Raw genomic sequence first — 50,838 nt, 5'->3', positions numbered from 1 at the left:
CGGCCACCGAGGCCGAGCCCGTCGCGGAGGCGGAGCCGGTCGCCGAGGCGGAGCCGGTCGTCGAGCCCGAGGCCGAGGCGGAACCCGTCGCCGAGGTCGAGCCGGCCACCGAGGCCGAGCCCGTCGCGGAGGCGGAGCCGGTCGCCGAGGCGGAGCCGGTCGTCGAGCCCGAGGCCGAGGCGGAACCCGTCGCCGAGGCCGAGGCAGAGCCGGTCGTCGAGGCTGAGCCCGAGGCCGCCGCCGAACCCGCCGCTGAGGCGGAGCCGGTCGCCGAGCCCGTCGCTGAGGCGGAGCCGGTCGCCGAGCCCGTCGCTGAGGCGGAGCCGGTCGTCGAGGCTGCCGCAGAGCCCGTCGCCGAGGCAGAGCCGGTCGCCGAGGCAGAGGTCAAGGCCACCCCTGAGGCCGACGTCGCCCCCGAGGCGGAGCCCGCCGCCGAGGCCGAGGTCGAGGTCGCACCGGTCACCGAGCCCGAGCCGGTCGCCGAGGTTGCGGTCGAGGCTGAGCCCGTCGCCGAGGTCGAGCCGGTCGTCGAGCCCGAGCCCGTCGCCGAGGCCCCCGTGGTCGTGCCGGTGGACGAGCCCGCAGTCGCGGAAACCGAGGCCGACCCGGAACCGACCCCGGCGGCAGAAGCCGAACCGCTCCCCGCGGCGGGAGCCGATTCCGCCTCGGCGCTGAGCGACGTCAAGGCCCAGGCCCCGGACCTGGTCACGGCCTACCAGGAGGCCGGCACCGCCCTCCAGAAGCGGAACCTCACCGGCAAGCGCGCCAAGGTCTACCTCGTCCTCGACCGCTCCTCGTCGATGCGGGCGTACTACAAGGACGGCTCCGCCCAGGCCCTCGGCGAGCAGGCCCTCGCCCTCGCCGCCCACCTGGACGCGGACGCGACCGTCGACGTCGTGTTCTTCTCCACCGAGCTGGACGGCACCGGCGCCCTCACCCTCGCCGAGCACGAGAACAAGGTCGACGACCTGCACGCCGGCCTCGGCCGCATGGGCCGTACGAGCTACCACGTCGCGGTGGAGGAAGTCGTCTCGCGCCACCGGAAGTCCGGCACCACCGACCCGGCCCTGGTGATCTTCCAGACGGACGGCGCCCCGGACGCCAAGACCCCCGCCACCCAGTCCCTCGCGGCCGCGGCGAAGGACCACCCGGACGTCTTCTTCTCGTTCGTCGCCTTCGGCGAGTACGACAACAAGGCCTTCGACTACCTGCGCAAGCTGAAGACCGGCAACACGGCCTTCTTCCACGCGGGCCCGGCCCCGCGCGAGCTGACGGACGTCGAGGTCTACGACGGCGTGCTGGAGAACTGGCGCCCGTAGCCTCCGGCGCCACCCCCACCCCGGGCCGCCCCCTTCCCACGCTGTAAAACGGGAAGCGGGCGGCCCACCCGTGTCGGCTACGATTTCAAGGTTCACCGGCGACGGGACGCCCACCGGAAATCCGACGCGGTCGTCGCCCCACGTAGCGACTTGGGAGCAGCCCGCGATGGCTCGACACCTCATCACCAGCGCCCTTCCGTACATCAACGGGATCAAGCACCTGGGCAACATGGTGGGGTCCATGCTCCCGGCGGACGTGTACTCCCGGTACCTCCGCCAGCGCGGTCACGAGGTCCTGTACATCTGCGCGACGGACGAGCACGGCACCCCCGCCGAGCTGGCGGCCAAGGAGCGCGGCGTGCCGGTCGCCGAGTTCTGCGCGCAGGCGCACGACGCGCAGAAGGCCGTGTACGACGGCTTCGAGCTGGCCTTCGACTACTTCGGCCGCAGCTCCAGCCCGGAGAACCGCGAGATCACCCAGCACTTCGCGCGCCGCCTGAACGAGAACGGCTTCATCGAGGAGCGCGCGATCCGCCAGGTGTACTCGCCCACCGACGGCCGTTTCCTCCCGGACCGCTATGTCGAGGGCACCTGCCCGCACTGCGGTTACGACAAGGCCCGCGGCGACCAGTGCGAGAACTGCACGCGCGTCCTGGACCCCACGGACCTGATCGACCCGCGTTCGGCGATCTCCGGCTCGACGGACCTGGAGGTCCGCGAGACGAAGCACCTCTTCCTCCTCCAGTCGAGGCTCCAGCACGAGGTCGAGGAGTGGGTGGCCCGGCACGAGTCCGAGTGGCCGCAGCTCGCCTCCTCCATCGCCCGCAAGTGGCTGACCGAGGGCCTGCACGACCGCGCGATCACCCGTGACCTGGACTGGGGCGTCCCGGTCCCCGCCGACACCTGGCCGGAACTGGCCGCCGAGGGCAAGGTCTTCTACGTCTGGTTCGACGCCCCGATCGAGTACATCGGCGCGACGAAGGAGTGGGCCGACCAGTCCGGCGAGGACGCCGAGAACCGTGACTGGAAGTCCTGGTGGTACGACGCGGACTCCGGCGAGAACCCGGTCCGCTACACGCAGTTCATGGCGAAGGACAACGTGCCCTTCCACACCGTGATGTTCCCGGCCACCGAGCTGGGCGTGCGCGAGCCGTGGAAGAAGGTCGACTACGTCAAGGCCTTCAACTGGCTGACGTACTACGGCGGGAAGTTCTCCACGTCCCAGAAGCGCGGTGTCTTCACCGACCACGCCCTGGAGATCCTGCCCGCCGACTACTGGCGCTACTTCCTCATCGCCAACGCCCCCGAGTCGGACGACTCGTCGTTCACCTGGGAGCACTTCACCACCACGGTCAACAAGGACCTCGCCGACACCCTCGGCAACTTCGTCAACCGCGTCCTGTCCTTCTCCAAGAAGCGCTTCGGCGAGGAGGTCCCGGCGGGCTCGGAGGCCGGCGAGGCCGAGGCGAAGCTGGGCGAGGAGATCGCGGGCCTGCTCGCGGAGTACGAGACCCAGATGGAGGCCCTCCAGTTCCGCAAGGCGGCCGCCGCGCTGCGCGCCCTGTGGTCCGCGGGCAACTCCTACCTGGAGGAGAAGGCCCCCTGGCTGGAGATCAAGACCGACCCCGAGGGCGCGGCGCTGACGCTCCGCACGGCGATGAACCTGATCCACCTGTACTCGGTGGTCTCGGAACCCTTCATCCCGGCGTCCGCCCGCGCGATGCGCTCCGCGTTCGCCCTCGCGGACGACACGGCGGTCTGGGTGAGCGCGGACGAGGCCCGTGCCCTGTCCTTCCTTCCCTCCGGCACCCCCTTCACCGTTCCCCCGGTCCTCTTCGCCAAGATCACGGACGAGGACCTGGAGTCGTACAAGGAGCGCTTCGGCGGCGCGCCTGAGTAGCGCCGGCAGCCACCGGGCGGCCACCGCCCGGTGGGCGGCGACGGTTCGGCAAGAGCCCGGGAACGAACGGTTCCCGGGCTCTTCGCGTACCCGGGGCCCTCGACCGCGCCCTCTGTCCGCACCGCGGTGCGAACTGTATATATGCCAAGATCACGTGAAGCCTTCGGCTTCCTGGTACATGAGTGGACCGAGGGTCCACCGAATGGGGGGTTCATCCATGGCGCTCTTCGGGAACGCGCACACCATCGACCCGGCCTCGGCGCGGCAGGACTTCGCCCGTCTGCTGGGACAGAACGAGCAGGTCCACGCGGCGTACCAACTCATCCGCGACGTCATGCTGTTCACCGACCGACGCCTGATCATGGTCGACAAGCAGGGCATCACCGGCAAGAAGGTGGAGTACCACTCCGTCCCTTACCGCAGCATCACGCACTTCGCCGTGGAGACCGCCGGCACCTTCGACCTCGACGCCGAGCTCAAGATCTGGATCTCCGGCACCGCGCTCCCCATCCAGAAGACCTTCACCAAGGGCGTCGACATCTACGAGGTCCAGGCGATCCTCACCCAGTACGTGGCGAAGTGACGCCGCCCGCCGCAGGTCGGCCCGACCCGGCCCACCTGCGGCGATACGGCACCCTCCCCGCCAGGGCACCGGTCAAGCCCTGGTAAAGTCCGCGCACTTGTGCGAGGGCGGGGGCCCTCGCGGGGAGGGACAGTTCACGTGGGCAGACACGCCCCGAGACGCGGCGGCCCGGCCGTCCTCGTCTCCGCACTCACGGTCGCCCTGGCGGCCGGCACCATCACGCTTTTCTCCGGCACACCGGACGGCGCCGGCAGCGCCCAGGCCGCCCCGGCGGTCGGCACCGCAGGGACGACGGAGCTCCTGCTGGACGATCCGAGCAAGGAGACCCCGCGCTCCGACCGGCTGCTCTCGGCGGGCGCGACCGGATTCCTGCACCGGCAGTCCGCGGTCGCGGGCCTGCTGTGGACGGACTACGAGGACGACACCACCGTCACCGTCCAGGGACCGACCGGGATCTACAAGCCGACCACCACCACCTGCTACGACCTCCAGGCGCGCTGCCCCTCGGGCATGTACGGGCAGGGTGCCGACACCGTGGCCCTGCCGCACGCGTCCTACGGCGACCCGGTGTCCCTGTGGAAGCCGGACGGCGGCGCCCTGCGGACCGTCGACCTCAGCCAGTCGGCCGACTACGTCGGCACCTACGGCGAGACGGTCGTCACCATCGAGTGGAACGGCGTCGTCGACGGCGAAGAGCTCGAGGGCTACCGCATGCACCTCGTCGACCTCGCCGACGGCAAGCAGCGCGACCGTCTGATCGCCGGATACCCGGGGAACATGACCGGCTCGCGCACCGGCGACGAGCACGGCTTCCTGCTGACCCACGCCGTCCACGACGAGAACGGCGACACCGAGTCGTACGCCGTCAGCTACCTCGACTTCGCGACCGCCCGGCTCACCCCGGTCTTCACCGGCCTGGACGCCTCCCCCGAACTGGTGCTCACCGGCGACCGCGTCGGCTGGTACACGGAGGCCGCCGGACTGCACCTCAAACCGCGTGCCGACCTCGCCGCCGAGGAGACGGTCCCGGTGGCGGGCGAGGAGATCGACGGCTCGCCCGTGCCCGTCCTCGTCGGCGACTGGCTGGTCCTCGCCGTGAACGGCGGCGGTGTCACGGCCAGGTCCCTCACCGACGCCACCACGAAGACCCTGCTGACCCGGTCGTACGGGACTCCGCTGGCCACCCCCGACGGCGACGCCCTCGTCACCGGTGGCGGCGGCGCCGCCGACTGGTGGGTCCAGCGCGTCTCCCCCGGCACCGACGGCACCCCGCGGCTGGAGAAGCTGCACAAGGTCGTCCCGTACGAGAACCCCAAGACCGGGCTCGCGCTCAGCCGGGGCAGCCTGCGCGTGGCGGAGGACAGCGCGAGCAGTGGCTCGGACACCACGACCGTGCGCACGCTCACCACGAACGGCGGCACCGAGCTGACCGCGTCCGCCCCGAGGACCGGCGACTCGGTACGCCCCGTGTGCCCGTACCCGGACACCAGTTGCGCGCCGATGTGGGGCAACAGCGGAACGGCCCCCGAGGACGTCTACCTCGACACCTTCTACGACGGCGACGAGGGCGGCAGCGGTCTGGAGGACGCGGACAGGCTGGTCGCCATCGGCGACGAGTGGTCCAACACCACGCTGGAGTTCGGCACTTCGGGAGGCTCGATCGTCGACGTCTCCGACGACTACGCCGTCTACAACTCCGGCGGCTCCGCGCCGGAGCAGTACGTCGGGAGGTTCGGCTACGGCCGACTGCTGAAGCGCTCGGTCCGCACCGCCGCCCTGAACGGCTCGACCCTGTGGAGCGCCTCCACCTCGGGCAAGCTCACCTCCTACAGTCTGGCCGAGGAGAAGACCCTCGCCACGGTGACGGTTCCGGGCCTCGGCTGCGTGCCGAGCGAACTCCAGGCTGCGGGCCGCTGGGTGTACTGGTCGTGCGGCACGGACTCGGCGGGCGTCTACGACTCCCAGGCCGGTACGTCCCGTTCGGTGACCCCCGGCGACGTGCTCCTCGGCGACGGCTTCACCGTCCGCCACGACCACGCCGCCGGCCGGCTGGTCCTGACCGAGACGGCCACCGGCGCCACCCGCCCGATCGCCTCCGACGTCCCCGGCACCGGTCCGGCCACGGACCGCCGCCACCGGTGGGCCGTCGACGAGTACACGGGCCTGGTCGCCTGGATCGACTCGTTCGAGCAGACGCACGTGGCCACCACCGGCATCACGCCGTCGGCGACGACCGTCTTCCGGAGCGAGGCCCCCAGTTTCCTCGAACCGGGTGCGTCCGACGCGTGGACCGGGGACTGGCAGCTGTCCCGTCCGGTCACCTCCTGGTCGCTGACCCTCACCTCGAAGCAGAGCGGCTCGGCCGGAAGGGCCACCCGCACGTTCACCGGGGGCGCGGCCTCCGCCCGGGTGTCCGCGAACTGGAACGGCAAGACCGCCGCCGGTGTCCACTTCCCCAACGGGGAGTTCGCCTGGACGCTGAAGGCGACGGGTCTGGGCACCTCCGCCCCCGTCACCCTGACCTCCGGTGAAGGCTTCCTGCTCAGGGGAGCCGCCGTGCGCCACGACTTCGGCAGCGTCGACGGCCCGGACGGACGCGGCGACCTGCTCACCCTCAACTCCTCCGGCGGTCTGACCGTCCAGCGGGGCACGGGGACGGGCACGTTCGGCGACAAGAGCACCGGCACCGGCTGGGCCACCTCCGTCAAGGCGGTCCCCTTCGGCGACGCGAACGGCGACCGCTGCAACGACGTGCTCGTACGGCTGAGCAGCGGGGCCCTGCGGCTGTACAAGCCGGGCTGCAACGCCGCCGTCAAGCCGACGACGTCGTACACCACGCTGGCGACGAGCGGCTGGACGCAGTACGACGTCCTGACCTCGCCCGGCGATGTCAGCGGCGACGGCCGCCCCGACCTGATCGCGCGCGTCGCGTCCAGCGGGACCGTCTACCTCTACAAGGGGACGAGCACCGGAACCCTGTCCGCCCGCGTGAAGCTCTACGACGGCTGGAAGGGCTACAAGAAGATCCTCGGTACCGGCGACCTCAACGGCGACGGCATCGGCGACCTGCTCGCCCAGGACACGTCCGACACCCTCTACCGCTACAACGGCAAGGGCGACGGAACCTTCGCCGCCCGCGTGAAGGTGTTCTCCGACTGGGGCTCCTCCTACAACGTGGTCGTCGGCGTCGGCGACATCACCGACGACGGCAGGGCCGACCTGGTCTCCCGGGACACCGGCGGCAACCTGTACCGCAACGACGGCGACGGCAAGGGATCGTTCGGGTCGCGCACGAAGATCGCCACCGGCTGGAGCGGTTACAAGTCACTCTCCTGAGCATCGGCACCCACGGAAGGGGGCACGGGACCAGTCGTCCCGTGCCCCCTTCCGCTGTGCCGTCCCCTTCCGTCCACATCGCCGTCGCGGGGCGCCGAAGACTCGACGGAGACCCGCTGGAGTCCTGGTGGGAACCGGTGACGACCCGGTGACAGCCCGGCGCCGAGACCGTGACGAGCGGGGAAAGATGCCTTCTGTCCGGTCCCGCCGATCCGGAATGGACCCCGGCTCCACAAGGCCTTCAATCACCCGTATGGTTTCCGCCATGGCAGTCCCCGAGGTCATTCCGATCGCCTACGAACCGAAGCACCGCACCGAGACGATCGGCCGGTACGCGGACGGTCAGTTCCTGGCGTCGATCACGTACGCCTTCCCCGAAGGGTTCCGTCCTGACGACGGCTGGGAAGAGCACAAACGTCTGTACACGGTCCTCCACACCTTCGACTCCGAGGGCCGCTACCGCGACTCGGAGGTCTGGTGCGCCGGCACCTGGGCCGAACAGCAGCGAGATCCCCATGGGGACGACTCGGTGCTCTCGCACGCCCGTGTCCACCTGGCCAAGCTGCTGCGCAGCCTGCCCCGGCGCTCGTACACGGACATCGCGATACGGCCTTTCCAGCTCACCGTCGACGGGGTGCTGTTCGGCCTGCTGACCGGCGTCGACGAGGGCGAGGCCTGGGCCGAGCTGTACCCGGACCGCCTCGGCTTCTCCGAACCGTGGGACGGCACGTACGACGTCTGAGCGGATCTCTCTTCCCGGCGTGCCCCTGACAAGCGCCCCCGACCGTTAGCATCGGGTCCCTTGAGTCACGAGCGGCTGAGGGGCACGAGTGCGGACGCAGGTGCGGGTACGGAGAAACGGGTGGCTGCTGGTGGGTGCGGCACTGACCGTGTGGGGGATCACGGCCTGCGCCGGCCCGGGCGGGGGAAGGCCCGGCTCCCCGGCCACAAGCGGTTCACCCGGCGCCGTCTCGGCCACGTCCATCGCGCCGGGACCACCGCTCTCCGCCCAGGCCCTGAAATCCATCGCCCTCACCGGTGACGATGTGGCGGGCACCCCGCACATCTCGCTGGACGAGCGGTCACCCGACGACTCGGACAGCACCTTCCCGCCGGCCTCGAACGCCACTTGCCAGACGCTGCTCGACGCGGTCGACGCCACCGACGCATCGGTCGCCGTGGACCAGAACATCAACTGGTTGGACAGCATCTGGCCCGGTGGTGCCACACTCGCCTCTTACCCGGGCACGGGAGCGGAGAATGCCTTCGACCGTGCCCGTACTTCACTGACCACCTGTCACGACTTCACCGGCGTCGGCTTCACGGGGAAGTACACCGCGCACGTCGAGCCGGAGAAGATCCCCCGGCTCGGCGACGAGTCGATCGCCTTCCGGATCACCGTCCCGGTGAAACAGGCGCCCGACCTGCGCAGCGGCCGTCGTGTCTCCGTACGGAACGAGGAGCACATCCTCGTGCGAGTCGGGGGTGTCACCGGGTACTTCACGATGCTGGCCATGGACCGCAGCGACCACTTCCCCCTGGCTCTCGTCGAGAGAGAAGTCGCCCGCATGGCGAAGGCCCAGCGCGCCTGACGCGCACCACCCCGACGGGCAGGATGGTCACCCGGCGCGGCCCACCCGGAGCCGACGCAGAAGCCCGGCCAGCCCCTGCCGGGTGACGGCGAGTATTCGTTCCGGGTCATCGCTCTCGCGGAGCAGCAAGGTGCCCTCCGCACGGGCGAGCTCCAGGCATTCGTTGCCGTCACCGGGGCCGGAGAACGAGGACTTCTGCCACTGGGTCACGATCTAGATCTCCTTCGCCAGTCGATGTATGAAGTCCCGCGACTTGGCAGGCTCCAGAGAGGCCGACTCCACCTTACGGAAGAGTGTTCGCATGGCGAGGAGTTGGGCGGGGACGTCCAGGAAGACCGAGCCGTACGGCGCGTCCCGCTGCACGGTGTCCAGCTCGGTCACCTCACCGCCCGCGTACAACATCATCGAACTGGCCCCCGCGAATCCGTCGACGTCGAACGGAATCACTCGTACCGAGACGTTGAGCAGCTCCGACGCCCGCAGCAACTCGTCGAGCTGGGCGCGCGCCACTCGCCGGTCCGCGACACGGGTGCGCAACGCGGATTCGTGCACCACCGCCTCGTAGGAAGCCGCCGCCTCTCGCGAGAGGACCGCTTTCCGGCGCATCCGGTGCGTCAGCCTGGGCTCCAACTCCGCGTCCGGAAGCTCGGGAACCCGGTAGGCGAGCACAGCGCGGGCGTAGTCCTCCGTCTGAAGCAGACCGGGTACGTGTGCGGTGGCGATCACCTGCATGAAGCGCGCGTGATGCTCCAGCTCCGCCAAGTCACGGAACACCGGCGGCAGCACCCGTGCGTACTGTTCCCACCATCCACGCGTTCGATCCGTCGCCAGCACAACGAGCGCATCGGTCAACGCCTCGTCCGCGCAGGCGTAATGCGCCGCGAGCCGACGCAGGCGGTCCTCGCTGACCCCCGCGATCCCCGCCTCCATCTGACTCATCTGCGCAGACGTCGATCCCAGGAACTGGGCTACGTCCCGAGCCGTCATACCGACGGCTTCGCGCAGTCGACGCAGCTCAGTGCCGAGGCGGACCTGACGAGCGGTCGGCTGACTCCTCGGTGGCATGCGTGCCGATTCCTCTCAACGAGCCCTGTGCGAGCGCCGGTTCGTCTCGCTCATCCGGAGTCAGATTACGCGAGCGGCTTGCATGGGCAGAAATTAATGCCCTACCGTCAGTGACACGACGCACACCCTGCGGAACACCGGGACCCCGGAAGCGCACCGCCCCGCCCTGCCACGGCGGCGACGACACTGCCACCGCCCGACGACCGCCACCCCCTCCCTGACCAGGAGTCCCGCATGCCCGAAACCGGCGAACCCGACGACCGCTGGGAGTACACCCTCTCCGTCCCCAACGACCCCCGTGCCGTCACGATCTGCCGCCGCGCCCTCCGTCTGATCCTCGCCCTGCACGGCCTGCCGCATCTCGCGGAGGTGGCCGAACTCGTCGCGACCGAGCTGGTCACCAACGCCGTGCAGCACACCAAGAGCCCCGCGGCCATACGTCTCCGCTGGGCCCGCGGGGTACTCCGCATCGGCGTGTGGGACGCGGACCCGACGCCGCCGGCCCCTGCTCCACCAGGAGCACTGTGCGAATCCGGACGCGGGCTCGCCCTCGTGCAGGGATGCGTGGACGACTGGGGCTGGTACCGGCTCGGCGGATCTCAAGCCCCCGAGAGCGCAGGCAAGTTCATCTGGTGCGAACTGGCCACGGCGGCGTGAACGTTTCCCCGGTCCCCGAATACGAGTTCCTGGACGTCAATCTCGGCGACTGGCTCGACCGGGTCGGCACGGTCGCGCACACCGAAGAACTGTTCGGCGAAGCCCTGCGCGGCCCGGAGAGCGCTTCGGAGCAGAGCTGATCAAGCCCCGCACGGGGAGGGCCCGGAACCCGTGGTGTTCCGGGCCCCTTGTGTGTCGGGAGGGGTCAGGACGCCGAGGCCGACGCGCTCGGCTGGGTGTCCGTGCTGTCGTGGGTCTCGTCCGGGGCGACGCCCAGCGTCAGACGGGCGTGGACACCCTTCGCGATGCGCTTCTTGTCGTACGTGAGGTACAGGAGCCCGCCCGCGTGACCGTTGTCCGGGTAGATCGTGTCCTCGTCCAGCGTCGTGCGGGTCGTGGTGTTCGTGGAGTACGGGGCGACCTCCGCCGACGCCAGGACCGACTTCTCGTCGAAGAAGAGCTGGCCGGTGTGGCAGGTGTGCCCGCCCTCGTAGCCCGCGTCGGTCCACGTGCCGTCCACATGGACCTTGACGTGGATGTGGACGCAGCGTCCCTGGTACCAGCCGGGGAAGACCGTCCTGAAGGTGACGTACCCGTGCTTGTCGGTCTTCCAGGTGCCCCGCAGGTACCGCTCGTCGTCGGTGGGTTCGGCGTGCCCGCCCCCGGTGCCGCCGCCGGGACCGCCCGACGGGGGTTCGCCGGTCGGAGTCCCGGAGGGCACGTCCGTGGGGCCGCCCGAGGGACCGCCACCACCTCCGTTGCTCATCGCCTCGTATCCGGAGTACACACCCAGCGCCGAGCAGTGCCACAGGTCCACGGCGGCGTTCCTGGCCGGCTTGCAGGTCTCGGCGTCGATCACCTTGAGCCTGAGGGTCAGGGGGATGCCCTCCTCGTCCTCGGTGATGTCCTGGCGGATCTTGTCCGCGTCGATGTAGTAGGGGCCCTCGGTGGTCTCGGAGGTCAGCGCGTAGCAGGCCTCCGCACCCGAGGCGGCCGAGGCGGGAGTCTTGTCGACCTCGCCCGCCGACGCGGTCGCGGCGATGGCGCCGCCCACGCCCACGGCCGCCACGGCCGCCCCGCCGGCGATGACGACCTTGCGTCGGGTCATGTTCCTTTTGTGCGCGGGTCCTTGGGTCTCAGTCATGTGCCGGAACGCTAGGGAGCCGACCTGTCAGCAGCGTGGGTGCGGACTGTGGTTTCGCGGCGGACACGAAAGCGGCCCGGAACCGACGTCGGTTCCGGGCCGCTTCGCGTGCGTGAGGCTCGCGTCAGCGCGCGACGCCCCCGTCAGCGCTCCCGCTCACGGCGGCGGGCGCCGCCCGTCCCCCGGGCGCGCCGCCTACTTCGGCTGCGGCTTGCGCACCGAGATGTGCAGCTCGCGCAGCCGGGTCTCGTCCAGCTCCGTGGGCGCGCCCATCATCAGGTCCTGCGCGTTGCCGTTGAGCGGGAACGCGATCGTCTCGCGGATGTTCGGCTCGTCCGCGAGCAGCATGACGATGCGGTCGACGCCCGGGGCGATGCCGCCGTGCGGCGGGGCGCCGAAGCGGAAGGCGCGCAGCATGCCGGCGAACTGCTCCTCGACGGTCTCCCGGTCGTAGCCCGCGATCTCGAACGCCTTGAGCATGATCTCGGGCTCGTGGTTCCGGATCGCGCCGGAGGACAGCTCGACACCGTTGCAGACGATGTCGTACTGCCAGCCGAGGATGTCCAGCGGGTCCTGGGTCTCCAGGGCCTCCAGACCGCCCTGCGGCATCGAGAACGGGTTGTGCGAGAAGTCGATCTTGCCGGTGTCCTCGTCCTTCTCGTACATCGGGAAGTCGACGATCCAGCAGAAGCGGAAGACGTTCTCCTCGAAGTTGCCCGAGCGCTTCGCGGCCTCGACCCGCACCGCGCCCATGATCTTCGAGACCTCTTCGAACTCGCCCGCTCCGAAGAACACCGCGTGGCCGGGGGCCAGCGAGAGGCGCTTGGTCAGCTCGGCGACGTTGTCCTCGGTGAGGAACTTGGCGATCGGGCCCGTCAGCGAGCCGTCCTCACCCACTCGCACCCACGCCAGACCCTTCGCGCCCTGCTCGACCGCGTAGTCACCGAGACCGTCGAAGAACTTCCGCGACTGACCCGAGACGTCCGGCACCGCGAGGGCACGCACGTGCTTGCCCGCGAAGGCCTTGAACTCGGAGCCCTCGAAGATGTCGGTGATGTCGGTGAGCTCCAGCTGGGCCCGCAGGTCCGGCTTGTCGGAGCCGTACTTCAGCATCGACTCGCGGAACGGGATGCGCGGGAAGGGGGAGGTGACCTGACGGTCACCGCCGAACTCCTGGAACAGCTCCGTCATGAGCTTCTCGATGGGCTGGAAGACGTCCTCCTGCTCGACGAAGGACATCTCGACGTCGAGCTGGTAGAACTCGCCCGGCGAACGGTCCGCGCGGGCGTCCTCGTCGCGGAAGCAGGGCGCGATCTGGAAGTAGCGGTCGAAGCCCGAGATCATCAGCAGCTGCTTGAACTGCTGCGGCGCCTGCGGGAGCGCGTAGAAGCGGCCGGGGTTCAGCCGGGACGGGACCACGAAGTCACGCGCGCCCTCGGGGGAGGTGGCGCTGAGGATCGGGGTGGCCATCTCGTTGAAGCCCAGCGCCGTCATCTTGTGACGGATCGCGGAGATCACGGCCGTACGCAGCAGGATGTTGCGGTGCATGCGCTCGCGGCGCAGGTCGAGGAAGCGGTACTCCAGGCGCCGCTCCTCGTTGACGCCGTCCTCGGCGTTGATCGTGAACGGCAGCGGCTGGGCGGCGCCGAGCAGCTCGACCTCGCCGACCTCCACCTCGACCTCGCCGGTCGGCAGCTCCGCGTTCACGTTCTCCGTACCGCGCGAGACGACCTTGCCGTCGATGCGGACGGTCGACTCCTTCGAGACCTTGTCCAGGGCCTCGTAGGCGGGAGTGCCGGGGCGGGCGACGAGCTGCGTGATGCCGTAGTGATCGCGCAGATCGATGAAGAGGATGCCGCCCAGGTCTCGGCGATTGTGCAGCCAGCCGCTCAGCCGGACGTCGCTGCCGACGTCAGAGGCGCGGAGCTCGCCGCACGTGTGGGACCTGTACCGATGCATCGTCGATCATCCAGTCTTCGCGGATTGGGGGCTCGTTTCACGTGAAACACTCCCAGGGTACCGGGCAGCCCAGGATCGCCTCTCACCATTACCGCTCGACATCCTGGACAGCATCGGTGGCAGGCACCGATCACCTGTTCCTACAGTGGGCCCATGCGCACTGGTGAGCCCCTGCCCGCCGTGGGGGACGTCCTGGCCGCTCTCGCCACCGGCGTATGGCACTGGGACAACACCGCGGGCCTCGTCACCTTCGACGCGGAAGCCGCACGGCTCATCGGCATGCCCGCCGAGCGGACGACACTCTCCGAGGCGGGCGCCCGCTCCCACGTCCACCCCGTCGACTGGAACGAGATGGACGGGGTGGTGCAACTGGCGGTGGCCGAGGGCACGCTCGCCGAGGCCAGGATGCGGATCATGGACGAGCACGGGCGGGTGCTCCGCACGGTCCGCAGCCGCTCCCGGCCGACGGTCGACCCCGAGACCGGGCAGTACGAGCTGATCGGCACCCTCCAGGAGGTCAGCGAGCAGTCTCCGGGCGCCGCCTCGCGCACCCCCGTCATCGGGGACTGGCGCCGGTCGCGGGAGGCCTTCCTGCTGGACGCGGGACGGGCGCTGGCCGAGGCGCGGTCCACGGCGGAGGTGCTGCGGGTGGCGGCGGGGCTGTCGATGCCCGGCTTCTCACCCGACGGGCTCGCCGTCTTCGGCGCGGAGGGCGACCGGCTGACGATCATCGGCCACCACGGCCACCAGCCGGGCGCCGAGGGACCCTTCAGCGACATGTCGCTGACCACGGACTACCCGGCCGCCGAGGTCGTCCGTACGGGCCGCGCGGTCTACCTCTCGTCCCCCGAGGACTACAAGGAGCGCTACCCGGCCTCCTGGCCGCTCGCCCGCCACTTCGGGCGGCAGTCCTGGGCGTTCCTGCCGCTCACCGTCGCCGGCAGCACCATGGGCGCGTGGATGGCCGCCTTCACCTATCCCGTCACCTTCACGCCCGACGAGCGCTCGGTCCTCACGACGGTCGCCCGCATGCTCGCGCAGGCCCTCTCCCGCGCCGAGACGGCCGAGACCGAACGGAAACTGACCGACGGCCTCCAGCGCTCGATGATGCCGACGCTCGGCCCGCAGATGCCGGGCATGAGCGTCGCCGCGCGCTACGTGCCGACCGGCGGCGGACTCCAGGTCGGCGGCGACTGGTACGACGTGATCCCGCTGCCGGCCGGCCGGTTCGCCCTGGTCATCGGTGACGTCCAGGGCCACGACGTCCGCGCGGCGGGCCTGATGGGACAGCTCCGGATGGCCCTGCGCGCCTACGCCTCCGAGGGCCACCGTCCCGACGCCGTGCTGTCACGGGCCTCACGCTTCCTCTACGGGGTCACGGACTCGGTGACCTACGGGTCCAGCGGCGGCACCGACGAGGGCGGCGACCCGGTGGACCCCGACGACGTGCGCTTCGCGACCTGCCTCTACGTCGAGGTCGACCCGGGGACCGGGACCCTCGACATCGCCCGCGCCGGACACCCCGACCCCGCGATCCGCATGGCGGACGGGACGGTGCTGACGCGTCCCACGGCGGGCGGCCTGCCGCTCGGCATCGACCCGGACGCCGACTACCCCACCACCCGGCTCGTCCTCGAACCGGGCGAGACCATGCTGGTCTGCACCGACGGGCTCATAGAGACCGGCGGCCACGACCTCGACACCGGCTGGCGCCGCATCCGCCGGACGCTCGAATCCCACGACGGCGACATGGAGGAACTCGCCGACGCGCTCGTCCAGGCCGTGCACGGGCCCTCCTCCCACCACACCACCGGTCCGCTGGCCGACCGTCGCGAGGACGACATCGCGGTGCTGCTGCTGTCCCGGCTGGGCGGGACGGGCGCCCACGACGACACGGACCGGGTCGTACGGACGACGGTGCGCCGCACGATGCTGAGCGTGGCGCAGGCCGAACCCGAGCGGATCGCGGAGGCCCGGCAGCAGCTGCGGGAGCTCCTGCACGACTGGGCCTCCGCCGATCAGCTCGACTCCGCGGTCCTGCTCGTCTCGGAGATGGTCACCAACGTCCTCGTGCACACCGACGCCGACGCGCTGCTCGTCGCCGAGGTGACGGGCGATCCGGGCGGGCGGCGGATGCGGATCGAGGTCACCGACGGCAGCGACGACCTGCCGCACCGGCGGCACCCCGGGGAACTGGCCTCGTCCGGACGCGGGCTGGTCCTCGTCGAACTGCTCGCGGACGCGTGGGGCGTGTACCCGCGGGGCGAGGGCAAGAGCATCTGGTTCGAGTTCTCCGAGGCTTCGCGGACGGACTCCGGGGAGCCCGGCACCTCACGGGACTCCGCGCTCCCGTCGGCCTTCGAGACGCTCGGAGAGCGACCGGACCTCAACTGACGGCCACCACCGGCGACACACCACCCGCGGCACCTCGCTACGAGTCCTCGGAGGGTCCCGGCGCCCCCGGGACCCCGGGCGTCCCGGGTCCGGGAAGACCCGGCCCCTCCGGCCCCTGCCGCGCGTAGCGCACGCGGAGTTCGTGCAGGATGCCGAACGCCGCCGCCGTCAGCGGTACGGCGAGCAGCATGCCGAGGACGCCCGCGACGGACGCGCCCGCCGTGATCGCCAGCAGCACCACGGCCGGATGCATCTGCAGCTTCCGGCTCTGGATCATCGGCTGGAGGCCGTACCCCTCCAGCATCTGCACGGCGAGGACGAGCCCGAGCGCCCACAGCGCGATCGCGAACCCCCGGTCCGCGAGCGCGACCAGCACGGCCACCGCCCCGGAGATGAACGCGCCGAGATAGGGGATGTACGCGCCCACGAAGACGAGCGCGCCGAGCCCCACCGCACCCGGGACCCGCAGGATCAGGAGCCCGACGGTGATGCAGACGGCGTCGATGAACGCGATGATCGTCGTCCCGCGCATGAACCCCTCGACGGCCTCGAAGGCGCGCCGGGCCATGGCCTCGACGAGGTCGGCGGTGCCCCGGGGGGCGAGTGACCGCAGGGTGCCGGCCACCCGGTGCGAGTCCCGCAGGAAGAAGAAGATGAGCAGCAGGGCGAGCAGGGCCATGGCGAGGGTCTGGCCGACGACGCTGACGCCGCTGATGACGTTGGACGCGGCCGTGCCGCCGAACTCGGTCAGCAGGTCCTTGGAGTTGGCGGCGAGATCGTCGAGCGAGGTGCCGACGGCGCCGAAGTGTCCGGCGACGGAATTCGCGGCCTGCCGGAGGGAGTCCACGATCTGTCCACCGGTGTGGACGAGCGCGGCGACGACGACGTAACCGGCCCCGCCGACCACCACGACCACCGCGACGCAGGTGAGGGCGGCGGCGAGGGAACGGTTGACCCGTGCCTTGACCATCCGCTGGTACAGCGGCCCGAGCAGGGCGGTACCGAGCAGCGCGAGAAGCACCGGTACCACCGCGCTGCGGAATTCCCCGCACAGCAGGACACCCACCCATCCCACACCGGCGGCCAGCAGGATCACGACACACCAGGCCGCCAACCGCCGGGCACCGTCGGGGAGTAGCTGCACCCTCCCAGCTGACCATGCGTCAACCTGATCGGCGCCCCGCGAAGGCCGAACGGGGGAGAGGCCCCGCGGGACGCCGGCCGTACCCGGCCTCGGGAAGGACCTACAGCCCGCCCTCGGACATCCCGTGCACCGCCGGGATCGTCCCCAGGCGGCCCTTCTGAAAGTCCTCGAAGGCCTGCTGGAGTTCCTGCCTGGTGTTCATGACGAACGGTCCGTAGTGCGCCATCGGCTCACGGATCGGCTGTCCGCCGAGGAGCACGACCTCCAGGTCCGGCGTGTTGGAGTCCTGCTTCTCGTCCGCCCGGACGGTCAGCGAGGAACCCGCGCCGAACACGGCGGTCTGGCCGGTGTGGACCGGGCGGCGGTCCGCCCCCACCGCGCCGCGTCCCGCGAGGACGTAGGCGAGGCCGTTGAAGTCCTCGCGCCAGGGCAGCGTGAGCTCGGCGCCCGGCCGCAGCGTGGCGTGGACCATGGTGATCGGCGTGTGCGTTATGCCCGGGCCCTGGTGGCCGTCGAGCTCACCCGCGATGACCCGCAGGAGCGCGCCGCCGTCGGGGGTGCTGAGCAGCTGCACCGAGCCGCCGCGGATGTCCTGGTACCTCGGGGCCATCATCTTGTCCTTGGCCGGCAGGTTCACCCACAGCTGGAGGCCGTGGAAGAGTCCGCCGGACAGGACGAGCGACTCCGGGGGCGCCTCGATGTGGAGCAGGCCGGAGCCGGCCGTCATCCACTGGGTGTCACCGTTGGTGATGGTGCCGCCGCCACCGTTGGAGTCCTGGTGGTCGAAGACGCCGTCGATGATGTAGGTCACGGTCTCGAAGCCGCGGTGGGGGTGCCAGGGGGTGCCCTTGGGCTCTCCGGGCGCGTACTCCACCTCACCCATCTGGTCCATCATGATGAACGGGTCGAGGTGCTGGTAATTGATCCCGGCGAACGCGCGACGGACCGGGAAACCCTCGCCCTCGAAGCCGCCGGGCGCGGTCGTCACGGTCAGCACCGGACGCTCCACGGCGTCGGCCGGCGGGGCCACACGGGGCAGGGCCAGCGGGTTCTCGACAGTCACTGCGGGCATGTCGGTACCTCCTTGTGCTTCGAGTTTAGTTGAGAGTTGAACTTTATGTCACACGTAACGACGAACGCCCGGAGGGCATTCCCTCCGGGCGTCACGCATTTCGTGGGGCACCTGGCCGCACCGGCGGCGCGGCCACCGGCGCCGGCACCGCTCGCGGCGAGCCCTCAGCCGTACATCCGGCGCATCGCGAAGTCCACCATCTGCTCCACGGCCTTCGCGTCGAAGACCATCCGGTGCTCGCCCTCCATGTCGATCACGAAGCCGTAGCCGGTGGGCAGCAGGTCGATCACCTCGGCACCGGTGATCACGAAGTACTTGGACTCCTTGCCGGCGTACCGGCGCAGCTCCTTGAGCGAGGTGAACATGGGGATGACAGGCTGCTGAGTGTTGTGCAGCGCCAGGAATCCGGGGTTGTCGCCGCGCGGGCAGTAGACCTTCGAGGTGGCGAAGACCTGCTGGAAGTCCTCGGCGGCCAGCGACCCCGTGGTGAACGCGCGAACCGCGTCCGGGAGGGACGGCGGGGACGGCTCCGGGTACGCCGGCTGCTGCTGGCCGTACCCACCGGGCATCTGCCCGCCCGGCATCTGCCCGGGCATCTGCTGCTGCGGCGGGACGTACCCCTGCTGGGCGCCCGCGTTCTGCTCGTAGCCGTACATGCGTCAAAGAGTAGTGGCCCACATATGGCCCACTCGGGGTTGCTTCTTATTACTGGCGGGTAGCATCATCGTAGTTACTTGTTGGTACGTGAACCAGGTGCGAGGACTCAGTGCCTCGCCGATCTCTCAACGGAGCCGTCGCCATGGGGCATTACAAGTCGAATCTCCGCGACATCGAGTTCAACCTCTTCGAGGTACTCGGGCGCGACAAGCTGTACGGCACCGGCCCGTTCGCGGAGATGGACACGGACACCGCCAAGAGCATCCTCGAGGAACTGACCCGCCTCGCGGAGAACGAGCTGGCCGAGTCCTTCGTGGACGCCGACCGCAACCCGCCGGTCTTCGACCCGGAGACCAACACCGCGCCGGTCCCGGCTTCCTTCAAGAAGTCGTACAAGGCGTTCATGGACTCCGAGTACTGGCGTCTCGGCGTGCACGAGGAGATCGGCGGCTCCACCGCGCCCCGCTCCCTGATCTGGGCGTACGCGGAGCTGATCCTCGGCGCGAACCCGGCGGTCTGGATGTACTCCTCCGGCCCCGCGTTCGCCGGCATCCTCTTCGAGGAGGGCAACGAGGTCCAGAAGCACATCGCGAAGATCGCCGTCGACAAGCGCTGGGGCTCCACCATGGTCCTCACGGAGCCGGACGCCGGCTCCGACGTGGGCGCCGGCCGCACCAGGGCGGTCCAGCAGGAGGACGGCTCCTGGCACATCGAGGGCGTGAAGCGCTTCATCACCTCGGGTGAGCACGACATGGAGGAGAACATCCTCCACTACGTCCTGGCCCGTCCCGAGGGCGCCGGACCCGGCACCAAGGGCCTGTCCCTCTTCCTCGTCCCGAAGTACGAGTTCGACTTCGAGACCGGCGAGCTGGGCGAGCGCAACGGCGTGTACGCGACGAACGTCGAGCACAAGATGGGCCTCAAGGCCTCCAACACGTGCGAGATGACCTTCGGCGACCGCCACCCCGCCAAGGGCTGGCTGATCGGCGACAAGCACGACGGCATCCGCCAGATGTTCCGCATCATCGAGTTCGCCCGCATGATGGTCGGCACGAAGGCGATCTCCACGCTCTCCACCGGCTACCTGAACGCGCTGGAGTACGCCAAGGAGCGCGTCCAGGGTCCCGACCTGGCGAACTTCATGGACAAGACCGCGCCCAAGGTCACCATCACGCACCACCCGGACGTGCGTCAGTCGCTGATGACGCAGAAGGCGTACGCCGAGGGCATGCGCGCCCTGGTGCTGCACACCGCGGCGATCCAGGACGACATCCAGGTCAAGGAGGCCGCCGGCGAGGACACCGCCGCGCTGGAGGCCCTGAACGACCTGCTCCTGCCGATCGTGAAGGGCTACGGCTCCGAGAAGGGCTACGAGCAGCTCGCGCAGTCGCTCCAGATCTTCGGCGGCTCCGGCTTCCTGCAGGAGTACCCGATCGAGCAGTACATCCGCGACGCCAAGATCGACACCCTGTACGAGGGCACCACGGCGATCCAGGGCCAGGACTTCTTCTTCCGGAAGATCGTCCGCAACCAGGGCGCCGCGCTGAACACCCTCGCCGAGGACATCAAGAAGTTCCTGGCGCTCGGCACCGGCGGCGAGGAGCTGTCCGCCGCCCGTGAGCAGCTGGCGAAGGCGGCCGTCGAGCTGGAGGCCATCGTCGGCCTGATGCTGACCGACCTCGCGGCCACCGAGCAGGACGTCAAGAACATCTACAAGGTGGGCCTCAACACCACCCGCCTCCTGATGGCCTCCGGTGACGTGGTCGTCGGCTACCTGCTGCTGCGCGGTGCCGCCGTGGCGGCCGAGAAGCTGGTCACCGCCTCCGCCAAGGACAAGGCGTTCTACACCGGCAAGATCGCGGCCGCGAAGTTCTTCGCCGCCAAGGTGCTGCCGGGCGTCACCGGTGCCCGCAAGCTCGCCGAGGGCGTCGACCTGGACCTGATGGAGCTGGACGAGGCCGCCTTCTAGGGGCCGCCTTCCGGCGGACCCGCCGGACCCGGCGCGGGGCCGCCGATCTCCGCGAGGAGGTCGCCCGTCCCCGCCGGACCCCGCGGAACCGGGCGGACGCCGAACCGGAACCCTGTTCATCTGTTCAGGTGTCCCGAGGTGTCCGCCCTTCACATCCCCCTTACGAGGGCCCGCTCCCAACCCCGGGAGCGGGCCCTCGCTCGTCGTTAAGGTGAACCCATGAGTGCACCCTCCCGCTTCGACCGCGGCCACACCGACGACCTCATGTCCTTCCTCACGGCGAGCCCGACGCCGTACCACGCCGTGGCGACCGCCGCCGAGCGCCTGGAGAAGGCCGGATTCCGTCAGGTCGCCGAGACCGACGCGTGGGACGGCACCAGCGGCGGGAAGTACGTCCTGCGCGGCGGCGCGATCGTCGCCTGGTACGTGCCGGAGGGCGCCGAGCCGCACACCCCGTTCCGGATCGTGGGCGCGCACACCGACTCCCCCAACCTGCGGGTCAAGCCGCTGCCGGACACCGGAGCGCACGGCTGGCGGCAGGTCGCCGTCGAGATCTACGGCGGTCCGCTGCTGAACTCCTGGCTCGACCGGGACCTGGGCCTGGCCGGACGCCTCTCGCTGCGGGACGGCACGACCCGGCTGGTGAACATCGACCGCGCGCTGCTGCGCGTGCCCCAGCTCGCCATCCACCTGGACCGTTCCGTCAGCGCCGAGGGACTCAAGCTCGACAAGCAGCGCCACCTCCAGCCCGTCTGGGGGCTCGGCGACCCCCGCGAGGGCGATCTGATCAGCTTCCTGGAAGAGGAGTCGGGGCTGCCCGCGGGCGAGGTGACCGGCTGGGACCTGATGACCCACTCCATCGAGCGCCCCTCCTACCTGGGCCGCGACAAGGAGCTGCTCGCAGGGCCGCGCATGGACAACCTGCTGTCCGTGCACGCCGGGACGGCCGCGCTGGCCGCGGTCGCGACGGCCGACGCCGGCCTCTCGTACATCCCGGTCCTCGCCGCCTTCGACCACGAGGAGAACGGCTCGCAGAGCGACACCGGCGCCGACGGACCGCTGCTCGGCGGCGTGCTGGAACGTTCGGTCTTCGCCCGCGGCGGCTCCTACGAGGACCGGGCTCGCGCCTTCGCCGGCACGGTCTGCCTCTCCTGCGACACCGGCCACGCCGTGCACCCGAACTACGCCGAGCGGCACGACCCGACGCACCACCCGCGCGCAGGCGGCGGCCCCATCCTCAAGGTGAACGTCAACAACCGCTACGCCACCGACGGTTCGGGCCGGGCGGTGTTCGCCGCCGCCTGCGAGAAGGCCGGCGTGCCCTTCCAGTCCTTCGTCTCCAACAACTCGATGCCCTGCGGCACCACCATCGGTCCCATCACGGCGGCCCGCCACGGGATCAAGACGGTCGACATCGGCGTGGCCATCCTCTCCATGCACAGCGCCCGCGAACTCTGCGCCGCCGACGACCCGTTCCTGCTGACGAACGCGCTGGCGGCGTTCCTGGAAGGCTGAGTCCGCCGTCCTGGTCCCCTCCACGAAACCGTTTGTTTTGAACCTGTTCAAAGATGGTTTCCTCGGCATACGATGCGATCCAATCTTCAACGATCCGCGTCTGAAACAGTCTCGTGGGGGGACTCGACACGTGCGAAAAAGATCCCTGGCGCTCGCCTGCGCCTCCGTCGCCGCCGGTCTGCTGCTCGGCCCGGTACCCGCCGCGCACGCGGCGGTGGCGCCGGTGCTGTACGGCGTCGGCGCCGGTGACCACCCCGGTGACGGCCAGATGTGGCTGTCCGCCTCGTCCGACACCGCCATCACCTCGATCACCGCACACCTGTACGCGCCGGGCTCCGCCGCCGACGCCCCGGAGATCACCCGGGTCGGCGACTTCACCCCTGATTCCAGCACCGGCTTCGCGAACACGTGGCGGACCACCACCCCGCTGCGCCTCGCCGACCTCGGCGCCTACCGTGTCGTGGTCGACCTGACCGACGCCGACGGGGACACCACCTCGGCCCAGGGCACCTACGTGTACGAGCTCGAGGCGAACCTCACGGATCTGCGGGCCACCCCGCAGAACCCGGACTACGAGCACCAGGACGTCACCGTCGCCGGCGGCTTCACGGTCACCGACCCGCGCACCGGCGAGACCACGCCCGCGGCGAACGAGCGCGTGGAGCTGGAGATCTCCGGCCCGGACGCGGAGACCAGGACCGGCGCCGACGGCCGTTTCACCTACACCTACCGCGTCACCGACAGCTCCTACGACAGCGTCAACGCCTGGCTGCGGCTGGACGAGCCCTGGTACCAGTCCAGGGCCAACGAGAGCGTCGAGGTCAGGGCCGTGCGGTCGGACACACGCGTGACCCTGGACGCCGCCGAACTGAGCGTCAAGGCCGGGCAGGCGGCGAAGGTCTCCGGGACCGCCGAGGTGTACGTCGGCGGTGCGTGGAAGCCGCTGGCCGGAGCCACGGTGGACGAGATCTGGTCCGACGAGTTCGGCAGCGTGGCCTCGCGGCCCGTCACCGGCGCCGACGGCCGCTTCACCGGCGAGCTGAAGATGTCACGGACGGGGAGGGTGTACGTCTCGGTCCGGAGCGGCACCTACCTCAACACGAGCCCCGAGCGGTATGTCACCGTCCGCGTCGCCCGCAAGACGTCGATCAGCGGCTTCACCGTCAGCCTGAACAAATACGCCGAACTCACCGCCGGCGGCTACCTGCACACCGGGTCGAGCATCCCCGGCGGCGCGGACAACCACGTACGACTGCAGTACTCGGCCGACGGGAAGACCGGCTGGACGACGATGAAGACGGTCACTCCCGGCAATGGCGACCCGGAGACCGGCAGTCACTTCAAGGGCACGTTCGACGCACCCGCGAAGGGCTACTACCGGGCCTACTTCGCCGGCAGCGCCAACTGGCAGGCGTCGTACAGCCCGGTGCTCCACGCCGAACGCACCAAGACCCGCGTCACCGGCGCGAACGCGTCGCCCGAGCCCGTCACCAAGGGCCGGACCATCACCGTCGTGGGCACCCTTCAGCACTACACCTCGTCGGCGTGGAAGGCGTACTCCGGCCAGAAGGTGAAGATCCTCTTCCGCCCCAAGGGTTCCGGAACCTGGTACGACAAGGGCGACACGACGACCCGCTCCAACGGCTCCTTCAGCAAGGGATTCACCGCTCAGTCGGACGGTACGTGGGTCGCGGTGCTGCTCTACCCGAACAGCACCCACCTGGTGAGCTCCGGGCGCGAGGACTACGTCGACGTGAGGTGACACGAGGTCGTGAGGGATCGCCTCCGCATGGCTCGCGAAGTCCCGGGTACCCGGAACGGGCCCGGAACTGATCCGAGTTGATGATTCAAGGAGGCGACACCCATGGGCCTGGGCGGATGCATCATCCTGATCGCCGCAGGTGCGATCCTCACGTTCGCGACCGACTGGGACATGCAGGGGGTCGACCTCCACGTGGTCGGCGTGATCCTCATGATCGCCGGACTGATCGGTGTGGCGACCTTCGGCAGTGTCGCCCGCCGCCGGCGCGTGGTCGTACCGCCGACGGCGACCGTCGTCGAGGAGGACCGCCACCAGCGCAACGGCTACTCCGACGGCTACGGCGTCTGAGCCGGACCCGGTGCCGGGCCCGGTCCCGTCGTGGCGGACCGGGCCGACTCAGTCGTCCATGCCCGCGAGGACCAGGGGCAGCCGGTCCGCACCGCCTTCGGTGAGGCGGACCGGCACGCCCCAGTCCTGCTGGTGGACATGGCAGGCCGGGTACTCCGTGGCCGGATCGTCGTCGCAGGACGCGGCCATCGCGGACACGTGCAACACCCCTTCCGGGACAGTCGGGTTCAGCTCGACGGCCCGCGAGAGACCGGTGCCGGCACCCTCGCCCGAGAGCAGCAGATCGGGCGGCGTGGCGGAGACCAGCAGCCGCGTGGAGGGGCCGTACCGGGTGTCCAGCTTCTGACCGGCCGGCGCCTGGAAGATCACGTCCAACCGGACGGCCCCCGGGGTGACATCGGTGGCCGCGCGCCGGGTGCGGTGCGCCACCGACTCCACGCGTACCGCCTCCTCCGGAAGCCGCAGCCGGGTCAGGCGGTGGCGGGCCGACTCCACCACCACGATGTCGTCCCCGACGAGCACGGCGTCGCTCGGCTCCCGCAAGTCCGTTGCCAGCGTGGTCACTTCACCGGTCGCCGGGTCGTAGCGACGCAGCGCGTTGTTGTAGGTGTCGCTGATCGCGACCGATCCGTCGGGCAGCGCGGTGACACCCAACGGGTGCTGGAACAGGGCCTGTTCGGCGGCCCCGTCGCGGTGTCCGAAGTCGAAAAGCCCGGTGCCCACGGCCGTGTGCACGGCCCCTTCGAGATCGACCCAGCGCAGCGCCGAGGTCTCGGAGTCGGCCAGCCAGAGCCGGTCCCCGGTGGCGGCGAGCCCCGACGGCTGCGCGAACCAGGCCTCGGGCCCCGGTCCGTCGACCAGCCCCTCGTTCGTCGTGCCCGCGGCGACCTCCACGGTGCGGGTCGCCGGGTCGTACGTCCACAGCTGGTGCACACCGGCCATGGCGATCCAGACCTTGCCGCCGAAGAGGGCCACGTCCCACGGCGAGGACAGATCGATCTCGCGCGCCGGCCCGGACGCCGCCGACCCCTGCCACCCCTGGCGGCCGGTGCCCGCGAGGGTGCCGACCGCGCCGGTCGCGAGGTCGACCGTGCGCAGGGCGTGGTTCACGGTGTCCGCGACGACGACCGTGTCCGCGTCGAGCAGGGCGAGCCCCTGCGGCTCGTTGAACCCCGCCGCCCCGGCGGGGCCGTCCACCAGCCCCCTGACACCTGACCCGATGCGCCGGACGACCGTCTCGCCGTCCTCCGCCAGCTCCACCAACTGGTGCCGCGTGGTGTCGCTGACCAGCAGGTTTCCCCCCGGCAGGGCGAGCGCCCGGCCCGGGAAGCGCAGCACGGTCGGCTCGGGCTCGGGTGCCACGTACGGCCCGTCGCCGCGCCGCAGGGTGCCCTTGGCCGTGTGCTCGGCCTCCAGCTCCTCGACCAGCCGCTCGATGGCGTGCGCGTGTCCCTCACCGGCGTGCTGCGCGACGACGTACCCCTCGGGGTCGATCACCACGAGCGTCGGCCAGGCCCGCACCGCGTACTGCTTCCAGGTCGCGAGCTCCGGATCGTCCAGCACCGGATGCTCCACTCCGTACCGCTCCACCGCGTCGACGACCGCCCGGTGCTCCGCCTCGTGGACGAACTTCGGCGAGTGCACCCCGACGATCACGACGGTGTCCCGGTGCTTCTCCTCCAACTCCCGCAACTCGTCCAGGACGTGCAGGCAGTTGATGCAGCAGAAGGTCCAGAAGTCCAGCACGACCACACGGCCCCGGAGGCCGGCCAGGGTGAGGTCCTTCCCACCGGTGTTGATCCAGCCGCCCTCGCCGACCAGTTCGGGGGCACGGACACGGGCACGGCGGCGGGGCGCGGGGGCGGGCGCCGGAGCTGCATCGTTCATGTTTCCAGCTTGCCATCGGGGTATGGATGGCGGATCACACCCGTGCGGCAGGGGGAGCAACGTGGACGTCCGGCGGTGCCTTCTCCCCGGCCTGCCGCTCCGGGAGTCGTCCTACCGGCCGGAGCCGCACGGCCTGGTGGACACGGCGACGGCGATGGCCCGGTGCCATCCGGACGACTGCATCCGCCACCGGGTGGAACACCAGGTCGGCGACCGAGACGGACCACGACACGCGCGAACGCCCCCGGAGGTCCCGGGGGCGTTCGCGCGTGTCGTCCAGCCGTCAGTAGCCGAGCGCCGAGCCGAAGGCCAGGCCGGTCGTGGGCGCGGGGAGCGTGAGCGTTCCCGCGGTGAAGCTGACCGCGGGGGTGCCGGTCGGGCCGGACGCGCCGGAGGTCAGGGTCCAGGCGCGGCCGTCGCCGCCGTCCTCGCCCGGTGCCCCGACGGAGAGGTCGGCACGGCCGTCGCCGTCGAGGTCCCGCAGGAAGATCCCGTAGCCGTTCGCGCCGCCGAAGGAGTCGTCGGTCTCGTTGGAGCCGGGGACACCGGCGGTGCCCTGGTTGAGGCTCCGGGCACCGGCGGTGGTCAGTCCGGAGCCGGAGCCGCGGAGCAGGACGACGTTGCCGGCGTTGACGGCGGAGCCGATGTCCTCGCCCGGGGCGCCGATCGCGAGGTCGGCGGCGCCGTCGCCGTCGACGTCCGCGGCCGAGAGGGTGTTGCCGAAGTGGTCGTCGGTCTCGTCCGTGCCTGGAACACCGCCGGTTCCCTGGACCAGGTCGACGGGGGGACGGGTGGCCGCCGGACCCTGAGCGCTGCCGTAGAGCACGCGCACGGCGCCGCCCTTGCGGGCGGGCAGCGGGTACTGCGGGACCCAGGGCTCCCACGTGTCGTGGACGCCGAACGCGGCGCCGCCGAGGGCGAGGTCCGCGTAGCCGTCCTTGTCGAAGTCGGCGACGGCCACGGTGCTGCCCGTGGTCTCCCCGTACCAGGAGTCGGCGCGGACCAGCCCGGTGGACGTGCCGCGCAGGTACGTGGTGCCGCCGCCTTCGGAGCCGTTGTACGCGGCGGCCACGTCCGTCCTGCCGTCGCCGTCGATGTCGCCGACCGCCAGACGGATGTACCCGGTGAAGTGCGGGATGCCGGCGCCGGTGACGTAGGTGAGGGCCGCCGGGGTGGTGCCCGGCGCGAACGGGCCCCGGGCGACGGAGACGCCGGAGCTCTCGTCACCCCGGTTGGCGGTGACGATGTCGGGCTTCCCGTCGCCGTCGACGTCGGCGACGGCCAGCCCGGCGAACCCGGTGCCGCCGTACAGCTCGGAGCCCTTCAGGACGGTGCCGCGGGTGAAGCCCCCCGGGCCGCTCCACAGGATGGTGATACGGCCGGTGTCCTCGCTGGTGGACGCGTCCTCACCGGGTGCCGTGACGACCAGGTCCGCGTAGCCGTCGCTGTTGAGGTCCGCGCTGGTGAGCCGGGAACCGAAGGCGTCGTCCGTCTCGGAGGTGCCGGGTACACCGCTGGTGGACTGGCTGACCGTGTAGCGCGCCGAGGTCTTCGGTCCCTTCGCGGAACCGGGCACCACGGCGACGTATCCGGCGCCCTTCTTGCCGCCGGCCGTTCCCGACCTCACGCCGATCGCGAGATCGCGGTAGCCGTCGCCGTTGAAGTCGTACGCCTTGGCGGCGCCGGCCGCGGAGGCCGGGGCCGTGGCGCAGGCCAGCAGGCCGCCGGTGAGAGCGGCTGCCGCGGCGGTCGCCAGGGTGACGCTCAGGCGTCGGTGCATGCGGGATCCTCCTGGGCATGCGGGGATGCTCGGGGCATCCACAGAATGTGGTCGCCGGTGCGCCACCCCGGGTTCACCTCGTGTCGGCTCGGCCGTGGAGCGGCGTCGGCACAGGGCAGACCGACGGAGGGCTCTCTTGGTTGCACGGAAACCACGGTTTGCTCAGGAGTCCCTCCACATCACCGATCTCCCACGGCAGTTGAGGCCCGCTGCGCTCGGGCCGGGGACCGGCACCGGCTGACCGTCGCCGCCGGCCGTCGGCCCGCCTGCGTGACCGGTCGTCAGCCGAGCGCGTGACCGGTCGTCGCGTCCACGTGGGCCGGGATGTCGTCGTGGCGGTCGCCGACGGTGAGGGTGCCGGTGGGCTCGAAGAGGAGGATCGAGGCACCGCCCGGGGCGTACGGCTTGTGCTCGGTGCCGCGCGGGACGGTGAAGACCGACCCCTTGGGGAGGACGACGGTCCGCTCACCGGCCGGCTCCCGGAGCGCGATGGTCAACTCGCCCTCCAGGACCAGGAAGAACTCGTCCGTGTGATCGTGCACGTGCCAGACGTGCTCGCCCTCGACCTTCGCGACGCGCACGTCGTAGTCGTTGACGGCGGTGACGATGCGGGGGCTCCACAGCTCGGTGAAGGAGGCGAGGGCGGCCGGGAGGGAAACGGGTTCGCCGCGGCGGGCGGATTCGCTGGTCATGCGCCCATCGTCGGCGCCCCGCGCTGGACCCGCGAGTGCTAGAAATCGCGTATGCCGCAAGGATCCTCGCACCGTCCACCCACCGGGGCACCCGACGCCGCCCCGGTGCGGGAGCCAGGCACCACTCCGGGGCGGGAGGCCGGCGCCGGCGCCGAGCCCGGAGCAACCCCGAGGCGGGAGCCCGGCTCTGGCCCGGGGCCGAAGTTCGCCGCCATCCCAGGGCGGGAGTTCGCCGCAATCCCGGGGCGGGCTCCCGGAGCGCCACCGAGGCACGAGCCCGAAGCGACCCCCGTGCAGGAGCCTCCACCCGAGACCGACTCCGCCCCGAAGCGGGAGGCCGGCACCGGCCCCTCGCTGAAGTTCCGGACGACCGCCCGGCAGGGGCCCGGCACCGCACCCGTCCGGGGTCCCGGCCCCGGACCCGGCCGAGACCCCGGACAGGGCGACCCCTCGCCGCCCCGGCCGCATCGCGTCGTCGTGATCGTCGATGAAGGGACCAACCCCTTCGAAGTCGGCGTCGCGACCGAGCTGTTCGGCCTGCCTCGGCCCGAGCTGGGGCCGGCGGAGCCGCTCTACGACCTGACCCTGTGCGCCCCCACCCCCGACGTCCGGATGAACCACGGGTTCTTCACCCTGGCCCAAGTGCCCGGTCTCGACGCGGTGGACGACGCCGACACCCTCGTGGTCCCCGGCCGGCCGGACAACCTCGTACCCCGCGGGCCCCTCGTCCTGGACGCGATCCGGCGCTCCCACGCCCGCGGGACCCGCGTGGTCAGCTTCTGCACCGGAGCCTTCGCGCTCGCCGAGGCGGGGCTGCTCGACGGACGACGGGCCACCACCCACTGGCGCTGGACGGACACCTTCCGGAAACTGCACCCCGAGGTGCTGCTGGATCCGGACGTGCTCTTCGTGGACGAGGGAGACGTGCTGACCGCGGCGGGCAGCGCCGCCGCGCTCGACCTCGGGCTGCACCTCGTGCGGCGCGACCACGGCGCGGAGATCGCCAACGCGGTCTCCCGCCGCCTGGTCTTCGCCGCACACCGCGACGGCGGCCAGCGCCAGTTCGTGGAACGGCCGCTGCCCGGCGTGCCCGACCACTCGCTGGCACCCCTGCTGGCCTGGGCGCTGGAGCGACTGGGTGAACCGCTGACGGTCGGGGACCTGGCGGTGCGCGCCGCCGTCAGCCCGGCGACACTGCACCGCCGATTCCGCGCCGAACTCGGCACGACACCCCTCGCGTGGCTGACGGCGGAACGGGTCGCCCTGGCCTGCCGGCTCATCGAGCGCGGCGAGGTCCGGCTCGACGTGGTGGCGGACCGCAGCGGACTGGGGACCGCCACGAACCTGCGCGAGCGGGTGCGCCGGGCGACCGGACTCAGCCCGTCGGCCTATCGACGGCGTTTCGGACCGGCCGCCGGGGAACCGGTGACGGCATGAGATACCTCGTACGCGACCGACTGCTCGGCTTCGGTGACGACTACTGGATCGAGGACGACCACGGGAACAAGGTCTTCCTCGTCGACGGCAAGGCCATGCGGCTGCGGGACACCTTCGAACTGAAGGACACCAGCGGACGCGTCCTGATCGACATCCACCGGAAGATGCTCGCGCTGCGCGACACGATGGTCATCGAGCGGGACGGCGACCCGCTCGCGACCGTCAAGCGCAAACGCCTGTCCCTGCTCCGCAACCACTACCGCGTCTCCCTGGTCGACGGCACCGAACTCGACGTCAGCGGCAAGATCCTCGACCGCGAGTTCGCGATCGACTACGACGAGGAACTCCTCGCCCAGATCTCCCGCCGTTGGCTCCACCTCCGTGACACCTACGGAGTCGACGTCGTACGGGAGGACACCGATCCGGCGCTGCTGATCGCGGTGGCCGTGTGCGTGATCCATCTGGCCGAGAGGGAACGGGGAGACGACTGACGGGGACGGTCGGCGAGGCCGGCCGGCCGAGGCGGCCGGCGGGGTCGGACGGCGGGCGAGAACCGGCCGGGAAGCCCCGGCCGCGTCCCCGGGCGGGAGGCGGCCGGTCAGCGGCGGGGGGTCTCCAGGCCGAGGAGCCGGTCCTTCAGGGCCGGGAACTGTTCCCTCGTCGCCGCGACCTTCGCCGGGTCGAGGTCCACCGTGAGGACCTCCTCGCCCGGGCCCGCCTCCGCGAGGACCTCTCCCCACGGGTCGACCACGATCGAGTGACCCGCCTGGGGAACGCCCGCGTGCGTACCGGCCGTTCCGCAGGCGAGGACGTACGCCTGGTTCTCCACGGCACGGGCCCGCGCCAGCAGGGTCCAGTGGGAGCGGCGGCGCTCGGGCCAGCCCGCCGGGACGACGAAGGTCTCGGCCCCCGCGTCGACGAGCCCGCGGAAGAGTTCGGGGAAGCGGAGGTCGTAGCAGGTGGCCACTCCCAGCACCGTCCCCGGCAGCGGCACGGTCACCAGTTCCGTGCCCGCGCCCATCAGCACGGCCTCGCCCTTGTCGAAGCCGAAGCGGTGGATCTTCCGGTAGGCGGCGACGAGTTCACCGGCGGGGGAGTAGACGAGGGAGGTGTTGTAGAGGGCGGCTTCCGTTCCCGGCCCGGGACCGGCCGCGGCGCGCTCGGGGATCGAACCCGCGTGCAGCCACACGCCCGCGTCGCTCGCCGCCTTGCTCATCGCCTCGTGGGTCGGCCCGTCGAGCGGCTCGGCCCACGTCCCGAACTCCTCGTAGGCGAAGGCGCCGGTGGTCCACAGCTCGGGGAGCACCACGAGATCGACTCCGGCTTGATCTCGTACCAGGTCCGCCACACGACGTCTACGGACAGAGACCGATTCGTCGTCGTTTACGTCGATCTGGAGGAGCGAGGCGCGCACACTACCACCGTCCTGGCATTCGAGCCGTCGATACGGGCCTACGATCGTCACACGAAAGCACTGCCGGGGTGCCTCACAGCAGCGTAACTTAGCGTCCCAAGACACCCGCTGCCTGTGCACTGCCCGCGTCCAACCGCCCGAGGGGTCCCGTTCCGTGAGTCTGCATCCGAGCCTTCAGTCCTACGCCGACGCCTGGGCCCACTCGATCGAAGCGATATCCGAGCTGGTGCAGCCGCTTGTGGAGGGCGAGTGGAACCGGCGGACTCCGTGTCCCGGCTGGTCGGTCCGCGACATCGTCTCCCATGTCATCGGACTGGACTGCGAGATGCTCGGCGACCCCCGGCCGATCCACACGCTCCCCCGCGACCTCTACCACGTGACGAACGAGCACCAGCGCTACATGGAGATGCAGGTCGACGTGCGCCGGCACCACACGGCGCCGGAGATGACCTCCGAGCTGGAGTACACGGTCATCCGCCGCAACCGGCAGCTGCGGAACGAGACCCGGCAGCCCGACGCCAAGGTGCGCGGTCCGCTCGGCACCGAGGTCACCCTCGAACAGGCGATGCGCAACCGCGCCTTCGACGTGTGGGTGCACGAGCAGGATCTGCGGGCCACGCTGGGCCGACCGGGGAACCTCGACTCCCCCGGTTCGCAGATCGTCCGGGACAACCTGCTGGCCGCGCTCCCGAAGGTCGTCGCGAAGAACGCCGGGGCGCCGGCCAACTCGGCCGTCGTCTTCGACGTGCACGGGCCGGTCGAGTTCCTCCGCACCGTCCGGATGAACGCCGACGGGCGCGGCTCGATAGACGGTGCCCCCTCGCTCGGACCCGCCGCCAGCCTCTCCCTCGACTGGGAGACCTTCGTCCGCCTCGCGTGCGGCCGCGTCAGCGCCGACTCCGTGGCCGACCGCATCAAGACCGAGGGCGACCCGGACCTGACGGCGGCGATACTGCGCAACTTCGCCGTCACCCCGTAACGGAGCGGGCAGGGCAGCACAGAGCTGAACAGCACAGGGGCTGGGCGGCACAAGGGCAGGGCACGACCGGGCAGGGCGGAGCGGAGAGAGCGGGGCGCTCTCCGCTCCGGCGGCTAGACCGGCACGTGCACCGTCTCCACCCGGCTGGCCACCAGCCGTTCCCGCTCCCGGCGGGCCGCCTGCTTCCTCAGGCGGAAGATCTGGCTGAGCCCGACCGCCTGGAGAACGAACACGGCGGAGAAGGCGATCCGGTAGTTGTCGTCGGTGGCGTCGAGCAGAAGACCGACGGCCAGCAACGTCGTCATGGAGGCGACGAAACCACCCATGTTGGTGATCCCGGACGCGGTCCCCTGACGCTCGGGCGGATTCGCCGGGCGCGCGAAGTCGAAGCCGAGCATCGAGGCCGGTCCACAGGCCCCGAGCACGGCGCAGAGCACGACCAGCACCCACATCGGCGCGTGCTCGCCGGGACAGACGATGACCCCCGCCCACACGAACGCCGTCGCCGCGACCGTGCCCAGCGCCAGCGGCAGCCGCGCGGTGTGATGCCGGGCGACGACCTGCCCGTACACCAGTCCGACGACCATGTTGGACAGGACGACGAGCGTCAGCAGCTCACCGGCCGTGGCCCGGGACAGGCCCTCCTCCTCGACGAGGAACGGCAGCCCCCACAGCAGCAGGAACACCATCGCCGGGAACTGGGTGGTGAAGTGCACCCACAGACCGAGCCGGGTACCGGGTTCCCGCCAGGACGCGGCGATCTGCCGGCGGACGTACGCGGCACCCCGGTGCGGGAACGGCTCCGGCTCGTGCCCCTCGGGGTGGTCCTTCAGGAAGAGCAGCAGCAGGACGAGGACGACCACACCGGCGGCCGCGCTGCCCGCGAACGCGGCGGTCCAGCCCACCCCGTGCAGCAGCCTGGCGATCACCAGCGTCGAGACGAGGTTGCCCGCCATGCCGGCCAGCCCCGCGAGCTGCGCGACGAGCGGACCGCGCCGGGCGGGGAACCACCGGGTGCCGAGCCGCAGCACGCTGATGAACGTCATCGCGTCTCCGCAGCCCAGCAGGGCGCGCGAGGTGAGCGCCATGCCGTACGACGAGGAGAACGCGAAGCCCAGTTGGCCCGCCGTGAACAGCACCACGCCGATGGTCAGCACCCGCTTGGTGCCGAGCCGGTCGACCAGCAGCCCGACCGGTATCTGCATGCCCGCGTACACGAGGAGCTGGAGGATGGAGAAGGTCGACAGCGCGGAGGCACCCACGTGGAAGCGGTCCGCGGCGTCGAGCCCGGCCACTCCCAGCGAGGTCCGGAAGATGACCGCGACGAAGTAGACCGAGACGCCGATGCCCCAGACCGCCATCGCGCGCCGGCCGCCCGGCGGATCGCCGGGCAGTGTGGCCGAGGAGCTCATCGGACCTCACCGCGCGCCAGGTTGGAGAACCAGCTGACATGTCCGTGGATGAGTTCGACGACCGCGTCGGCGTCCCCGGAACGCAGCGCCCCGAGAATCTGCTCGTGCTCGGTGAGCGTCTTGAGGATCCGGTCGGGGTGGGCGTGCATCACGGCGACCCCCATCCTCAACTGCCGGTCGCGGAGCTGGTCGTAGAGCCGGGAGAGGATCTCGTTGCCGCCGCTGCGCACGATCTCGGCGTGGAAGCAGCGGTCGGTGACGGCCGCGGCGGCCAGGTCTCCGGCGGCCGCCTGCTCCTTCTGCTGGGCGAGCAGCTCCTCGAGGCGGGCGAGGAGCCGCGGTGACGCCGGTACGGCCTTGCGCGCGGCGTGCTCCTCGACGAGCTGGCGGGTCTCGACGACGTCCGCGATCTCCTGGGCCGAGACCGGCAGGACGAGCGCGCCCTTCTTCGGGTAGAGCCTGATCAGCCCCTCGGCCTCCAGGCGGAGCAACGCCTCGCGGACCGGGGTGCGCGAGACCCCCACGGCGTCGGCGAGTTCGCCCTCGGTGAGCAGGGTCCCGCCTTCGTAACGGCGTTCCAGGACACCCTGCTTGACGTGTGCGTAGACGCGGTCGGCGGCGGGCGGCTGCTTCACGGGAGGTCGCATCGGCGCGAGAGGGGCGGAAGACATGCGCACATCATAGATACAACAGGTACGCATGCCTGAAGTCATGTCAGCATGCGGACCCCACCCCTTCCAGATGTAACCCAGGTCACAGATTTTCCACCCTGTCGCCGTACATCCCTTTACGCTCTTCATGAGTCCGAACGTGGGACGGCACTGCCATGTGCCGTTCTCCCAGGGGCATTTCGCGCATACGGAGCGTTCATTTTGATTACCGGCATTAAGGGCACGCGTTTCCGCAGGGCCGCCGCTGTGACCCTCACGACCGGCGCCGTGCTGGCAGCCGGAGGTTTCGGCGCCGCGCCCGCGGGCGCCGTCGCCACGCCCACGATCGCCGCCAAGGGCGGCTACACCATGAACAACGGAACCGGCACGACCCTCTACAAGAAGGCCGCGGACACCAAGCTGTCCACCGGTTCCACCACGAAGATCATGACGGCCAAGGTGGTGCTGTCCCAGCCGAACCTGGACCTGAACGCCACGGTCAAGATCTCGAGCGCGTACAGCAACTACATCGTCGACAGCGGCTACGTCTCCTCGGCCCACCTGATCGTCGGTGACAAGGTCAGCGTCCGCCAGCTCCTCTACGGTCTGATGCTGCCGTCCGGCTGCGACGCCGCCTACGCGCTCGCCGACAAGTTCGGCTCGGGCACGACCCGCGCCGCCCGCGTGAAGTCGTTCATCGGCAAGATGAACACCACCGCACGGAGCCTCGGCATGACGAACAGCCACTTCGACTCGTTCGACGGCGTCGGCCACGGCGCGAACTACTCGACGCCGCGCGACCTGACGAAGCTCGCCAGCAGCGCCATGAAGAGCACCACGTTCAAGACGGTCGTGAAGACCGTGACCACCAAGCAGAAGGTGACGACCGCGAGTGGCGGCTACCGCTACTACACGTGGGAGAACACCAACAAGCCGCTGCTGACCGGCTACTCCGGAACGATCGGCATCAAGACCGGCTCGGGCCCCGAGGCGAAGTACTGCCTCGTGTTCGCCGCCACCCGCAACGGCAAGACGATCATCGGCACGGTGCTCGCCTCCACGTCGGCCACCGTGCGTACGTCGGACGCGACGAAGCTGCTGAACTACAGCTTCGCCAGGTAGGGCGCACAGACAGCGACAAGGGGCCTGCCACGCATCACGCGGCAGGCCCCTTTCGTGATTTCCCGGTCAATTCACCCGCGTTGATGAACATCATTGCTCCGGCTGGCATATTCGATTTCCTCCGCCCTACGTTCCGCAGCGGAGGTGGTTCACATGAACGAACCCGGCAAGCGGCCCGACACGGGCAAGCGGAACGACGCGATCGACGCGGGCGACTTCGTCTACGCGGCTACGGGAGCCCGGGTCCGCCGGCTGACCGTGTACGGCGGGCATTGGTTCCCGGCGGTGGATGTCTGCAAGGAGTTGGGGTACGCCAACTCACGGAAGGCACTCGACGACCACGTGCCGGAAGACCACCGAGACAATCTCGAGACCGTAACTGGAAGTTACGGTCTCAGCGTTCCCGCAGGCAGGACCTGGCGCCGAGACTTGCAGATGATCGACCTCCAGGGTCTGATCCTGCTCGTCAACGGCTGCACCAAGCCCGCCTGCGCGCCGTTCAAGCAGTGGTGCGCCGAGGTGATCGAGACCGTCCAGCGGGAGGGCTCGTACACCCTGGAGGAGGCCGAGGTGCAGCCCGCCGAGCCGGGCGCTCCGATCGCGTACGCCATGCCGGAGCAGGTCGCCGAGGCGATCGTCCGGCTGGAGGAACGCAATCTCCAGGCGGACGAGCAACTCGCCGTCGCACAGAACGAGTCGCTGGCGTTGCAGCGGACCATGCTGGACATGCAACGGATCATGGTCGAGACGCAGCGTGCGTCGCTCGCCGCGCACCAGGCCATGGCTCAGGCCATGGAGCGCATCGCGAACCGGATCGACACGCTCGCCCTCGCCCTCGACCGTCCGGGACCCGCGCCCGCCGGTTCCTCCCCCGCGGACCCGACCACGGAATCCGTACTGGCCGACTGGCGGCAGCGGCTGTCCGTGACGTCGGACGTGTGGGCGGTGGCGGTGGTGATCGTCCCGGTTCTGGTCGAGACGGGTGAACTGCGTCAGCCGCTCGACTCCCTCGCGGCCCGTACCGGACTCTCGGTGCACCGGGTGAACGAATGCCTGCGCATGCTGCGCAAGCACGCCTGCATCCACTCCCGGGGCGGCGGCGAGGACGGGGCGCCGGTCTACGTGCTCGGCCGTCCCTGATCGGGCCCACGGACAGAGGGGCCGGCCGCAAGACGAAGTTGCGGCCGGCCCCTCTGTCCCGACTTTATCCGGTCGGTCCGGTTCTCACGCCCAGGTGATCAGCCGCTTGGGCTGTTCCAGGACGGCCGCGGTGTCCGCGAGGACCCGGGAACCGAGCTCGCCGTCGACCAGGCGGTGGTCGAAGGAGAGCGCCAGCGTGGTGACCTGACGGGGCTTGACCTTGCCCTTGTGGACCCAGGGCTGGAGCTTGATCGCACCGACCGCGAGGATGGCGGCCTCGCCGGGGTTGAGGATCGGCGTGCCCGTGTCGACGCCGAAGACGCCGACGTTGGTGATCGTCACCGTGCCGCCCGACATCGCGGCCGGCGAGGTCTTGCCCTCCCGCGCCGTCGCCACCAGCTCGCCCAGCGACTCGGCCAGCTGCGGCAGGGTCTTGCTGTGCGCGTCCTTGATGTTCGGCACGATCAGCCCGCGGGGCGTGGCGGCGGCGATGCCCAGGTTCACGTAGTGCTTCTGGACGATCTCCTGGTTCGCCTCGTCCCAGGACGCGTTGACGGCGGGGTTGCGCTTGATCGCGACCAGCAGGGCCTTGGCGACGAGCAGCAGCGGATTGACCCGCAGTCCCTGCATGTCCTTGTCCTGCTTGAGCTCCTCGACCAGTCGCATGGTGCGCGTCACGTCGAGGGTCACGAACTCGGTGACGTGCGGCGCGGTGAACGCGGACCCGACCATGGCGGTGGCGATCGCCTTGCGGACGCCCTTGACCGGGATCCGGGTCTCCCGCGCGCCGTCGTACGACACGGCCGGGGCCGGTGTCTGCGCCTGGACGCCGACCGGAACCTCCTGCGGGGCCGGGACCGGGGCCACGACCGGAGCCGGTGCCTGCGCCGGTGCCGGAGCCGCCGCCGCGTGCACGTCCTCCCGCGTGATGATGCCGTCCGGGCCCGAGGGGGTGACCGTCGCCAGGTCGACCCCGAGGTCCTTGGCGAGCTTGCGGACCGGCGGCTTGGCGAGCGGCCGCTGCCGGTCGGCGTGTCCGTGGCCGTTGAGCTCACCCTGGATCGCGGTGGCCGCGTAGAGCGTCTCGCCCTGCGGGGCCGGGGTCTCGGCGCCCTTGCGGGCGCGTCGCTTGGTGGAGGACACCGCCACGCCGTACCCGACGAGGACCGGCGTGCGGCCCTGGGGCTCGGCCTCCTCGGCGGGAGCCGCCTCCGCCACAAGAGCGGCGGGAGCGACAGGAGCGGCGGGTGCCTGCTCGGCGGCCGGGGCGGCCGGCGCGGGCGCCGTCCCGCCGGACACGTCCACCGCGATGATCACCTGGCCGACGTCCACCGTCGTGCCCTCGGGGAAGCGGAGCGCGGCCACCACCCCGTTGAACGGGATCGGCAGCTCGACCGCGGCCTTGGCGGTCTCGACCTCGCAGACGACCTGGCCGTCGGTGACCGTGTCACCGACCTGGACGTACCACTTGAGGATCTCCGCCTCGGTGAGTCCCTCGCCCACGTCGGGCATCTTGAACTCGCGGAGTCCCGACGCGTTCTCAGTCATCGTCGTCACGACTCTCTCCTCAGTACGCCAGCGAGCGGTCGACGGCGTCGAGCACGCGGTCCAGGCCCGGAAGGTACTCGTCCTCCAGGCGGGCCGGCGGGTACGGGGCGTGATAGCCGCCGACCCGCAGGACGGGCGCTTCCAGGTGGTAGAAGCACCGCTCGGTGATGCGGGCGGCGATCTCCGCGCCCGACCCGAGGAAGACCGGGGCCTCGTGCACCACGACCAGGCGGCGGGTCTTCTCGACCGAGGCCTGGATGGAGTCGAAGTCGATCGGGGACATCGAGCGCAGGTCCAGGACCTCGATCGACTTGCCCTCCTCCTGGGCGGCCGCGGCGGCCTCCAGGCAGACCTTCACCATCGGGCCGTACGCGACCAGGGTGAGGTCGGTGCCCTCGCGGATCACGCGCGCCCCGTGCAGCGGGCCGGGAATGGCCTCCTTGTCGACCTCGGCCTTGTCCCAGTAGCGCCGCTTGGGCTCGAAGAAGATCACCGGGTCGTCGCTCTGGATGGCCTGCTGCATCATCCAGTAGGCGTCGCCGGAGTTCGAGGGGGAGACCACCTTCAGGCCCGCCACGTGCGCGAAGAGCGCCTCCGGGGACTCCGAGTGGTGCTCGACCGCGCCGATGCCGCCGCCGTACGGGATGCGGATGACGACGGGGAGCTTGATCTTGCCCAGCGCCCGCGCGTGCATCTTGGCGAGCTGGGTGACGATCTGGTCGTACGCCGGGAAGACGAACCCGTCGAACTGGATCTCCACGACCGGGCGGTAGCCGCGCAGGGCCAGGCCGATCGCGGTGCCGACGATGCCCGACTCGGCGAGCGGGGTGTCGATGACCCGCTCCTCGCCGAAGTCCTTCTGGAGTCCGTCGGTGACCCGGAAGACCCCACCGAGCTTGCCGACGTCCTCGCCCATGATGAGGACCTTGGGGTCGGCGTCGAGGGCCGTGCGCAGCGATTCGTTGATCGCCTTGGCCAGCGCCATCTTCTCTGTCGTCATGGCTACTTGCCCTCCGCCGCGTCCGCGAACGACGCCTGGTAGGCGGCGAACTGGGCACGCTCCTCGTCGACGAGCGCGTGCCCGTCCGCGTACACGTTCTCGAAAATGGCGAAGTGGTCCGGGTCCGGCATGGCCCGGACGACTTCGCGTACTCGCTTGCCCAACGCCTCGCTCTCGACCTCGAGTTCCGCGAAGAACGCCTCGTCCGCGTACTTCGACGCCTCCAGGTAGGCGCGCAGGCGCAGGATCGGGTCCTTCGCCTCCCACGCCTGGCGCTCCTCGTCGGCCCGGTACTTCGTCGGGTCGTCGGAGGTGGTGTGCGCGCCCATGCGGTACGTGTACGCCTCGACGAGGGTGGGGCCCTCGCCCTGCCGGGCCCGCTCCAGGGCCCAGCGGGTCACCGCGAGGCTGGCGAGCACGTCGTTGCCGTCGACGCGGACGCCGGGGAAGCCGAAGCCCTGCGCGCGCTGGTACAGCGGCACGCGCATCTGGCGCTCGGTCGGCTCGGAGATCGCCCACTGGTTGTTCTGGCAGAAGAACACGACCGGTGCGTTGTAGACCGCGCCGAAGTTGAAGGCCTCCAGGACGTCGCCCTGGCTGGAGGCTCCGTCCCCGAAGTACGCGATCACGGCCGAGTCCGCGCCGTCCTTGGCGACGCCCATGGCGTAGCCCGTGGCGTGCAGCGTCTGCGAGCCGATGACGATCGTGTACAGGTGGAAGTTGTTGCTGTTCGGGTCCCAGCCGCCGTTGTTCACGCCCCGGAACATGCCGAGCAGGTTGGTCGGGTCGACCCCGCGGCACCAGGCGACGCCGTGCTCCCGGTAGGTCGGGAAGACGTAGTCGTCGTCGCGGGTGGCCCGGCCCGAACCGATCTGCGCGGCCTCCTGGCCGAGCATCGAGGCCCACAGGCCCAGCTCGCCCTGGCGCTGCAGGGAGGTGGCCTCCGCGTCGAAGCGGCGGCTCAGGACCATGTCCCGGTACAGGCCGCGCAGGTCCTCGGGGGTGATGTCGGCGACGTACGGGTCGTACGTGGCGTCCTTGACCCGCTTGCCTTCCGGGGTCAGCAGCTGAACGAGCTCGGGCTCACCGCCCGTCGCCCCGGGCGACTTCCTGGCGGCCGTGCGCTTGCTCGCGGCGCTGGTGGTACCGGTCGTACTGGCGCTCGCCGCGCTCTTCGTACCGGCGCTGCGTCGCGGCTTGCGCGCGGCAGTGCTCTCCACGGTCACGTGTGCTCCTCCGTCGGTCCGGCCCCCGGGGTTGCCGGCAGGCTGGTTCCCCCTCGCTCACTGTTTGAGCTCGGGGGAGCGGCTCGCCTGTTCCGGCACCCGTGCACGGGGTGGGTGCCACTCGGCCGGGAACAGGCGTGACAGGTGCCCCGGCGAGCGCCCTGCAACAGTCACGTTACCCAGTGCTTCACATTTCTGTGAAACCCCTCCTGACCTGGGATTTTGTAGGAAATCCAAGTACTTCGGAAGTTGGATTTCCTACTAGATCGCGCGGGTCGGGAACAGTCGCTGGTCACAGCACTGGTCGCAGCCTTGCAGGGGGCCGGAACACCGGCACGTTATCCCGGCCACCCCGGGCACGGGAAGAGCTCACCTGGGGCAATGCCCATGATCGTGTGTGACACTGACAGCGTGGGTGAAAGCGGGAAAATCACCGTATTCCTCCTCGACGATCATGAGATGGTCCGCCGCGGAGTGCACGAGCTTCTCTCGTCCGAGGACGACATCGAAGTGGTCGGCGAGGCCGGCACGGCGGCCGACGCGCTGGCCCGCATCCCGGCCACCCGCCCGGACGTGGCCGTGCTGGACGTGCGCCTACCGGACGGCAGCGGTGTGGAGGTCTGCCGTGAGATCCGCTCGGGGAACGCGGGGACGAACTGTCTGATGCTGACCTCGTACGCCGACGACGAGGCCCTGTTCGACGCGATCATGGCGGGCGCCTCGGGCTACGTCCTCAAGGACATCCGCGGCGCCGAGCTGCTCGCGGCCGTACGGGACGTCGCGGCCGGCAAGTCCCTGCTCGACCCGGTGGCCACCGCCCGGGTCCTGGAGCGGCTGCGGGACACGGGGGCCCCCAAGAGCGACGACGGACTCGCCCGCCTCACCGACCAGGAGCGCAGGATCCTCGACCTGATCGGCGAGGGGCTCACCAACCGCGGGATCGGGGAACGCCTGAACCTGGCCGAGAAGACGATCAAGAACTACGTGTCGAGCCTGCTGTCCAAACTGGGAATGCAGCGCCGCTCGCAGGCGGCGGCCTATGTGGCGCGCATCCAGGCGGAACAGCAGCACCACTGAGCGGTCCGGCGGCTCCGGGGGCAGCCCCGGACGCGACACGCGCGCGGAGCCCGTACAGGGCGCCACGCGCGTGGTGGGGCTTCCGGCAGCGTCCGTTCGGACCCTGCCGGAACGCGGTCACTGCAGGCTGTCGGGGTCCGGGGTGCCGGTGTCGCCCGGGTCGTCCGTCGGGGTCTCCTCCACCGGAGGGGACGACACCTCCGAAGGCTTCGCCGAGGTCGGCGCCGTCTTCGTCGGCTTCTCGGTCGGCTCGTACGACGGCGGCTGGCTGGTGCCGTAGCTCTGGGACGGCTCGTACGACGGGGGGTAGTCCGTGTTGTCGCCGGTGTCGGTCGAGTCGTCCGAGCCGTCGTCCGTGGACTGGTCCGTGGAGTCGTCGGTGGGCTTCTCGCTGGAGTCGTGGTCCTTGGCGGGGTGCGAGTTGGTCGGCGACTGCGTGGTGCCGGTCCCCGTCTTCCCTCCGTCACCGGTGGTCTGGAGCGCGAACGCCACACCCGCCGCGATCGCGATCACGGCGAACACCGCGAGGATCCACAGCTTGCCGCGGCCGCCGCCCCGGTTGCCGTGCCCCTCGAAGCCGCCGTCGTCACCGCCGCCCCGGTAGGGCGGGATGAGCGGCGCCGGGATCTGCGTCGTGCCGTAGTCACCGGGGTGCGGCAGCGCGGCCGTGCCGGCGAAGCCGGAGGACGGGGTGTGCGCCCCCTCGTGCATCGTGACCGGGCCGGTGTTCCAGGTGCCGGTGTGGCTGCCCTGGTCGTAGAGCATCTGGAGCGCGTACTGGACGAGGCCGCGCATCTCCTCGGCGGTCTGGAACCGGTCGTCCGGATCCTTCGCGAGGGCGCGCATGACCAGTCCGTCGAGCTCCGGCGGCACCCCGTTGGAGACCTCGGAGGGAGGCACCGGGATGTCCTGGACGTGCTGGTAGACCACCGACAGCGGCGTCTCCCCGGTGAACGGGGGCCGCAGCGCGAGGAGTTCGTAGAGCAGACAGCCGGTCGCGTACAGGTCGGAGCGGTAGTCGACGGCCTTGCCGAGCGCCTGCTCCGGGGAGAGGTACTGCGGCGTGCCCATGACCATGCCGGTCTGGGTCATCGTCGACTGCGCGCCGTGCAGGGCGCGCGCGATGCCGAAGTCCATCACCTTGACGGCGCCGTTCTCCGTGATGATCACGTTCGCCGGCTTGATGTCACGGTGCACGATGCCGTGCTGGTGGGAGTAGGCGAGCGCCTCCAGGACCCCGGAGACGATGATCAGCGCCTGCTCGGGACCGGGGTCCTCGGCGTTGATCAGCAGATCGCGGATCGTGTGGCCCTCGACGATCTCCATCACGATGTACGGGACGACGCCGTGGCCGACCACGTCCTCGCCGGAGTCGTACACGGCGACGATCGCGTGGTGGTTCAGCCCCGCGACCGACTGTGCCTCGCGTGTGAAGCGCGCCTTGGACACGGGGTCCTCGGCCAGATCGGAACGGAGCAGTTTGACCGCCACGGTCCGTCCGAGGCGTACGTCCTCGGCGGCGAACACCTCGGCCATACCGCCCCGGCCGAGTCTGTGGGTCAGCCGATATCGGCCGTCGCCGACCAGCCCGCCGTTACCCCACATCTCCGGCGCATCTGACATACCGCCGCCAGTCGCCTCGGGGTCGGACGGGCCCTGAGCGCGCTGCTGCTGTGCCATCAGTCCTCGCCGTCGTTTCTGCCCGCGGTCTGCGCGGTGGTTGTTACGGTCTCCGTCGGGCCACGCTACAGGCTCCGCGCGTGGCGCCGGTCCGAGATGCACGTGAGACGGACCGGCCATCGAACCCTCACGACGCCGTGCGCGCAAATTCCGTGTACCTGCCGTACGCCACCTGTAACGCTTCCGCGACGCTTCTTTCTCAGAGGGTCACGGATCGGGCACCGAGCTTGACGTGTCTGTGCCCTCGGGCAGACTTGGCCCGGAATAAGCCAATCGATCACGGCCGCGGGGGACGCAGAAGATGAGCCAGGACGGCGCACAGGGCCGGTACGCGGGGCGTGCGGTCGCCGGCGGCCGCTACCAGCTGCGCGATCTGCTCGGCGAGGGCGGGATGGCCTCGGTCCACCTCGCGTACGACTCGGTCCTCGACCGCCAGGTCGCGATCAAGACGCTGCACACCGAACTCGGCCGCGAGCAGGCCTTCCGCGAGCGGTTCCGCCGCGAGGCCCAGTCGGTGGCCAAGCTCACGCACACGAACATCGTCTCGGTCTTCGACACCGGCGAGGACGACCTGGACGGCATGACGACGCCGTACATCGTCATGGAGTACATCGAGGGCAAGCCGCTGGGCTCGGTCCTCGACGAGGACATCCGGCAGCAGGGCGCGATGCCCGCCGACAAAGCCCTGAAGATCACCGCGGACGTGCTGGCGGCCCTGGAGATCAGCCACGAGATGGGCCTGGTCCACCGGGACATCAAGCCGGGCAACGTGATGATGACCAAGCGGGGCGTCGTCAAGGTCATGGACTTCGGCATCGCCCGTGCCATGCAGTCCGGCGTCACCTCCATGACGCAGACCGGCATGGTCGTCGGCACCCCGCAGTACCTCTCCCCGGAGCAGGCCCTCGGCCGGGGCGTCGACGCCCGGTCCGACCTGTACTCGGTCGGCATCATGCTGTTCCAACTGGTCACCGGGCGGCTGCCGTTCGAGGCGGACTCGCCGCTGGCCATCGCCTACGCGCACGTGCAGGAGGAGCCGGTCGCGGCCTCCTCGGTCAACCGCTCGCTGCCCGCGGCCGTGGACGCGCTGATCGCCCGCGCGCTGAAGAAGAACCCGAACGAGCGCTTCCCGAGCGCCGAGATCATGCGGGACGAGTGCCTGCGGGTCGCGCAGTCGTTCCAGGCGGCCCCGCCGAACATCGTGCCGGGCGCCCCGACGCCGAGCGGCTCGGGCGTCGGATCCGCCGTCTTCCCGCCGGTCGACGGGGGCATCCCGGCACCCGGTCCGGTGCAGACCCCGTACCAGCCCGGCCCGTACGGCGCCCCGACCCCCGCCCCCGCGTACGGCTACCCGCAGCAGGGCGGCTACCAGACTCCGCCCGGGACCTCCCCGTACACCCAGCAGCACGGCGCGTCGACCCCGCCGCCGTACAGCCTCACGCCTCAGCCCGCCCCCGGCGGCTCGGGCGGTTCGGGCGGCGGCAAGAGCAACAAGGGGGTCGTGATCGGCTCGATCGTCGTCGCGCTCCTCGCGGTCGGCGGACTGGTCACGGCGCTGCTGCTGAACGGCGGGGGCGACGACAACCGGGGCGGCGGCGGTGCCAGCAAGTCCCCCACCGTGGTCGCGGGGCACCGGGGTCCGGACACGTCGAAGACGATCGACACCGAGAAGTGCACGGCCGCGGAGGAGTCGTACGACGACCCGGACAAGATCATGGTCCCCGACTTCCACTACAAGGACCTCACCTCGGTGAAGTCCTGTTTCCAGGCCGCCGGCTGGCAGATGAAGATCGTGCCCGTGGACGAGAACACGTACGGCGAGGACATGGTCATGGACCAGTTCCCCACCGCGGGCACGGACGTCGACCCGAAGAAGATGCCCGAGATCCAGCTCAAGGTGTCGACGGGCAACCCCTCCTGACGCGTTCCCCGACGATCGGCGCGCCCCGCGCGCCTCGCGCGCCTCGCGCGCCTCGCGCGCCTCGCGACGGATTCGGGAACGGGCCCGGCACGTGCGTGCCGGGCCCGTTCCTGTGGTCAAAAGACTCTGGGTCGCTGGGGTGAAGCGGCGGCTCGGTGACCCGAGCGACTACAGGTACGGTCCGCCCGAGCGGCCTCCCGTGCGAGGGTCCTCGTCACCCTCCAGGCCGCCGACACCCGGCGGAAGGGCGCGGCGCATCTGCTCCAACTGCGCCCTGGCGGCCATCTGCTGCGCGAACAGCGTCGTCTGGATCCCGTGGAAGAGGCCTTCCAGCCAGCCCACCAACTGAGCCTGCGCGATGCGCAGTTCCGCGTCGCTGGGCGTCCCCTCGTCCGTGAACGGCAGGGAGAGCCGCTCCAGTTCCTCCACGAGCTCGGGGGCCAGACCGTCCTCCAGCTCCTTCACGGAACTCGCGTGGATCTCCTTGAGCCGGACCCGGCTGGCCTCGTCCAGAGGCGCGGCGCGCACCTCCTCCAGCAGCTGCTTGATCATGCTGCCGATCCGCATCACCTTGGCGGGCTGTTCCACCATCTCCGTGACCGGGATCTCGCGGGAGTCCTCGTCCCCGGCGCCACCGAGCGTCATTCCGTCCTGGCCGACAACCAGGATCTGTGGGTTCTCCGGTGACCGTTCGTTCCTCGGCATCTCCATGCCGCCATTCTCTCGCACCCCCGCACTCCATCACGGTGGTGCCCCCCGTACACGGTGATCCACCGTGTACGGGCGGGCAGTTCGCGAACGGACGGTGTCCCGACCGCCTCCGACGTGCGCGACCGGGGTCACTTTCCGTCGAGATGCCGGGACAACGGCGTCATGTGAGGCTTGTTCCGTCGATCACGGCACCCGTCTTGGCGAACCGCACCGGGAGGGGGTCACCGGCGTGACTCCATGGCTCCGCACCCTGCCCACGGCCGGACTGCTCGCGGCCGCCCTGCTGAACTGCGGCGTCCACCTCGCCGTCGCCGCCCCCACGCCCGGGACCGCCTCGTACGCCACCGCGCCGGTTCCGTCCGCCGAGGGGACCGCCGCCGCGGGCAGTCCCCTCGCCACGGATCCCGTCCGGCCCACTCCTACGGCGGACACCTCCCGCGCGGGTTCCCTCGCGGGCGAGGGCCGCGTCCGGCCCGGCCGGTCCGAGCCGGCCCCGCAGGACCCCGAGGACATCCCGGAGGCCCTGGACACCCCCGACCCCGAGGCCACGGAGTCCGCCGCCGACACCGGGCTCACCGGGGCGAGCACGGTCCCCGAGCCCTCGCCGGACGACGCGGCCCCCGTCCAGCAGAGCGTCGTGGGACCCGGTTCCCCGCCCGAGCCGGTCCTGGAGCTCCTGCCGCTGGGCACCGGCCTGATCCTCATCGGCGTCGGCCTCGGGCTGGCCTTCGTGGCCCTGCGGGTACGCCGGAGCTGAGGAACACCCGCCGGAGGCGCCCCGGGGGGCGCCGTCCGGTGGGCGCGGGGGGACGGGGTTCCGCTGCCGGGCGGACCGTCAGGGAGCGACGAGCAGCACCTTTCCGATGTGGCCGCTGCCCTCCAGCACCCGGTGCGCCTCCGCCGCCTCGCTCATCGGCAGCCTGCGGTCGATGACCGGACGGACGTGACCGGAGTCGATCAGGGGCCACACGTGCTCGCGCACGGCCGCCACGATCGCCGCCTTCTCGCCGAGCGGACGGGCCCGCAGCGAGGTCGCGGTCACGGCGGCGCGCTTGTTCAGGAGGGTGGCGATGTTCAGGTCCGCCTTGATGCCGCCCTGCATGCCGATGATGGCGAGCCGCCCGTTGACGGCGAGGGCGCGCACGTTCGGGTCCAGGTACTTGGCCCCCATGTTGTCGAGGATGACATCGGCGCCCGCTCCGCCGGTGGCCCGCTCGATCTCCTCGACGAAGTCCTGCTCGCGGTAGTTGATCAGGATCTCCGCGCCCAGCTCGGCGCAGAAGTCGAGCTTCTCCTTGGTGCCCGCCGTGACCGCGACCTTCGCTCCGACGGCCTTCCCCAGCTGGACGGCCATGGTGCCGATGCCGCTGGAGCCGCCGTGCACGAGCAGGGTCTCGCCGGGACGCAGGTGGGAGACCATGAACACGTTCGACCAGACGGTGCACGTCACCTCGGGCAGCGCCGCCGCCTGTTCCAGGTCCAGCCCCGCGGGCACGGGCAGCAGCTGCCCGGCCGGAACGGCGACCTTCTGGGCGTACCCGCCGCCCGACAGCAGCGCGCACACCTCGTCGCCGACCGCCCAGTCCAGGACGCCCGCGCCGACCTCGACGATGCGCCCCGCGCATTCGAGTCCGGGGTAGGGGGACGCCCCGGGCGGCGGGTTGTACAGCCCCTGCCGCTGGAGCAGGTCAGCACGGTTGACGGCGCCGGCCACCACCTCGACGAGCACTTCGCCCTCGGTCGGCACCGGATCGGGGACCTCGTCCCACACCAGCGCCTCGGGCCCACCAGGTTCAGGAATCGTGATCGCGTACATGAAGAGGACGCTACTCCTGAGAGGTGGCTCCCCACTCCTGAGAGGTGGCCCCCCAGGACGGTCCGTCCCGCCGCGTGATCCGGGACGGCGGGAACCTAGCTGTTCCCCAGGGGCCGGATTCCGGGTGTCACGTGACTGCTCCGGGTGACCCGCACGATCGTGATCAGCCGGTCCGTCAACTGCAGGGGGCCGACGTCCGGGTCGTCGTATCCGAGCACGCGATGCCCCCGTACGACGCTGACCACCAGGTCCGTGGTCTCGCGGACACCCTTGCCCACCTCGGCCCTTATGACGGGCCGTTCGGCGATGTCGAGTCCGCTGCCCTGATGGATCAGGTCCTCCATCACCATGCCCGCGGCGGGGCTGAGCACCGAGAGACCGAGCAGCCTTCCCGCCGCGCTGGCGCTGGTGATGACCGCGTCGGCGCCCGACTGCTTGAGCAGCGGCGCGTTCTCCTCCTCGCGCACGGCCGCGACGATCTTCGCCCCGCGGTTGAGCTGGCGGGCCGTCAGGGCGACCAGGACCGCGGTGTCGTCCCGCTGGGTGGCGATGATGATCTGCCGGGCCTTGTGGACCTCGGCGCGCATCAGCACATCGCTGCGCGTGGCGTCACCGATCACGCCCGCGTATCCGTCGGCCGTCGCCGCGTCGACCACCCTGGGGCTCGGGTCGACGACCACGACCTGCTCCTTCTTGAGCCCGGTCGCGCAGACGGTCTCGACGGCCGACCGTCCCTTGGTCCCGAATCCGACAACGACGGTGTGATCTCTCAAGGCCGCCCTCCAGCGGTTCAGGCGCCATTCCTCACGGGTGCGTTCCGTGAGGACCTCCAGCGTGGTACCGACCAGGATGATCAGGAACAGCACCCGAAGCGGCGTGATGACCATGATGTTGATGAACCGGGCGAGGTCACTGGTCGGGGTGACATCGCCGTACCCGGTGGTGGAGAGCGTGACCGTCGCGTAGTAGAAGGCGTCGAGCAGGTCGACGCTCCCGTCCGAGTTGTCGGTGTAGCCGGAGCGGTCGAAGTAGACGATGAGCGCGGTGGCGACGAGCACCAGCAGCGCCACCGCCAGCCGCTTGGCGACCTGCTGGAGCGGACGCTGCACGACCTTCCGCGGCAGCTTCACCTGATGGGTCAGAAGATGCTCGTCCGCCTGGCGCGCGATCGCGTCCTGGCCCGGAAGTTTCACGTGAAACACACCCCGTTCGGATTCATACGACTGCCACCCTGCCCCGGCTCAGACGAAGCACGCGTCGATCCCGGCGGTGGCCCACGGCAGATCGATGAGCTCCAGCTCCTGACCGGCCCGCGAACCACCCGGCGGTACCACCGCGAGCGCGTCGGAGGCGGCGATGCCCCGCAGCATCGCCGGACCGTTGTAGTGCAGCGGCACGGCACGGTCGCCCCGCAGCGAGACGGGGATGAGCCGGGTGTCGTACGGATGCCCCTGCACGGCTTCCCTGAGGGGCAGCGTGTACGGCTCCGGGGCCGGGCGCCCGGCCAGGGTGCGCAGCAGGGGCTCAGCGAGCGTCAGCAGCCCGGAGACGGCGGCCAGCGGGTTGCCGGGCAGGCCGACCAGGTGTTGGTCCTCCCGGGTGCGGGCCAGCAGCATCGGGTGTCCCGGACGCACCTTGACACCGTCCACCAGCAGTTCGGCGCCGATACGGCTCAGCGTGGGGTGCACGTGGTCGACGGGTCCTCCCGCGGTACCGCCGGTGGTGACGATCAGGTCGGCCCGGGAGCCGGTGATGGCCTTGTGCAGCGTCCGGGCGTCGTCGCCGAGCCGGCGCACCGCGACGACCTCGACGCCGAGTGCCCGCAGCCACGGCGGCAGCATGGGACCGAGCGCGTCCCGGATCAGCCCGTCCTGGGGAAGTCCCTCGGTCAGCAACTCGTCGCCGAGCACGAGAACTTCGGCGCGCGGACGGGGAACCACGGCGAGCGTGTCGTACCCGGCGGCCGCCGCGAGACCGAGCACGACCGGGGTGACCAGCGCTCCGAGCGGCAACAGCTGGTCGCCGCTGCGGCACTCCTGGCCGCGCGGGCGGATGTCCTGCCCGTGCGCGACCACGAGGCTCCCCCGCGACCGGGCGGAGCCGGAGGACCGGGCGTCGCTCGCGTGCAGCCGGCCCTTGTCGTCGAGGCGGCCGTGCTCGCTGCGCAGGACGGCGGTCGCCTCCCGGGGGACGCGTGCCCCGGTGGCGATCCGGACCGCCTCGCCGTCGGCGAGCCGCTCCGGTGCCGCGTGCCCGGCGAGAACGCCGTCCTTCCGGACCTCCCAAGGTCCGGGTCCGGCGACCGCCCAGCCGTCCATGGCCGAGGTGTCGAAGGACGGAAGGTCCGTGAGCGCGGTCAGCGGGGCGGCGAGGACCAGGCCGAGGGCGGCGTCGAGGGGGACCGGGACGGGGGTGCGGCGGGGCACGGAGAGGGCGGCCCGCTCGGCGACGGCCCGGGCCTCGGGCCACGGGGTGGCCCGGTGATGGGCGTGCTTGCCCCTGCCGCCCTCCTGGGTCTCCGGCGCGGGGACCGCTGCCGTCCCCGCTCCCTGGGGACCGGGGACGGATCCTTCCCCGCCGCCGGGCCCGCGGGCGCCGGCCTTCTTGACCAGGGCGAGCGCCTCTTCGACGTCGAAGTCGTCGGCGTCCTGACCGCCCTGGCCGTCCCGGGTGGAACGGGCGGCGGTCATCCGGCGTCCGGTCCCGTGTCGGCGACGGGCGGCACGGCGGGGGCACCCGGTTCGGTGCCGGCCGGGCCCGGGGTGGCGGCGGTGTCCGTACCCGCGGCGGGGGTGTCCTCGTCGGCCCAGCGGAGCGCGAGTGCCACGGCCTTGCGGGCGGCCTCGGAGACCGCCTCGGGCCCTCCACCGGCCCGTGCGGCCGCGTATCCGACGAGGAACGTGGTCAGCGGCGCCGCAGGCCTCGCGACG

Annotated in this window: 43 protein-coding genes (1 of these 43 running past the window's edge); 21 read left to right on the top strand and 22 right to left on the bottom strand. The window is 70.8% G+C overall.

What is annotated here, in order from left to right:
- From ACFYW7_RS12585 to ACFYW7_RS12560, 6 genes are all read left to right on the top strand, one after another.
- A partial coding sequence (locus ACFYW7_RS12585) for a VWA domain-containing protein (protein WP_389501045.1) occupies positions 1-1,319 on the top strand: 1,319 nt, incomplete at its 5' end.
- 166 nt (positions 1,320-1,485) lie between these two features.
- Positions 1,486-3,219, top strand: a complete 1,734-nt coding sequence (metG, locus tag ACFYW7_RS12580; protein WP_389501042.1) for a methionine--tRNA ligase — start codon at positions 1,486-1,488, stop codon at positions 3,217-3,219.
- 217 nt (positions 3,220-3,436) lie between these two features.
- Positions 3,437-3,802 (top strand): PH domain-containing protein, encoded by a 366-nt coding sequence (locus ACFYW7_RS12575; protein WP_389501040.1) that lies wholly within the window; start codon positions 3,437-3,439, stop codon positions 3,800-3,802.
- Between the two features lie 138 nt (positions 3,803-3,940).
- The gene (locus ACFYW7_RS12570; protein WP_389501037.1) at positions 3,941-7,138 is read left to right on the top strand and encodes an FG-GAP repeat domain-containing protein; all 3,198 of its coding nucleotides are present in this window, start codon (positions 3,941-3,943) and stop codon (positions 7,136-7,138) included.
- A gap of 265 nt (positions 7,139-7,403) precedes the next feature.
- Positions 7,404-7,880 (top strand): hypothetical protein, encoded by a 477-nt coding sequence (locus tag ACFYW7_RS12565; protein WP_389501035.1) that lies wholly within the window; start codon positions 7,404-7,406, stop codon positions 7,878-7,880.
- Positions 7,881-8,010: 130 nt separating this feature from the next.
- Positions 8,011-8,730, top strand: a complete 720-nt coding sequence (locus ACFYW7_RS12560; protein ID WP_389501033.1) for a hypothetical protein — start codon at positions 8,011-8,013, stop codon at positions 8,728-8,730.
- Positions 8,731-8,757: 27 nt separating this feature from the next.
- Here the strand turns inward: ACFYW7_RS12560 and ACFYW7_RS12555 are convergent, their stop codons facing one another.
- Both ACFYW7_RS12555 and ACFYW7_RS12550 read right to left on the bottom strand, forming a co-directional pair.
- Positions 8,758-8,940 (bottom strand): DUF397 domain-containing protein, encoded by a 183-nt coding sequence (locus ACFYW7_RS12555; protein ID WP_389501031.1) that lies wholly within the window; start codon positions 8,938-8,940, stop codon positions 8,758-8,760.
- A 3-nt stretch (positions 8,941-8,943) separates the two neighbouring features.
- Entirely contained in the window at positions 8,944-9,795 is an 852-nt protein-coding gene (locus ACFYW7_RS12550; RefSeq protein WP_389501029.1) for a helix-turn-helix domain-containing protein, read from the bottom strand.
- A gap of 234 nt (positions 9,796-10,029) precedes the next feature.
- Here ACFYW7_RS12550 and ACFYW7_RS12545 point away from each other — a divergent pair, with 234 nt between their 5' ends.
- Both ACFYW7_RS12545 and ACFYW7_RS12540 read left to right on the top strand, forming a co-directional pair.
- Positions 10,030-10,452 carry an ATP-binding protein gene (locus ACFYW7_RS12545; RefSeq protein WP_389501027.1) on the top strand — a complete coding sequence of 141 codons (423 nt, stop codon included), beginning with the start codon at positions 10,030-10,032 and terminating at the stop codon, positions 10,450-10,452.
- Positions 10,449-10,592: a hypothetical protein gene (locus ACFYW7_RS12540; protein WP_389501025.1), complete on the top strand. Its 144-nt coding sequence runs from the start codon at positions 10,449-10,451 to the stop codon at positions 10,590-10,592. Before ACFYW7_RS12545 ends, ACFYW7_RS12540 begins: the two co-directional genes overlap by 4 nt.
- A 65-nt stretch (positions 10,593-10,657) precedes the next feature.
- On the opposite strand, the gene ACFYW7_RS12535 is transcribed toward ACFYW7_RS12540, so the two are convergent.
- Positions 10,658-11,560: an intradiol ring-cleavage dioxygenase gene (locus tag ACFYW7_RS12535; RefSeq protein WP_389501023.1), complete on the bottom strand. Its 903-nt coding sequence runs from the start codon at positions 11,558-11,560 to the stop codon at positions 10,658-10,660.
- A 231-nt stretch (positions 11,561-11,791) separates the two neighbouring features.
- Positions 11,792-13,555, bottom strand: coding sequence for an aspartate--tRNA ligase (aspS, locus tag ACFYW7_RS12530; RefSeq protein ID WP_389501021.1), 1,764 nt, complete (start codon positions 13,553-13,555; stop codon positions 11,792-11,794).
- Positions 13,556-13,708: 153 nt separating this feature from the next.
- Here aspS and ACFYW7_RS12525 point away from each other — a divergent pair, with 153 nt between their 5' ends.
- The gene (locus tag ACFYW7_RS12525; protein ID WP_389501019.1) at positions 13,709-15,949 is read left to right on the top strand and encodes a SpoIIE family protein phosphatase; all 2,241 of its coding nucleotides are present in this window, start codon (positions 13,709-13,711) and stop codon (positions 15,947-15,949) included.
- Positions 15,950-15,986: 37 nt separating this feature from the next.
- Here ACFYW7_RS12525 and ACFYW7_RS12520 read toward each other — a convergent pair whose 3' ends face one another.
- The 3 genes from ACFYW7_RS12520 to ACFYW7_RS12510 form a co-directional block, all read right to left on the bottom strand.
- Positions 15,987-17,093, bottom strand: a complete 1,107-nt coding sequence (locus ACFYW7_RS12520) for an AI-2E family transporter (protein ID WP_389501017.1) — start codon at positions 17,091-17,093, stop codon at positions 15,987-15,989.
- Positions 17,094-17,193: 100 nt separating this feature from the next.
- On the bottom strand, positions 17,194-18,165 hold the full coding sequence (locus tag ACFYW7_RS12515) for a pirin family protein (RefSeq protein WP_389501015.1): 972 nt from the start codon (positions 18,163-18,165) through the stop codon (positions 17,194-17,196).
- A 164-nt stretch (positions 18,166-18,329) separates the two neighbouring features.
- Complete coding sequence (locus ACFYW7_RS12510) at positions 18,330-18,821, bottom strand: SseB family protein (RefSeq protein ID WP_389501013.1); 492 nt, start codon at positions 18,819-18,821, stop codon at positions 18,330-18,332.
- Between the two features lie 143 nt (positions 18,822-18,964).
- On the opposite strand from ACFYW7_RS12510, the gene ACFYW7_RS12505 reads away from it, so the two are divergent.
- From ACFYW7_RS12505 to ACFYW7_RS12490, 4 genes are all read left to right on the top strand, one after another.
- Positions 18,965-20,791, top strand: a complete 1,827-nt coding sequence (locus ACFYW7_RS12505; RefSeq protein WP_389501011.1) for an acyl-CoA dehydrogenase — start codon at positions 18,965-18,967, stop codon at positions 20,789-20,791.
- Between the two features lie 219 nt (positions 20,792-21,010).
- Positions 21,011-22,306 (top strand): M18 family aminopeptidase, encoded by a 1,296-nt coding sequence (locus ACFYW7_RS12500; RefSeq protein ID WP_389501009.1) that lies wholly within the window; start codon positions 21,011-21,013, stop codon positions 22,304-22,306.
- Between the two features lie 130 nt (positions 22,307-22,436).
- A complete protein-coding gene (locus ACFYW7_RS12495; protein WP_389501007.1) occupies positions 22,437-24,068 on the top strand; it encodes a hypothetical protein in 1,632 nt (543 codons plus the stop codon).
- Positions 24,069-24,170: 102 nt separating this feature from the next.
- On the top strand, positions 24,171-24,416 hold the full coding sequence (locus ACFYW7_RS12490) for a DUF6458 family protein (RefSeq protein ID WP_389501005.1): 246 nt from the start codon (positions 24,171-24,173) through the stop codon (positions 24,414-24,416).
- 48 nt (positions 24,417-24,464) lie between these two features.
- Here ACFYW7_RS12490 and ACFYW7_RS12485 read toward each other — a convergent pair whose 3' ends face one another.
- From ACFYW7_RS12485 to ACFYW7_RS12475, 3 genes are all read right to left on the bottom strand, one after another.
- The gene (locus ACFYW7_RS12485; protein WP_389501003.1) at positions 24,465-26,303 is read right to left on the bottom strand and encodes an NHL domain-containing thioredoxin family protein; all 1,839 of its coding nucleotides are present in this window, start codon (positions 26,301-26,303) and stop codon (positions 24,465-24,467) included.
- A gap of 283 nt (positions 26,304-26,586) precedes the next feature.
- On the bottom strand, positions 26,587-28,083 hold the full coding sequence (locus ACFYW7_RS12480) for an FG-GAP and VCBS repeat-containing protein (RefSeq protein WP_389501000.1): 1,497 nt from the start codon (positions 28,081-28,083) through the stop codon (positions 26,587-26,589).
- Between the two features lie 281 nt (positions 28,084-28,364).
- Positions 28,365-28,775: a cupin domain-containing protein gene (locus ACFYW7_RS12475; RefSeq protein WP_389500997.1), complete on the bottom strand. Its 411-nt coding sequence runs from the start codon at positions 28,773-28,775 to the stop codon at positions 28,365-28,367.
- 477 nt (positions 28,776-29,252) lie between these two features.
- On the opposite strand from ACFYW7_RS12475, the gene ACFYW7_RS12470 reads away from it, so the two are divergent.
- Together ACFYW7_RS12470 and ACFYW7_RS12465 are read left to right on the top strand one after the other, a co-directional pair.
- Positions 29,253-30,212, top strand: a complete 960-nt coding sequence (locus ACFYW7_RS12470) for a helix-turn-helix domain-containing protein (protein ID WP_389500995.1) — start codon at positions 29,253-29,255, stop codon at positions 30,210-30,212.
- A complete protein-coding gene (locus ACFYW7_RS12465) occupies positions 30,209-30,703 on the top strand; it encodes an LURP-one-related/scramblase family protein (RefSeq protein ID WP_389500993.1) in 495 nt (164 codons plus the stop codon). The genes ACFYW7_RS12470 and ACFYW7_RS12465 overlap by 4 nt, the downstream gene beginning before the upstream one ends.
- Positions 30,704-30,810: 107 nt before the next feature.
- On the opposite strand, the gene ACFYW7_RS12460 is transcribed toward ACFYW7_RS12465, so the two are convergent.
- Complete coding sequence (locus ACFYW7_RS12460) at positions 30,811-31,626, bottom strand: carbon-nitrogen family hydrolase (protein WP_389500991.1); 816 nt, start codon at positions 31,624-31,626, stop codon at positions 30,811-30,813.
- Between the two features lie 154 nt (positions 31,627-31,780).
- Between ACFYW7_RS12460 and ACFYW7_RS12455 the strand changes: the two genes are divergently transcribed.
- Positions 31,781-32,605: a maleylpyruvate isomerase family mycothiol-dependent enzyme gene (locus ACFYW7_RS12455; protein WP_389500989.1), complete on the top strand. Its 825-nt coding sequence runs from the start codon at positions 31,781-31,783 to the stop codon at positions 32,603-32,605.
- A 113-nt stretch (positions 32,606-32,718) separates the two neighbouring features.
- Here the strand turns inward: ACFYW7_RS12455 and ACFYW7_RS12450 are convergent, their stop codons facing one another.
- Complete coding sequence (locus ACFYW7_RS12450) at positions 32,719-34,017, bottom strand: nitrate/nitrite transporter (RefSeq protein ID WP_389500986.1); 1,299 nt, start codon at positions 34,015-34,017, stop codon at positions 32,719-32,721.
- Positions 34,014-34,664: a GntR family transcriptional regulator gene (locus ACFYW7_RS12445; protein ID WP_389501640.1), complete on the bottom strand. Its 651-nt coding sequence runs from the start codon at positions 34,662-34,664 to the stop codon at positions 34,014-34,016. Before ACFYW7_RS12445 ends, ACFYW7_RS12450 begins: the two co-directional genes overlap by 4 nt.
- Positions 34,665-34,889: 225 nt before the next feature.
- Between ACFYW7_RS12445 and ACFYW7_RS12440 the strand changes: the two genes are divergently transcribed.
- Complete coding sequence (locus ACFYW7_RS12440) at positions 34,890-35,789, top strand: D-alanyl-D-alanine carboxypeptidase family protein (RefSeq protein ID WP_389500984.1); 900 nt, start codon at positions 34,890-34,892, stop codon at positions 35,787-35,789.
- A 153-nt stretch (positions 35,790-35,942) separates the two neighbouring features.
- The gene (locus ACFYW7_RS12435; protein ID WP_389500982.1) at positions 35,943-36,929 is read left to right on the top strand and encodes a Bro-N domain-containing protein; all 987 of its coding nucleotides are present in this window, start codon (positions 35,943-35,945) and stop codon (positions 36,927-36,929) included.
- An 84-nt stretch (positions 36,930-37,013) separates the two neighbouring features.
- Here the strand turns inward: ACFYW7_RS12435 and ACFYW7_RS12430 are convergent, their stop codons facing one another.
- From ACFYW7_RS12430 to pdhA, 3 genes are read right to left on the bottom strand one after another with little or no spacing between them, the layout of a single operon-like run.
- Positions 37,014-38,486 (bottom strand): dihydrolipoamide acetyltransferase family protein, encoded by a 1,473-nt coding sequence (locus ACFYW7_RS12430; protein ID WP_389500980.1) that lies wholly within the window; start codon positions 38,484-38,486, stop codon positions 37,014-37,016.
- A 10-nt stretch (positions 38,487-38,496) separates the two neighbouring features.
- Entirely contained in the window at positions 38,497-39,477 is a 981-nt protein-coding gene (locus tag ACFYW7_RS12425) for an alpha-ketoacid dehydrogenase subunit beta (RefSeq protein WP_389500978.1), read from the bottom strand.
- Positions 39,478-39,479: 2 nt separating this feature from the next.
- On the bottom strand, positions 39,480-40,703 hold the full coding sequence (pdhA, locus tag ACFYW7_RS12420) for a pyruvate dehydrogenase (acetyl-transferring) E1 component subunit alpha (protein WP_389500976.1): 1,224 nt from the start codon (positions 40,701-40,703) through the stop codon (positions 39,480-39,482).
- Positions 40,704-41,114: 411 nt separating this feature from the next.
- Here pdhA and ACFYW7_RS12415 point away from each other — a divergent pair, with 411 nt between their 5' ends.
- Complete coding sequence (locus ACFYW7_RS12415) at positions 41,115-41,780, top strand: response regulator (protein WP_389500974.1); 666 nt, start codon at positions 41,115-41,117, stop codon at positions 41,778-41,780.
- A 117-nt stretch (positions 41,781-41,897) separates the two neighbouring features.
- On the opposite strand, the gene ACFYW7_RS12410 is transcribed toward ACFYW7_RS12415, so the two are convergent.
- Positions 41,898-43,460, bottom strand: coding sequence for a protein kinase (locus ACFYW7_RS12410; RefSeq protein ID WP_389500970.1), 1,563 nt, complete (start codon positions 43,458-43,460; stop codon positions 41,898-41,900).
- Positions 43,461-43,761: 301 nt separating this feature from the next.
- Here ACFYW7_RS12410 and ACFYW7_RS12405 point away from each other — a divergent pair, with 301 nt between their 5' ends.
- Positions 43,762-45,381: a protein kinase gene (locus tag ACFYW7_RS12405; protein WP_389500967.1), complete on the top strand. Its 1,620-nt coding sequence runs from the start codon at positions 43,762-43,764 to the stop codon at positions 45,379-45,381.
- Between the two features lie 168 nt (positions 45,382-45,549).
- Here the strand turns inward: ACFYW7_RS12405 and ACFYW7_RS12400 are convergent, their stop codons facing one another.
- Positions 45,550-46,092 (bottom strand): bacterial proteasome activator family protein, encoded by a 543-nt coding sequence (locus ACFYW7_RS12400; protein ID WP_389500965.1) that lies wholly within the window; start codon positions 46,090-46,092, stop codon positions 45,550-45,552.
- 229 nt (positions 46,093-46,321) lie between these two features.
- On the opposite strand from ACFYW7_RS12400, the gene ACFYW7_RS12395 reads away from it, so the two are divergent.
- Entirely contained in the window at positions 46,322-46,849 is a 528-nt protein-coding gene (locus tag ACFYW7_RS12395; protein ID WP_389500962.1) for a hypothetical protein, read from the top strand.
- A gap of 78 nt (positions 46,850-46,927) precedes the next feature.
- Here the strand turns inward: ACFYW7_RS12395 and ACFYW7_RS12390 are convergent, their stop codons facing one another.
- From ACFYW7_RS12390 to ACFYW7_RS12375, 4 genes are all read right to left on the bottom strand, one after another.
- Positions 46,928-47,908 carry an NAD(P)H-quinone oxidoreductase gene (locus tag ACFYW7_RS12390; protein ID WP_389500959.1) on the bottom strand — a complete coding sequence of 327 codons (981 nt, stop codon included), beginning with the start codon at positions 47,906-47,908 and terminating at the stop codon, positions 46,928-46,930.
- Between the two features lie 95 nt (positions 47,909-48,003).
- Entirely contained in the window at positions 48,004-49,110 is a 1,107-nt protein-coding gene (locus tag ACFYW7_RS12385; RefSeq protein WP_389500957.1) for a potassium channel family protein, read from the bottom strand.
- 39 nt (positions 49,111-49,149) lie between these two features.
- On the bottom strand, positions 49,150-50,598 hold the full coding sequence (locus ACFYW7_RS12380; RefSeq protein ID WP_389500955.1) for a molybdopterin molybdotransferase MoeA: 1,449 nt from the start codon (positions 50,596-50,598) through the stop codon (positions 49,150-49,152).
- Positions 50,595-50,838: the end of a DUF6457 domain-containing protein gene (locus ACFYW7_RS12375; RefSeq protein WP_389501638.1), read on the bottom strand. Its footprint extends 929 nt past the window's final position; the window shows 244 of its 1,173 coding nt (coding positions 930-1,173); its start codon lies off the right edge, out of view; its stop codon occupies positions 50,595-50,597. Before ACFYW7_RS12375 ends, ACFYW7_RS12380 begins: the two co-directional genes overlap by 4 nt.

The organism is Streptomyces sp. NPDC002580 (assembly GCF_042889485.1).
Taxonomy (GTDB): Bacteria; Actinomycetota; Actinomycetes; order Streptomycetales; family Streptomycetaceae; genus Streptomyces.
This window is presented reverse-complemented; position numbering and strand designations above follow the sequence as displayed.

Excerpts from the sequence above, each read along its gene's own strand:
- ACFYW7_RS12505 (WP_389501011.1), top strand. The coding sequence starts at position 18,965 with ATGGGGCATTACAAGTCGAATCTCCGCGACATCGAGTTCAACCTCTTC.
- ACFYW7_RS12435 (WP_389500982.1), top strand. The coding sequence starts at position 35,943 with ATGAACGAACCCGGCAAGCGGCCCGACACGGGCAAGCGGAACGACGCG.
- ACFYW7_RS12410 (WP_389500970.1), bottom strand. The coding sequence starts at position 43,460 with ATGGCACAGCAGCAGCGCGCTCAGGGCCCGTCCGACCCCGAGGCGACT.
- ACFYW7_RS12390 (WP_389500959.1), bottom strand. The coding sequence starts at position 47,908 with ATGTACGCGATCACGATTCCTGAACCTGGTGGGCCCGAGGCGCTGGTG.
- ACFYW7_RS12490 (WP_389501005.1), top strand. The coding sequence starts at position 24,171 with ATGGGCCTGGGCGGATGCATCATCCTGATCGCCGCAGGTGCGATCCTC.
- ACFYW7_RS12465 (WP_389500993.1), top strand. The coding sequence starts at position 30,209 with ATGAGATACCTCGTACGCGACCGACTGCTCGGCTTCGGTGACGACTAC.
- ACFYW7_RS12400 (WP_389500965.1), bottom strand. The coding sequence starts at position 46,092 with ATGGAGATGCCGAGGAACGAACGGTCACCGGAGAACCCACAGATCCTG.
- ACFYW7_RS12565 (WP_389501035.1), top strand. The coding sequence starts at position 7,404 with ATGGCAGTCCCCGAGGTCATTCCGATCGCCTACGAACCGAAGCACCGC.
- ACFYW7_RS12480 (WP_389501000.1), bottom strand. The coding sequence starts at position 28,083 with ATGCACCGACGCCTGAGCGTCACCCTGGCGACCGCCGCGGCAGCCGCT.
- ACFYW7_RS12525 (WP_389501019.1), top strand. The coding sequence starts at position 13,709 with ATGCGCACTGGTGAGCCCCTGCCCGCCGTGGGGGACGTCCTGGCCGCT.
- ACFYW7_RS12475 (WP_389500997.1), bottom strand. The coding sequence starts at position 28,775 with ATGACCAGCGAATCCGCCCGCCGCGGCGAACCCGTTTCCCTCCCGGCC.
- ACFYW7_RS12485 (WP_389501003.1), bottom strand. The coding sequence starts at position 26,303 with ATGAACGATGCAGCTCCGGCGCCCGCCCCCGCGCCCCGCCGCCGTGCC.
- aspS (WP_389501021.1), bottom strand. The coding sequence starts at position 13,555 with ATGCATCGGTACAGGTCCCACACGTGCGGCGAGCTCCGCGCCTCTGAC.
- ACFYW7_RS12380 (WP_389500955.1), bottom strand. The coding sequence starts at position 50,598 with ATGACCGCCGCCCGTTCCACCCGGGACGGCCAGGGCGGTCAGGACGCC.
- ACFYW7_RS12545 (WP_389501027.1), top strand. The coding sequence starts at position 10,030 with ATGCCCGAAACCGGCGAACCCGACGACCGCTGGGAGTACACCCTCTCC.
- ACFYW7_RS12405 (WP_389500967.1), top strand. The coding sequence starts at position 43,762 with ATGAGCCAGGACGGCGCACAGGGCCGGTACGCGGGGCGTGCGGTCGCC.
- ACFYW7_RS12575 (WP_389501040.1), top strand. The coding sequence starts at position 3,437 with ATGGCGCTCTTCGGGAACGCGCACACCATCGACCCGGCCTCGGCGCGG.
- ACFYW7_RS12450 (WP_389500986.1), bottom strand. The coding sequence starts at position 34,017 with ATGAGCTCCTCGGCCACACTGCCCGGCGATCCGCCGGGCGGCCGGCGC.
- ACFYW7_RS12550 (WP_389501029.1), bottom strand. The coding sequence starts at position 9,795 with ATGCCACCGAGGAGTCAGCCGACCGCTCGTCAGGTCCGCCTCGGCACT.
- metG (WP_389501042.1), top strand. The coding sequence starts at position 1,486 with ATGGCTCGACACCTCATCACCAGCGCCCTTCCGTACATCAACGGGATC.
- ACFYW7_RS12445 (WP_389501640.1), bottom strand. The coding sequence starts at position 34,664 with ATGCGACCTCCCGTGAAGCAGCCGCCCGCCGCCGACCGCGTCTACGCA.
- ACFYW7_RS12425 (WP_389500978.1), bottom strand. The coding sequence starts at position 39,477 with ATGACGACAGAGAAGATGGCGCTGGCCAAGGCGATCAACGAATCGCTG.
- ACFYW7_RS12500 (WP_389501009.1), top strand. The coding sequence starts at position 21,011 with ATGAGTGCACCCTCCCGCTTCGACCGCGGCCACACCGACGACCTCATG.
- ACFYW7_RS12510 (WP_389501013.1), bottom strand. The coding sequence starts at position 18,821 with ATGTACGGCTACGAGCAGAACGCGGGCGCCCAGCAGGGGTACGTCCCG.
- ACFYW7_RS12515 (WP_389501015.1), bottom strand. The coding sequence starts at position 18,165 with ATGCCCGCAGTGACTGTCGAGAACCCGCTGGCCCTGCCCCGTGTGGCC.
- ACFYW7_RS12535 (WP_389501023.1), bottom strand. The coding sequence starts at position 11,560 with ATGACCCGACGCAAGGTCGTCATCGCCGGCGGGGCGGCCGTGGCGGCC.